Annotated in this window: 53 protein-coding genes (2 of these 53 cut by a window edge); 25 read left to right on the top strand and 28 right to left on the bottom strand. The window is 72.0% G+C overall.

What is annotated here, in order from left to right; all coding sequences use genetic code 11:
* The 5 genes from HHX40_RS24305 to HHX40_RS24325 all read left to right on the top strand — a co-directional run.
* Positions 1-935, top strand: partial view of a lectin gene (locus HHX40_RS24305; RefSeq protein WP_182882579.1) — the 3' portion only. It extends 175 nt beyond the left edge of the window; only the last 935 of its 1,110 coding nucleotides appear in the window; the start codon falls outside the window, past its left edge; the stop codon is at positions 933-935.
* A 202-nt stretch (positions 936-1,137) separates the two neighbouring features.
* Positions 1,138-2,535 carry a PHB depolymerase family esterase gene (locus HHX40_RS24310; protein ID WP_310738254.1) on the top strand — a complete coding sequence of 466 codons (1,398 nt, stop codon included), beginning with the start codon at positions 1,138-1,140 and terminating at the stop codon, positions 2,533-2,535.
* Between the two features lie 142 nt (positions 2,536-2,677).
* Positions 2,678-4,066, top strand: coding sequence for a PHB depolymerase family esterase (locus HHX40_RS24315; protein ID WP_182882456.1), 1,389 nt, complete (start codon positions 2,678-2,680; stop codon positions 4,064-4,066).
* A 263-nt stretch (positions 4,067-4,329) separates the two neighbouring features.
* On the top strand, positions 4,330-4,902 hold the full coding sequence (locus tag HHX40_RS24320) for a hypothetical protein (protein ID WP_182882457.1): 573 nt from the start codon (positions 4,330-4,332) through the stop codon (positions 4,900-4,902).
* 77 nt (positions 4,903-4,979) lie between these two features.
* Complete coding sequence (locus tag HHX40_RS24325) at positions 4,980-6,761, top strand: GAF domain-containing protein (RefSeq protein WP_182882458.1); 1,782 nt, start codon at positions 4,980-4,982, stop codon at positions 6,759-6,761.
* Positions 6,762-6,791: 30 nt separating this feature from the next.
* On the opposite strand, the gene HHX40_RS24330 is transcribed toward HHX40_RS24325, so the two are convergent.
* Entirely contained in the window at positions 6,792-7,430 is a 639-nt protein-coding gene (locus tag HHX40_RS24330) for a response regulator (protein WP_111701144.1), read from the bottom strand.
* Between the two features lie 325 nt (positions 7,431-7,755).
* Between HHX40_RS24330 and HHX40_RS24335 the strand changes: the two genes are divergently transcribed.
* Positions 7,756-8,244 carry an ATP-binding protein gene (locus HHX40_RS24335; RefSeq protein ID WP_220499502.1) on the top strand — a complete coding sequence of 163 codons (489 nt, stop codon included), beginning with the start codon at positions 7,756-7,758 and terminating at the stop codon, positions 8,242-8,244.
* On the opposite strand, the gene HHX40_RS24340 is transcribed toward HHX40_RS24335, so the two are convergent.
* Positions 8,196-9,173: an AraC family transcriptional regulator gene (locus HHX40_RS24340; RefSeq protein WP_182882459.1), complete on the bottom strand. Its 978-nt coding sequence runs from the start codon at positions 9,171-9,173 to the stop codon at positions 8,196-8,198. The genes HHX40_RS24335 and HHX40_RS24340 overlap by 49 nt on opposite strands.
* A 303-nt stretch (positions 9,174-9,476) precedes the next feature.
* Here HHX40_RS24340 and HHX40_RS24345 point away from each other — a divergent pair, with 303 nt between their 5' ends.
* Positions 9,477-9,902 carry an ATP-binding protein gene (locus HHX40_RS24345; RefSeq protein WP_220499503.1) on the top strand — a complete coding sequence of 142 codons (426 nt, stop codon included), beginning with the start codon at positions 9,477-9,479 and terminating at the stop codon, positions 9,900-9,902.
* Between the two features lie 19 nt (positions 9,903-9,921).
* On the opposite strand, the gene HHX40_RS24350 is transcribed toward HHX40_RS24345, so the two are convergent.
* From HHX40_RS24350 to HHX40_RS24365, 4 genes are all read right to left on the bottom strand, one after another.
* The gene (locus HHX40_RS24350) at positions 9,922-10,902 is read right to left on the bottom strand and encodes an AraC family transcriptional regulator (protein WP_182882460.1); all 981 of its coding nucleotides are present in this window, start codon (positions 10,900-10,902) and stop codon (positions 9,922-9,924) included.
* Between the two features lie 124 nt (positions 10,903-11,026).
* On the bottom strand, positions 11,027-12,004 hold the full coding sequence (locus tag HHX40_RS24355; RefSeq protein WP_182882461.1) for an AraC family transcriptional regulator: 978 nt from the start codon (positions 12,002-12,004) through the stop codon (positions 11,027-11,029).
* 150 nt (positions 12,005-12,154) lie between these two features.
* Positions 12,155-13,231: a LacI family DNA-binding transcriptional regulator gene (locus HHX40_RS24360; RefSeq protein WP_182873130.1), complete on the bottom strand. Its 1,077-nt coding sequence runs from the start codon at positions 13,229-13,231 to the stop codon at positions 12,155-12,157.
* Positions 13,215-15,668, bottom strand: a complete 2,454-nt coding sequence (locus HHX40_RS24365; RefSeq protein WP_182882462.1) for a glycoside hydrolase family 3 N-terminal domain-containing protein — start codon at positions 15,666-15,668, stop codon at positions 13,215-13,217. The genes HHX40_RS24360 and HHX40_RS24365 overlap by 17 nt, the downstream gene beginning before the upstream one ends.
* 395 nt (positions 15,669-16,063) lie before the next feature.
* Here HHX40_RS24365 and HHX40_RS24370 point away from each other — a divergent pair, with 395 nt between their 5' ends.
* Genes HHX40_RS24370 through HHX40_RS24380 form a run of 3 tightly spaced genes read left to right on the top strand, consistent with a single transcriptional unit; the run spans position 16,064 to position 19,208 of the window.
* Positions 16,064-17,380: an extracellular solute-binding protein gene (locus HHX40_RS24370; protein ID WP_220499504.1), complete on the top strand. Its 1,317-nt coding sequence runs from the start codon at positions 16,064-16,066 to the stop codon at positions 17,378-17,380.
* Positions 17,381-17,382: 2 nt separating this feature from the next.
* The gene (locus HHX40_RS24375) at positions 17,383-18,303 is read left to right on the top strand and encodes a carbohydrate ABC transporter permease (RefSeq protein ID WP_111701151.1); all 921 of its coding nucleotides are present in this window, start codon (positions 17,383-17,385) and stop codon (positions 18,301-18,303) included.
* A 2-nt stretch (positions 18,304-18,305) separates the two neighbouring features.
* On the top strand, positions 18,306-19,208 hold the full coding sequence (locus HHX40_RS24380; RefSeq protein ID WP_182873134.1) for a carbohydrate ABC transporter permease: 903 nt from the start codon (positions 18,306-18,308) through the stop codon (positions 19,206-19,208).
* Between the two features lie 12 nt (positions 19,209-19,220).
* Here the strand turns inward: HHX40_RS24380 and HHX40_RS37095 are convergent, their stop codons facing one another.
* Entirely contained in the window at positions 19,221-19,346 is a 126-nt protein-coding gene (locus tag HHX40_RS37095; protein WP_259403889.1) for a hypothetical protein, read from the bottom strand.
* A gap of 73 nt (positions 19,347-19,419) precedes the next feature.
* On the opposite strand from HHX40_RS37095, the gene HHX40_RS24385 reads away from it, so the two are divergent.
* The 4 genes from HHX40_RS24385 to HHX40_RS24400 all read left to right on the top strand — a co-directional run bounded on the left by HHX40_RS24385 (position 19,420) and on the right by HHX40_RS24400 (position 21,308).
* Positions 19,420-19,899 carry a hypothetical protein gene (locus HHX40_RS24385; protein WP_182882464.1) on the top strand — a complete coding sequence of 160 codons (480 nt, stop codon included), beginning with the start codon at positions 19,420-19,422 and terminating at the stop codon, positions 19,897-19,899.
* Complete coding sequence (locus tag HHX40_RS24390; protein WP_182882465.1) at positions 19,892-20,299, top strand: hypothetical protein; 408 nt, start codon at positions 19,892-19,894, stop codon at positions 20,297-20,299. The genes HHX40_RS24385 and HHX40_RS24390 overlap by 8 nt, the downstream gene beginning before the upstream one ends.
* 93 nt (positions 20,300-20,392) lie before the next feature.
* Positions 20,393-20,788, top strand: a complete 396-nt coding sequence (locus HHX40_RS24395) for a hypothetical protein (protein WP_182882466.1) — start codon at positions 20,393-20,395, stop codon at positions 20,786-20,788.
* 169 nt (positions 20,789-20,957) lie between these two features.
* Positions 20,958-21,308 (top strand): hypothetical protein, encoded by a 351-nt coding sequence (locus tag HHX40_RS24400; RefSeq protein WP_111697667.1) that lies wholly within the window; start codon positions 20,958-20,960, stop codon positions 21,306-21,308.
* Positions 21,309-21,347: 39 nt separating this feature from the next.
* On the opposite strand, the gene HHX40_RS24405 is transcribed toward HHX40_RS24400, so the two are convergent.
* On the bottom strand, positions 21,348-21,707 hold the full coding sequence (locus HHX40_RS24405; RefSeq protein ID WP_220499505.1) for an STAS domain-containing protein: 360 nt from the start codon (positions 21,705-21,707) through the stop codon (positions 21,348-21,350).
* A 7-nt stretch (positions 21,708-21,714) separates the two neighbouring features.
* Positions 21,715-23,112, bottom strand: coding sequence for a PP2C family protein-serine/threonine phosphatase (locus tag HHX40_RS24410; protein WP_182882467.1), 1,398 nt, complete (start codon positions 23,110-23,112; stop codon positions 21,715-21,717).
* Positions 23,113-23,271: 159 nt separating this feature from the next.
* Between HHX40_RS24410 and HHX40_RS24415 the strand changes: the two genes are divergently transcribed.
* Positions 23,272-27,465, top strand: coding sequence for a SpoIIE family protein phosphatase (locus HHX40_RS24415; RefSeq protein WP_310738255.1), 4,194 nt, complete (start codon positions 23,272-23,274; stop codon positions 27,463-27,465).
* Positions 27,462-27,764: an STAS domain-containing protein gene (locus HHX40_RS24420; RefSeq protein ID WP_182873140.1), complete on the top strand. Its 303-nt coding sequence runs from the start codon at positions 27,462-27,464 to the stop codon at positions 27,762-27,764. Before HHX40_RS24415 ends, HHX40_RS24420 begins: the two co-directional genes overlap by 4 nt.
* On the opposite strand, the gene HHX40_RS24425 is transcribed toward HHX40_RS24420, so the two are convergent.
* Both HHX40_RS24425 and HHX40_RS24430 read right to left on the bottom strand, forming a co-directional pair.
* Positions 27,761-28,759 (bottom strand): small ribosomal subunit Rsm22 family protein, encoded by a 999-nt coding sequence (locus HHX40_RS24425; protein WP_220499506.1) that lies wholly within the window; start codon positions 28,757-28,759, stop codon positions 27,761-27,763. The genes HHX40_RS24420 and HHX40_RS24425 overlap by 4 nt on opposite strands.
* Positions 28,760-28,805: 46 nt before the next feature.
* The gene (locus HHX40_RS24430; protein ID WP_310738256.1) at positions 28,806-31,088 is read right to left on the bottom strand and encodes a polysaccharide lyase 8 family protein; all 2,283 of its coding nucleotides are present in this window, start codon (positions 31,086-31,088) and stop codon (positions 28,806-28,808) included.
* 114 nt (positions 31,089-31,202) lie between these two features.
* Here HHX40_RS24430 and HHX40_RS24435 point away from each other — a divergent pair, with 114 nt between their 5' ends.
* A complete protein-coding gene (locus HHX40_RS24435) occupies positions 31,203-31,988 on the top strand; it encodes a hypothetical protein (protein ID WP_182882470.1) in 786 nt (261 codons plus the stop codon).
* Positions 31,989-32,004: 16 nt separating this feature from the next.
* On the opposite strand, the gene HHX40_RS24440 is transcribed toward HHX40_RS24435, so the two are convergent.
* The 9 genes from HHX40_RS24440 to HHX40_RS24480 form a co-directional block, all read right to left on the bottom strand.
* Positions 32,005-33,000: a glycosyltransferase family 2 protein gene (locus tag HHX40_RS24440; RefSeq protein ID WP_310738257.1), complete on the bottom strand. Its 996-nt coding sequence runs from the start codon at positions 32,998-33,000 to the stop codon at positions 32,005-32,007.
* Positions 32,997-34,262 carry a glycosyltransferase family 4 protein gene (locus tag HHX40_RS24445; protein WP_182882471.1) on the bottom strand — a complete coding sequence of 422 codons (1,266 nt, stop codon included), beginning with the start codon at positions 34,260-34,262 and terminating at the stop codon, positions 32,997-32,999. The genes HHX40_RS24440 and HHX40_RS24445 overlap by 4 nt, the downstream gene beginning before the upstream one ends.
* The gene (locus HHX40_RS24450) at positions 34,259-35,548 is read right to left on the bottom strand and encodes a lipopolysaccharide biosynthesis protein (RefSeq protein ID WP_182882472.1); all 1,290 of its coding nucleotides are present in this window, start codon (positions 35,546-35,548) and stop codon (positions 34,259-34,261) included. Before HHX40_RS24450 ends, HHX40_RS24445 begins: the two co-directional genes overlap by 4 nt.
* Complete coding sequence (locus tag HHX40_RS24455; protein ID WP_310738258.1) at positions 35,536-36,303, bottom strand: NTP transferase domain-containing protein; 768 nt, start codon at positions 36,301-36,303, stop codon at positions 35,536-35,538. The genes HHX40_RS24450 and HHX40_RS24455 overlap by 13 nt, the downstream gene beginning before the upstream one ends.
* Positions 36,293-36,961 (bottom strand): HAD family phosphatase, encoded by a 669-nt coding sequence (locus HHX40_RS24460; RefSeq protein WP_310738259.1) that lies wholly within the window; start codon positions 36,959-36,961, stop codon positions 36,293-36,295. Before HHX40_RS24460 ends, HHX40_RS24455 begins: the two co-directional genes overlap by 11 nt.
* The gene (locus tag HHX40_RS24465) at positions 36,958-38,202 is read right to left on the bottom strand and encodes a 2-phospho-L-lactate transferase CofD family protein (protein ID WP_182882473.1); all 1,245 of its coding nucleotides are present in this window, start codon (positions 38,200-38,202) and stop codon (positions 36,958-36,960) included. The genes HHX40_RS24460 and HHX40_RS24465 overlap by 4 nt, the downstream gene beginning before the upstream one ends.
* Entirely contained in the window at positions 38,199-39,029 is an 831-nt protein-coding gene (locus HHX40_RS24470; RefSeq protein ID WP_310738260.1) for a glycosyltransferase family 2 protein, read from the bottom strand. Before HHX40_RS24470 ends, HHX40_RS24465 begins: the two co-directional genes overlap by 4 nt.
* Before the next feature lie 66 nt (positions 39,030-39,095).
* Positions 39,096-39,806: a hypothetical protein gene (locus tag HHX40_RS24475; RefSeq protein WP_244301704.1), complete on the bottom strand. Its 711-nt coding sequence runs from the start codon at positions 39,804-39,806 to the stop codon at positions 39,096-39,098.
* Positions 39,807-40,908: 1,102 nt separating this feature from the next.
* On the bottom strand, positions 40,909-41,262 hold the full coding sequence (locus HHX40_RS24480; RefSeq protein ID WP_182882474.1) for a hypothetical protein: 354 nt from the start codon (positions 41,260-41,262) through the stop codon (positions 40,909-40,911).
* 547 nt (positions 41,263-41,809) lie between these two features.
* On the opposite strand from HHX40_RS24480, the gene HHX40_RS24485 reads away from it, so the two are divergent.
* Both HHX40_RS24485 and HHX40_RS24490 read left to right on the top strand, forming a co-directional pair.
* On the top strand, positions 41,810-42,190 hold the full coding sequence (locus HHX40_RS24485) for an STAS domain-containing protein (RefSeq protein WP_182882475.1): 381 nt from the start codon (positions 41,810-41,812) through the stop codon (positions 42,188-42,190).
* A gap of 164 nt (positions 42,191-42,354) precedes the next feature.
* On the top strand, positions 42,355-43,803 hold the full coding sequence (locus tag HHX40_RS24490; RefSeq protein ID WP_182882476.1) for an aminotransferase class I/II-fold pyridoxal phosphate-dependent enzyme: 1,449 nt from the start codon (positions 42,355-42,357) through the stop codon (positions 43,801-43,803).
* 15 nt (positions 43,804-43,818) lie between these two features.
* Here the strand turns inward: HHX40_RS24490 and HHX40_RS24495 are convergent, their stop codons facing one another.
* Entirely contained in the window at positions 43,819-45,000 is a 1,182-nt protein-coding gene (locus HHX40_RS24495; protein ID WP_182882477.1) for a carboxylate-amine ligase, read from the bottom strand.
* Positions 45,001-45,218: 218 nt separating this feature from the next.
* On the opposite strand from HHX40_RS24495, the gene HHX40_RS24500 reads away from it, so the two are divergent.
* Positions 45,219-45,593 (top strand): STAS domain-containing protein, encoded by a 375-nt coding sequence (locus HHX40_RS24500; protein ID WP_182882478.1) that lies wholly within the window; start codon positions 45,219-45,221, stop codon positions 45,591-45,593.
* 110 nt (positions 45,594-45,703) lie between these two features.
* Positions 45,704-46,147, top strand: coding sequence for an ATP-binding protein (locus HHX40_RS24505; RefSeq protein ID WP_182882479.1), 444 nt, complete (start codon positions 45,704-45,706; stop codon positions 46,145-46,147).
* Between the two features lie 722 nt (positions 46,148-46,869).
* Here HHX40_RS24505 and HHX40_RS24510 read toward each other — a convergent pair.
* On the bottom strand, positions 46,870-47,118 hold the full coding sequence (locus tag HHX40_RS24510) for a hypothetical protein (protein WP_182882480.1): 249 nt from the start codon (positions 47,116-47,118) through the stop codon (positions 46,870-46,872).
* Positions 47,119-47,165: 47 nt separating this feature from the next.
* On the bottom strand, positions 47,166-48,212 hold the full coding sequence (locus HHX40_RS24515; RefSeq protein ID WP_182882481.1) for an NAD-dependent epimerase/dehydratase family protein: 1,047 nt from the start codon (positions 48,210-48,212) through the stop codon (positions 47,166-47,168).
* Between the two features lie 219 nt (positions 48,213-48,431).
* Here HHX40_RS24515 and HHX40_RS24520 point away from each other — a divergent pair, with 219 nt between their 5' ends.
* The 3 genes from HHX40_RS24520 (at position 48,432) to HHX40_RS24530 (ending at position 51,022) form a co-directional block, all read left to right on the top strand.
* Positions 48,432-49,838, top strand: coding sequence for a methylation-associated defense system protein kinase MAD6 (locus tag HHX40_RS24520; RefSeq protein ID WP_182882482.1), 1,407 nt, complete (start codon positions 48,432-48,434; stop codon positions 49,836-49,838).
* 82 nt (positions 49,839-49,920) lie between these two features.
* Positions 49,921-50,328, top strand: coding sequence for a pyridoxamine 5'-phosphate oxidase family protein (locus HHX40_RS24525; protein WP_111697647.1), 408 nt, complete (start codon positions 49,921-49,923; stop codon positions 50,326-50,328).
* 61 nt (positions 50,329-50,389) lie between these two features.
* Positions 50,390-51,022, top strand: coding sequence for a uridine kinase (locus tag HHX40_RS24530; protein ID WP_182882483.1), 633 nt, complete (start codon positions 50,390-50,392; stop codon positions 51,020-51,022).
* A 49-nt stretch (positions 51,023-51,071) separates the two neighbouring features.
* Here the strand turns inward: HHX40_RS24530 and HHX40_RS24535 are convergent, their stop codons facing one another.
* The 5 genes from HHX40_RS24535 to HHX40_RS24555 all read right to left on the bottom strand — a co-directional run bounded on the left by HHX40_RS24535 (position 51,072) and on the right by HHX40_RS24555 (position 56,109).
* On the bottom strand, positions 51,072-51,929 hold the full coding sequence (locus HHX40_RS24535) for a hypothetical protein (protein ID WP_182882484.1): 858 nt from the start codon (positions 51,927-51,929) through the stop codon (positions 51,072-51,074).
* A gap of 235 nt (positions 51,930-52,164) precedes the next feature.
* Positions 52,165-52,473, bottom strand: coding sequence for a hypothetical protein (locus HHX40_RS24540; protein ID WP_111697644.1), 309 nt, complete (start codon positions 52,471-52,473; stop codon positions 52,165-52,167).
* Positions 52,474-52,776: 303 nt separating this feature from the next.
* Positions 52,777-54,192: a dihydrolipoyl dehydrogenase family protein gene (locus HHX40_RS24545; protein ID WP_182882485.1), complete on the bottom strand. Its 1,416-nt coding sequence runs from the start codon at positions 54,190-54,192 to the stop codon at positions 52,777-52,779.
* A 34-nt stretch (positions 54,193-54,226) separates the two neighbouring features.
* On the bottom strand, positions 54,227-54,916 hold the full coding sequence (locus HHX40_RS24550) for a response regulator (protein WP_182882486.1): 690 nt from the start codon (positions 54,914-54,916) through the stop codon (positions 54,227-54,229).
* Positions 54,913-56,109 (bottom strand): sensor histidine kinase, encoded by a 1,197-nt coding sequence (locus HHX40_RS24555; RefSeq protein WP_220499507.1) that lies wholly within the window; start codon positions 56,107-56,109, stop codon positions 54,913-54,915. Before HHX40_RS24555 ends, HHX40_RS24550 begins: the two co-directional genes overlap by 4 nt.
* A gap of 132 nt (positions 56,110-56,241) precedes the next feature.
* Between HHX40_RS24555 and HHX40_RS24560 the strand changes: the two genes are divergently transcribed.
* A protein-coding gene (locus tag HHX40_RS24560; protein WP_182882488.1) for an ABC transporter ATP-binding protein crosses the window boundary here: on the top strand, positions 56,242-56,717 show its 5' portion. The gene runs 454 nt beyond the window's last position; the window shows 476 of its 930 coding nt (coding positions 1-476); the start codon lies at positions 56,242-56,244; its stop codon lies beyond the right edge, outside the window.

Below are 56,717 nucleotides of genomic sequence, written 5' to 3' on the forward strand. Positions count from 1 at the left end.
GCTCGCAGTACAACGGGCCGGGCAACCTGGGCGACCACGACCACGAGGGCCACCCCGGGTGGCGGATCGACCAGATCGACGCCAACATCACCGGCTGGCTGCGCAGCTACACCCCCCGCACGGTGCTGCTGCACATCGGCACCAACGACGTGCTGCAGAACTACAACGTCTCCTCCGCCCCCCAGCGGCTGTCCACCCTGATCGACCACATCACCTCGGCCGCGCCCAACGCCGAGGTGTTCGTCGCCACGATCATCCCGCTGTCGAACTCCGGCCAGGAGTCGGCCGCCCGCACCTTCAACGCCGCCGTCCCCGGCATCGTGCAGTCGAAGGTCAACAGCGGCAAGCACGTCCACCTGGTCGACATGCACAGCAAGCTCACCACCGGCGACCTCATCGACGGCATCCACCCCACCGCGAACGGCTACGACAAGATGGCCGCCGCCTGGTACGCCGCCCTCCAGTCGGTCCCGGGCAGCCTCGGCCAGGGATCCAGCCCGAGCCCCAGCGTGACCCCCAGCGCCAGCCCGAGCACCAGCCCCAGTGCCGGTCCCAGTGCGATCAAGGGAGTCGCTTCGGGCAGGTGCGTGGACGTCCCCAACGCGTCGCAGACCAGCGGCACCCAGGTGCAGATCTGGGACTGCAACGGACAGTCCAACCAGAGCTGGACTCCCACCAGCTCCGGCGAACTGCGCGTGTACGGCAACAAGTGCCTCGACGTGGCCAACATGAGCACCGCCGACGGCGCCGCGGTGCAGATCTGGGACTGCAACGGACAGAACAACCAGAAGTGGCGCTTCAACAGTGACGGCAGCATCACCGCGGTCGGAGCCAACAAGTGCCTCGACGCACCCAACTACTCCACCGCCAACGGCGTGAAGCTCCAGATCTGGTCCTGCAACGGGCAGAGCAACCAGCGCTGGACCCGCGTCTGATCGAGGACCCCGCCGGGGCGGCCGGACCGGCCGCCCCGGCGTAGGCCCGCCCCTCAGCGGCCCCCGCAGGCGCCGCCCCGGCATGTCCCCAGCGGTCCCCCTCCACCCCAAGCGCCCTGATCACGAATAGCGCCCGGCCTCCGGCACCGCCGCCCGGACGCCGCGCCGACGGGTCACCACTTCGACAACGAAAGGACTTCGCGTGAAACGAAGGCTCAGATCCATACTGGCCGCCGCCTCGTTGCCCCTGGTACTCGTCGGCATGCTGCTGGCCGCCCACCCCGCCGCGGCCGCCACGCTGACCCGCATCACCGGGTTCGGCACCAACCCGACCAACCTCAACATGTACCTCTACGTCCCCGACCGGGTCGCCGCCCGCCCCGCCCTGCTCGTCCTGGTCCACTACTGCAGCGGCTCGGCCAGCGGCATCTTCAACGGCAACGGCCACGACTACGTCACCGCCGCCGACCGCTACGGCTACATCATCGTGGTCCCCGAAGCCACCCGCAGCGGATCCTGCTTCGACGTCTCCACCCCCGCCGCGCTGCGCCGCGACGGCGGCAGCGACTCGACCGGCATCATGGCCATGGTCAACTACACCCGCCAGCGCTACAACGTCGACCCCGGCCGCATCGTGGTCAGCGGCTTCTCCTCCGGCGCCATGATGACCAACGTCCTGGCCGCCGAATACCCCGACGTGTTCTCCGCCGCCTCCGCCTTCTCCGGCGTCCCGGCCGGCTGCTTCGCCACCAACGACGGCTCGCTCTGGAACGGCCAGTGCTCCGGCGGGCAGATCAGCAAGACCGCCCAGCAGTGGGGCGACCAGGCCCGCGCCATGTACCCCGGATACACCGGCCGCTACCCCCGCATGCAGCTGTGGCACGGCACCACCGACACCACCCTGCACTACAACAACTTCGGTGAAGAGATCAAGCAGTGGACCAACCTCAACGGGTTGAGCCAGACCCCGGCCTTCACCGACCACCCCCAGTCCTCCTGGACCCGCACCCGGTACGGCAACACCGGCACCCAGGCCACCGTCGAGGGCATCAGCATCTCCGGCGTCGGCCACCAGCTCCCCATGAGCGGCCAGCTCGCCTACGCCATCTCCTTCCTCGGCCTCGACGCGCCGAGCACCTCCCCGTCCGCGACACCGACTGTCACGCCGACGGTCACGCCGACGGTGACGCCGTCGACGACCCCGACCTCCGGCGGGGGCAGCGGGCCGATCAAGGGTGTGGCCTCCGGCCGCTGCGTGGACGTGACCGGCGCCAGCCAGACCGACGGCACCCAGGTGCAGCTGTGGGACTGCAACGGCCAGACCAACCAGACCTGGTCGTCCACCTCGGCCAGTGAGATCCGCGTCTACGGCAACAAGTGCCTCGACGCCGGCGGCACCGGCAACGGCGCCAAGATCCAGATCTACTCCTGCCACGGCGGCACCAACCAGAAGTGGCGCGTCAACTCCGACGGCAGCATCACCGGCGTCCAGTCCGGCCTGTGCATCGACGCCACCGGAGCCGCCACCGCCAACGGCACCAAACTCCAGCTCTACAGCTGCCACGGCGGCACCAACCAGAAGTGGACCTGGAGCAGATAGTCCCGGATGCGAAGGGATCCCCCCGGTGCGGCGTGCCCGCCGCGCCGGGGCCCTTCGGACGGCTCCCCCGAACGACCTCCTGAAGAACCCCTGAAAACTCCCGCAAGAACCCCCGAAAGAACCCCTCAGAAAGAGCAGAACGATGAGACGACATCTCAGGAAACTCGTCGGCACCGCCCTCGCCGCCGCGCTCACGGCGGTGGTCACGGCGCTGTCCATGCTCGTGGGACCGGTGCCGGGAGCGTCGGCGGCGACGCTGACAGAGGTGACGAACTTCGGCTCCAACCCCGGCAACATCCGGATGTTCCTGTACGTCCCCAACAACGTGGCGGCCAGGCCGGGGATCCTGGTGGCGATGCACGGCTGCAACGGCTGGGCGCAGGGCTTCTACCAGGGCACCGAGTTCGCCTCGCTCGCCGACAGGTACGGCTTCGTCGTCATCTATCCCCAGGCGAACAAGAGCGCCAACGGCATGTCGAACTGCTTCGATGTGTGGTCGAACGAGTCGCTGCGCCACGGCGGCGGCAGCGACCCGGGCTCGATCGTGTCGATGGTGAACTACGTCCAGCAGCGCTACAACGGCGACCCGGAGCGGGTGTTCGCCACCGGCTTCTCCTCGGGTGCGATGGAGACCAACAACCTGCTCGCCACCTACCCCGACGTGTTCAAGGCCGGCGCGCCGTTCTCGGGCGTCCCCTACGGCTGCCTCGGCCCGGCCGGGTGCGGCGACAAGACGCCGCAGCAGTGGGGTGACCTGGCCCGCAACGCCTACCCGGGCTACACCGGGCCCCGGCCGCGGGTGCAGGCGTGGCACGGCACCAACGACTCGGTGCTGAACTACAGCATGCTGCAGGAGGAGGTCGACCAGTGGACGAACGTGTGGGGCATCAGCCAGACGCCCGCCTCCACTGACACCCCGCAGTCCGGCTGGACCCGGCGGCGCTTCGGCTCGGGTCAGGTCGAGGCGTACACCATCTCCGGCGCCGGTCACGACCTGCCGCACCAGGGCATGGGGATCTACGCGATCCGGTTCTTCGGCCTCGACGCGCCGAGCACCTCCCCGTCCGCGACACCGACCGTCACCCCCTCCGTGACGCCGACGGTGACGCCGTCGGTGACGCCGTCGACGACCCCGACCTCTGGCGGGGGCAGCGGGCCGATCAAGGGTGTGGCCTCCGGCCGCTGCGTGGACGTGACCGGCGCCAGCCAGACCGACGGCACCCAGGTGCAGCTGTGGGACTGCAACGGCCAGACCAACCAGACCTGGTCGTCCACCTCGGCCAGTGAGATCCGCGTCTACGGCAACAAGTGCCTCGACGCCGGCGGCACCGGCAACGGCGCCAAGATCCAGATCTACTCCTGCCACGGCGGCACCAACCAGAAGTGGCGCGTCAACTCCGACGGCAGCATCACCGGCGTCCAGTCCGGCCTGTGCATCGACGCCGCCGGAGCCGCCACCGCCAACGGCACCAAACTCCAGCTCTACAGCTGCCACGGCGGCACCAACCAGAAGTGGACCTGGAGCAGATAACGAAGAACGCCCTCGTGCATGACGTCGGACCCCTTGGGTAGACGCACGTCGAGAGTGCGCTGCGGGGCCGCGCGGGACCGGGGTGGATTGGTCACCCCCCGATCCCGCGCGGCCCTGCGCATGTTCCGGGAGGGCCGAAGGTCCCGCGACCACGGGACTTCGGAGTGACCGGAGGGTGCCGTACGGCTCTGCGCCGCCGATGCGGTGATGCGGTGTTCTTGGAACGTAAAGAACACGACCACCGCAGTCGAAAGGGGCCGGTCATGGCCATCACCGAAGCGCGGCACCAGAAGGCCCCCCTCCTTCCCGCCGCTCCCCCCGCTCCCCAGACGACCGGCACGACGACCGGCACTGACCCGGCCAGGTACGTCTGGGCCGCCGCCCGCGTCGCCGTCGGCTGGGTGTTCCTGTGGGCCTTCCTCGACAAGCTGTTCGGCTGGGGCTTCGCCACCCCCGCCGCCAAGGCGTGGATCAACGGCGGCAGCCCGACCACCGGCTTCCTGAAGGGCACCGCCGACAGGACCTTCGGCGGCCTGTTCGGCGCCCTCGCCGGCCAGGCCTGGGTCGACTGGCTGTTCATGACCGGCCTCGCCGGCATCGGCGCCGCCCTCGTCCTCGGCGTGGGCATGCGCCTCGCCGCCACCACCGGCGGGCTCCTCCTGCTGATGATGTGGGCCGCCGAACTCCCGCTGACCACCAACCCCTTCATGGACGAGCACATCGTCTACGCGATCGTCCTCGCGGGCCTGGCGCTGACCCGGGCCGGCGAGACGTTCGGCCTCGGCGGACGGTGGGCCGCCACCCCGCTCGTGCGCCGCTTCCCGATCCTCAGGTGAGACTCTCCGGCTCCGGTGCCCACTCCCCGCCCCCTGGGAGTGGGCATCGGCATGTCCGCGATGCGAGACTGCCCCCTATGACCGACCACGAGCTGTCCCGGTCGCTGATTCCGAGCATGCGACTGGACGACCTGCTGGCCGAGTTGCAGTCACGCCTCGAAGCGGTGCTGGCCACCCGCGACCGCGTCCACGCGCTGCTGGAGGCGGTGGTCTCGATCGGCAGCGACCTCGACCTGGAGATCGTGCTGCGCCGCATCGTGGCCACCGCCGCCACTCTGGTGGACGCCACCTACGGCGCGATGGGCGTGATCGGCGAGGACAACACCCTGGTGCAGTTCGTCCCCGTCGGGCTGAGCGAGAAGGAGATCGCCCGGATCGAGCACTGGCCGCACGGTCTCGGCCTGCTCGGCCTGTTGATCAAGCAACCGCGGACGCTGCGCCTGGCCGACATCTCCCAGCACCCCGAGTCGTACGGCTTCCCACCCGGCCATCCGCCGATGGGCGGCTTCCTCGGGGTGCCGATCCGCGTCCGCGACGAGGTGTTCGGCAACCTCTATCTGACCGAGAAGCGCGGCGGCGGGCAGTTCGACGAGGACGACGAGGCGATCGTGGTCGCCCTGGCCACCGCCGCCGGAGTGGCCATCGAGAACGCCCGCCTGTACGAGGAGAGCCGCCGCCGGGAGACCTGGCTGCAGGCGTCCGCCGAGATCACCACCCGTCTGCTCTCCGGCGCCGAGCCGCAGGAGGTGCTCACCCTCATCGCGCACCGGGCCCACCAGATGAGCGCCGCCGACGGCGTCGCGATCCTGCTGCCCCGCGCCGGCAGCGACTCCCTGCACCTGGCCCTGGAGCGCACCGGTTCCGCGGACCCGGCCGACCCCGACGGCGATCCCCGCGACCCCGCCGACGCGAAGGAGCGGGGAGACCAGGCCGGCCCGGCCGGCTCCGCGTACGACGGGCGGGTGCCGATCACCGGCTCGCTGGCCGGGCGGGCCTTCCTCAGCGGCGAGCCGCTGATGCTCGACGACGACGGCGCGGACGAGGAGACGCTCGCCTGGGAGATCGACGCTCCCGTGGGGCCGGTGGCGGCGGTGCCGCTCGGCGCGCCCGGCGCGGTCCGCGGCGTGCTCGCCCTGGTGAAGCGCGCCGGGCGGATGCCCTTCAGCCGGTCGGAGCTGCGCATGCTGCACGCCTTCGCCGGGCAGGCGGCCGTCGCGCTGGAGCTCGCCGACACCCGCAGGGACGCCGAGCGGCTCGGCCTGCTGGAAGATCGCGACCGCATCGCCAAGGACCTGCACGACGTGGTCATCCAGCGGCTGTTCGCCGTCGCGATGACGCTGATGAGCACGGTGCGGCTGGTCGAACGCCCCGAGGCCTCCTCCCGCCTCCAGACCGCGATCGACGAACTGGACACCACCATCCGGCAGATCCGCTCGACCATCTTCGCCCTGCAGACACCGCGCGAGGACAGCTCTCCCAGCCTGCGGGCCCAGGTCGTCGACCTGGTCGAGAGCGCCCGGGGGCACCTGGGCTTCATGCCGGGCCTGAGCCTGGAGGGCCATCTCGACAGCCGGGTGCCTGCCCAGGCGGCCGAACACCTGCTCGCCGTACTGCGCGAGGCCCTGTCGAACATCGTCCGCCACGCCAGGGCCTCGCGTGCCGACGTCACCCTCGACGCCACCGGCGAGCGGCTGACGCTCGTGGTGGAGGACAACGGCGTCGGCGTCTCCGCCGAGGGCCGCCGCAGCGGCCTGCGCAACCTCGCCGACCGCGCCGAACGGCTCGGCGGGTCCTTCGCCCTCACCGCGCCGCCCGGCGGCGGCACCCGCCTGGAATGGACCATTCCCCTGAGCGGATGACCGGCGCCGGGCGGCGGTGGCCGAGCCGATCTAGTCGTGTTCGGCCTTGAGGCGGGCGGCCAGGGCGGCGGCCTGGGTGCGGCGCTGCATGTCGAGCTTGCCGAGCAGGTTCGACACGTAGTTCTTGACCGTCTTCTCGGCCAGGAACATCCGCTCGCCGATCTGCCGGTTGGTCAGGCCCTCGCCGATCAGTTCCAGGATCTGGCGCTCCTGGTCCGACAGGGCGGCCAGCGGGTCCTTCCTGGTGGCCTGGTCACGCAGCCGGTGCAGCATCGCGGCCGTGGTCTGCGGGTCGAGCAGCGACTGCCCGGCGGCCACCGTCCGCACCGCGCCGACCAGGTCGGAGCCGTGGATCTGCTTGAGCACGTAACCGGCAGCGCCGGCCATCACCGCGTTGAACAGCGCCTCGTCGTCGGCGAAGGAGGTCAGCATCAGGCAGGCCAGGCCGGGCACCTTCGAGCGCACCTCCCGGCAGACGTCCACGCCGTTGCCATCAGGCAGGCGCACGTCCAGCACCGCGACGTCGGGCCGCAGGGCCGGAATGCGGGCCACGGCCGACTCCGCCGTCCCCGCCTCGCCGATGACCTCGATGTCGTCCTCGGCCTCCAGAAGCGCCGCCACGCCGCGCCGTACCACCTCGTGGTCGTCCACCAGGAACACGCGAATCATGACTCATACGCTAAGCCCTCAGAGCCCGATCGGCCGAGCACGGGCCCGGCCGGTGAGGCGAGAAGCGGCGGTTCGTCCTGGGGATACCACGCCTCGTCTTCGGGATAGCCCGCTCCGCCCGACACACATAACGTTCAGACATGGCCGCTTCCACCAGCCGGATGACCGCCCGTCAGGGGCGTCCCGGCGGGGCGGCCGCGGAGGTGGGCGAGGGGAAACTTCCCCGCGCACCCCGACCGACCAGTGACGACGCACAGAACCTCCGGCCGCGGGTCCGCTCCGTGAAGAGTCCCGCCGGCCGCCGGCCGAGGAGCACGACGACACGATGAACGCACAGCTCATGAACCGTGCCTACGCCGCCGGGGCCGCAGCGCCCACGGCTGTGTACACCTGTCCGGTGCCCCACATGCCGCAGGCGGTCGCCGCCGTACGGCACCGCGCGCACGGCCTGCTCAGAGCATGGGGACTGCCGGAGAACACCGTGGACGAGGCCCTGCTCGTGGTCTCCGAGCTGGTCACGAACGCCGTGCTCCACGCTCTTCCCCCGGCCGAGTTGCGGCTCCTCCTGCTGGAGGACGTCGTACGGATCGAGGTCGCGGACTCGGGGACGGCACCCGCGCGGTCCGGCGGCACGCCCGCGGGCGGACACGGCGGCGTCGTCATCGAAGCGCTCGCGGTCGGGTACGGCGCCGACGTCCGGCCGAAGTCCGTCACCCACTGGGTGGAGCTGCGGGCACGGCCCTCGGTGCGGCTCACGAGCCGGCTTCAGTGCTGCAGGGTCTCGGAGGGCGACTCCCCGAACCGCTGCCGGTAGACCGACGAGAACCGGCCGAGATGGGCGAACCCCCAGCGATACGCGACATCGGTGACCGTGGCCGTGTACGGGTTGCGGGCCGCCAGCTCGGCGTGTACCCGATCGAGGCGGACCTCCCGCAGGAAACTCGTCGGCGTCTTCTCCAGATGACGCCGGAACCCCTCCTGCAGCGCCCGCGCGCTCACCCCCACGGCCTCGGCGATGTCCTCCACCGTGAGCGCCTCGGCCGCGTGCTCCTCGATCAGGCTCACGGCCCGCTTCACGGTCGGCGGCGCGACCCTGCGATGCCCACCGCGTAACTCGTCGATGTAGTTGCTCGGCTGCGCCATCAGAAGCTGCGTCATCAACAGCCCTTCCAGCTGCCTGACGACGAGCGGCTGCTCCAGCATGCCACCGCCGGCCTCGGCCTCGTCGCGGAGGAACTCGACCACCGACCGCCAGGAACGGACGGGGGGCCGCGTCAGGTCCATGCCGAGAGAGAAGGTGAGCGGCGCCTCTGGTCGCCGCCCCAGCAGCCGGCCGAGGTGGGTCTCGATCGCCGGACGGCCGAACCTGACGATCAACTGCGAGCCCTCGGCCCACAGTATGGACGTGGGCTCCCTGATCGCCTCCACGGCGGCGACGCGGGGGGAGCATTCGACCAGCTCCCGGCCCTGGGACACCTCCAGGTGGCCGGTGAGCGGGATTGCGACGAAGAGCTGCGTGTCCAGCAGTTCGGGGGTGACCAGCACCTCCGTCCCATAACTGAAGCTGAGGAGGCCGACGCTCTCCAGCCGGAACCCTTTCAGCCAGGCGTCGACGTGGGCACCGGTGTTCATGATGCGCACCTGGTGCCCGCTGAGCACCTCCGTGAACTTGGCCTGGGCCTCCTCCACGTCATGTGTGCGCAGCCGTGGATACGCGGTGAGCGCCGGCGGCTGATCGGGCATGTCCCCCTCCCGTCGGCGGTCACGCGATCAGGGCGAGGCGCGTCCTCTGCGTGGACACCCATCCAGCCTACGTTCCCGCTGGTAGAAGGCACAATTGCGCAAGATCGGCCTTGGGGCGGCTTGGTGGAGGACAGGGGGTTCGTAATGTGGACGTCATGCCTCGTCTTTGGGATAGCACACGTTGACCCGCCCACATAACGTGGGGATATGGACGCTCTTACCAGCTGGACGCCTCATCGGAAGGGGTCACGGCAGGGCTCTCCGAACGGGTCCAGCCCACTGGTGATCAGGGAGCACGAGACGATGAACGTACAGGTTATGGACCGTGCCGACGTCGCCGGGGCCGCAGCGGCCACGGCTGTCTACACATATCCGGTGTCCCACTCCTTCCAGGTGGTCGGTGTGGTGCGCCGCCGGGCCCGCGACGTGCTGGCGGAGTGGGGCCTGCCCGAGGCCATTGGGGACGAGGCCGTACTCGTGATCTCGGAGCTGGTCACGAACGCGGTGCTGCACGCCCTGCCACCGGCCGAGCTGCGGCTCTTCCTGCACGGAGGCGTCGTACGCGTCGAGGTCGGCGACTCGGGAGCGGCTCCCGTGTGGCCGGGCAGCGCGCCCGCTTCGGACGAGCGCGGACGCGGCACCGACGTCGTCGAGGCGCTGGCGCTCCGTCACGGCGCCGACGTCGGGCCTGACTCCGCCACCTACTGGGCGGAACTGCCCGCCTGCTGATCCGATGGGGGCGGCAGGGTCAGCGCCGGAGGGTCTCGGAGGGGGACTCTCCGAACCGCTGCCGGTAGGCCAGCGAGAACCGGCCGAGATGGGCGAACCCCCAGCGATACGCGACATCGGTGACGGTCGCGGTGACCGGATCGGTGACCGCCAGCTCGGCCCGCGCGCGGTCGAGGCGCACCTCCCGCAGGTAACCCATCGGCGTCTTCTCCAGGTGACGCCGGAACCCCTCCTGCAACGCCCGCGCGCTCACCCCCACGGCCTCGGCGATGTCCTCCACGGTGAGCGGCTCGGCCGCGTGCTCCTCGATCAGCCGTACGGCCCGCTTCACGGTGGGCGGCGCGACCCTCCGATGCCCGTTGCGCAACTCGTCGATGTAGTTGCTCGGCTGGGCCATCAGAAGCTGCGTCATCAGCAGCCCCTCCAGCTGCCTGGCGACGAGCGGCTGCTCCAGCATTCCGCCACCGGTCTCGGCCTCTCTGCGGAGGAGCTCGACCACGGACCGCCAGGAACGGGCTGGGGCCCGCGTCAGGTCCATCCCCAGGGAGAAGGTGAGCGGACGGTCCGGCCGCCGCCCGATCAGCCTGCCGAGCTGGTCTTCGAGCGCCCTGCGGTCGAACCGGGTGAACAGCCCGCAGTGGCCGGCCGACCATCGCACGGACATGGGCCGGGTGAGCGACAGCACGCAGGCGAGCCCTGGCGTCGACACGATCCGTTCGGACCCGTGGGACATCGCGGCGGTGCCGATGAGCGGCACCTCGACGAGGAGATGAGTGTCGACCATCTGGGGGGTGATCAACACCTCCGTGCCGTAGTGGAGGCAGTACAGACCGACCTCGCCGAACTCGATCCCGGTCATGCAGGCGTCGATGTGAGCGCCGGACTCCACGGGACGCACCGCGTAGCGGCCGAGGGCCTCCCCGACTCTGGCCTCGGCCTCGTCGACGTCCCGGGTGCACACCCGTTGATGCGCCGCGAACGGTAGCGGCCGATCGGACATCTCCGCCTCCCCCAGCGGTCACGCGAACCGGAACGCGCGGACGTGGCGCGTCCCCCCGGACGGTCCGTCCCAGCCTACGTTCGCCCTGGTCAGGTCGTGTACCCCCGGCCCCGCCCGGGCCGGGTCAGCGCCGGAGGGTCTCGGAGGGCGACTCCCCGAACCGCTGCCGGTAAACCGACGAGAACCGGCCGAGATGGGCGAACCCCCACCGGTACGCGACGTCGGTGACGGTCACGGTGACCCGATCGGTGACCGTGAGCTCGGCCCGCACCCGGTCGAGGCGCACCTCACGCAGGTAACCCATCGGCGTCTTGTCCAGATGGCGCCGGAACCCCTCCTGCAACGCCCGCGCGCTCACCCCCACGGCCTCGGCGATGTCCTCCACCGTGAGCGGTTCGCCCGCGTGCTCCTCGATCAGGCTCACGGCCCGCTTCACGGTCGGCGGCGCGACCCTCCGCTGCCCACCGCACAAGACGTCGCTGTAGTTGCTCGGCTGGGCCATCAGAAGCTGCGTCATCAGCAGCCCCTCGAACTGCCTGACGACGAGCGGCTGCTCCAGCATGGCGCCACCGGTTTCGGCCTCGTCGCGGAGGAGCTCGGCCACCGACCACCAGGAACGGGCCGGGGGCAGCGTCAGGTCCATGCCCGAAGCGAACGTGAGCGGCCGATCCGGCCGCCGCCCGATCAGCCTGCCGAGGTGAGCTTCGAGCGCCGGCCGGTCGAAGTGCACGATGCACTGCGTGTTCCCGGCCCCCCACCGCATGGACCTGGGGTGAGCCGACAGCACGGCGGCGAGCTCGGGCGTGGATCGGATCGTCTCCCGGCCGTGGCACACCTCGGCCGTTCCGGCACACGGGATCTCGACGAAGAGGGAGTCGTCCGCGACGGGCGGCGTGATCAAGACCTCCGCTCCATAGCCGAGGACGTACAACCCGAAATCGCCGAACTGGACTCCTTGCAACCGGACGTCGAGCCGGGCGCCGGCCCTCATGGGTCGCAGCTCGTGCGCGCCGACGACCTCCCCGATCCGCACCCGGGCCTCGTCGGCGTCGTGCGTGTGCAGCCGCCAGTGCGCGGCGAGCGGCATCCGCTGATCGGACATGTCCGCCTCCCCCCAGCGGTCACGTGGCCCGAGGGGCGACCCAATCCCCCCGGGTGGGCCTTCTGTCTCAGCCTACGTTCGTCCTGGTGAGGCGCGTACGATCCGTCCCGGAGCGCCTGCCGTACCCCCGGCGCCCCGCGGCCGTCCGGTTCAGCCGCGGGCGGCCGCGTCCACCCGGGTGGCCGCCGAAGCATCCGTCGTGGGGTCCCCGGTCGTGACGGGGGCGGTCGAGCCGCGCACCACCAGTTCGGTGGCGAGCTCGACGTGGTGCGACTCGATCCGCTCCCCCGCCGCCAGGCGGAGCGCCGTACGCACCGCGACGGCGCCCATCTCCCGAAGCGGCTGGCGTACGGTCGTGAGGGGCGGCGAGGCCATCCGGGCGATCTGGGTGTCGTCGAACCCCACGATGCTGAGGTCTTCCGGCACCCGCAGCCCGCGCGCCCTGGCGGCCTCCAGCACCCCGAGCGCGATCTCGTCGCACCCGGCGAAGATCGCCGTGGGTGGTTCGGGGAGATCGAACAGCGCCGCGCCGCCCTCGACCCCGTCCTGGTAGTGGAAGTGCGCCGTCCGCACGTACCCGGGAGGTACGGGGACGCCCGCCGCCTCCATCGCGGCCCGGTAGCCGTGCAGCCTGGCCTGGGTGCAGGCCGCGGTGGCCGGGCCGCCGAGGTGGGCGACGCGCCGGTGGCCCAGCCCGAGCAGGTGCTGGGTGGCGGCCAGGCCACCGGCGAAGTTCGTGGAGCCGACGCTGGTCACCCGGGTCCTCGGGAGGTTCAGCGGATCGATCACCACGAGGGGCAGCCGCGCCCGGGACAGGGCGCCGAGCTGCCCCCCGGTCAGCTCACCGGTGACGGCGACCAGCGCCCGCCGCCCGGCCGCGACCAGCCCCCGCGCCCACCCCCCGGTGCGGTCGGCGGAGCGCCGGATGCTCACCACGATCGACGCGTCGAGCTCGGCCCCGGCCTCCACCGCCCCCTGGACGATCTCGGTCGAGTACGGGTTGAGGTCGTCGTCGAACTCCACCTCGACCGTGTCGGACGCGGCCGGCTCGCCCCGGCGCTGCGGCGGCGCGACGTAGTCGTGCTGCGCGAGCAGCGACAGCACCAGGGCACGCGTCGCCGGGGCGACGTCGCTGCGGCCGTTCAGCACCTTCGACACGGTCGCGACCGACACACCCGCCGAGGCCGCGACCGTCGCCAGCGTGGCCCGTCTACGACCGGCCGCCATCTGATCCTCCCTGTCGCGTGGCGCCGGACCCCGGCGCCGGGCTCACTTCCACGGGGGTGACCAACCGGCGGTCACTGCCGACGTGGCGGAGCGGGCCGGTCAGCCGTACGCGGCCCCGGCAGGGCAGGTCCGACGCCGACGTGCCGACGAGGACGTCGACGTCCCCGGGCTCGACCACCCGCCGCAGGTCGCGTCCGGTGAAGGCGGTCCGGTCGGTGTGGACGGTGAAGGTCGCCCGCGCGCTCTCGCCCGGCTCCAGCCGGACCCTGGCGAACCCGGTGAGCTGCCGCACCGGACGGGTGACCTGGGCGAGCACGTCGTGCAGGTAGAGCTGGACGACCTCCTCGCCCGCCCGCGGGCCGGTGTTGCGCACGCGCACCGACACGGTGAACTCGCCGTCCGTGGGCACCTCGGTCTCGCTGATCTCCAGGTCGCCGATCTCGAAGGTGGTGTAGGAGGCGCCGTAGCCGAACGGGAAGAGGGGGCTCGGGTCGAGGTTGCTGATGCCGTGGTCTTCGGCGCCGAGCGGCGGCTGGAGGTAGGTGCCGGGCTGGCCTCCGTGGCTGCGGGGGATCTGCACCGGCAGCTTCCCGCAGGGCTGCACCCGTCCGGACAGGACGCCCGCGACCGCCGCCCCGCCCTCCTGCCCGGGCATGAACGCCTGGACGAGCGCGGCGGCCTTGTCGCGCACGTCCCCCAGCGCGTACGGCCGGCCCGAGACGACCACCACGACGACCGGCGTGCCGGTGGCGGCGAGTTCGATCAGCAGGTCCTCCTGCACGCCGGGCAGCCGCAGGTCGTCGGCGTCGCAGCCCTCGCCCGAGGTCCCCTGCCCGAACAGCCCGGCGAGGTCGCCGACGACGGCCACGCACAGGTCGGACTCGCGGGCCGCCCGCAGCGCGTCCGCGAAGCCGGAGCGGTCCGCGTCCCGCCAGTCGCAGCCCCGCTCGTGGACGATCTCGGCGTCCGGCAGCTCGGCCCGCAGCGCGTCGAGCAGGCCGCGCGCCTCGATGCCGAGCCCGAGCCCGGGGTAGCGGGGCAGCACGTGGTTCGGGAAGGAGTAGCAACCCATGAACGTGCGCGGGTCGTCGGCGCAGGGGCCGACCACCGCCACCCGCCTCAGCTCGGGGCGGCCCTCGCCGAGCAGCGGCAGCGCCTCGCCCGCGTCGAGCAGGACGACGGACCGCTCGGCCAGCTCCCTGGCCAGCTCCCGGTTGTGCGCCGAGTCCAGGTCCACCGACTCCGCCCCGGCCACCGACTGCTCCGGCGTCCAGTCGGGGTCGAGCAGGCCGAGCTCGATCTTCTGGGTGAGCAGCCGGCGCGCGGCCCGGTCGATGAGGGCCTCGGGCAGTTCGCCCCGTCGCACCCGGTCGGCCAGGTGCTGGCCGAAACCGAGCGTGTCGGGCAGCTCGACGTCGATCCCGGCGGTCAGCGCCTGCACGCCGGCGTCCTCCGCGTCCGCCGCGACCTGGTGCATCGTGGCCAGGAACGCGACCGACCAGTAGTCGGAGACGACGGTCCCGGTGAACCCCCACTCCTCGCGCAGCACCTCGGTCAGCAGCCACGGGTCGGCGACGGAGGGAACGCCGTCCAGGTCGCAGTAGGAGTTCATGACCGAGCGCGCGCCGCCCTCCGCGATCGCGGTCTCGAACGTCGGCAGGATCATGTCCATCAGCTCGCGCCGGCCCATCGGCACCGGGCCGTGGTTGCGGGCCGCCCGGGACGCGGAGTATCCGGCGAAGTGCTTGAGTGTGGCGATGACCCCCGCCTTCTCCAGGCCGCGCACGTACGCCGAGCCGAGCATCGCGACGAGGTACGGGTCCTCGCCCAGGGTCTCCTCGACCCGGCCCCAGCGGTAGTCGCGCACCACGTCGAGCACGGGCGAAAGGCCCTGGTGGACGCCCACGGCGCGCATGTCCCGCCCGATGGCCGCGGCCATCCGCTCCACCAGGCCGGGGTCGAAGGTCGCGCCCCAGGCGATGGCCGTCGGGTAGACCGTCGCGCCGTAGGTGGTGAAACCGGTCAGGCACTCCTCGTGCACCAGCGCCGGAATGCCCAGCCGGGAGTGCTTCACCACCTCGTGCTGCAGCCGCACCACCTCCGCGGCCCCCTCCGCCGCGCTCACCGGGGTGCTGCCGAACACCCGGGTCAGATGCCCGAGGCCGTGGCGCACCGACTCCTCGAACGGCACCGTCCCCGCGGCGGCGAACACGTCCTGCATGGGCGCCACGTTGTGCGTGCCGGTGTCGTCCTGTGACTCGGCGATCTGCTCGTCCTGCATGTCGTTGCCGATCCACCGGCTGCCGAGCTGGCCGATCTTCTCCTCCAGAGTCATCTCCTCGAGGAGGGCCTCCACCCGGTCGGCCACGGGAAGCGCGGGGTCCTGCCACGGCCGGAGGATCCGGTCCGTCGCGGGGGTCCGATCGAGCGCCGTCATCTGCTCTCCTCAAGAAAGAGTTTCGAAACATTTCGAGGTCTGGCGGCGGATTCGCCTGAAACACAGATGTTTCACGAGATCACCAGCTAGACGCCCATGCGAAAGTACTCTACACACGGCTAACCCGGCTGTGCCGAGCGTGTGAGAGGAGCCTTGACACGCTGGTACCGCCTATCTAAATTGGCGTGCCACGCGGCTTGTGTCGAAATGTTTCGACGGGCTGACTTCAAGGAGGAGTGGGGCGGAGGCGCCCACGGTGCTGATCACGGTGTTGATCCAGTTCGCCGGCCACCGCATCCGATGTTCGGCGAGCCGCGCTCAGCCTCGGCATGCGACGTACGGAGAACAGCGTGGAGTCCAGGTCTACATCTCGCCGTGCCTTCCTTTCCCTCTCGATGGGCCTTCCCCTGGGCGCCGCGCTGGCGGCCTGCGGCACGTCCGGCCCGGCCCCGAGCGGCGGTGCCGCGAGCGGCGCCGCCGCGGGCGGAAACGGGGGCGGGGCCAAGGCCAGCTACTGGTTCCTCTCGGGCCCGCCCGGTGAGGCGCCCCGGACCGCGGCCGTGAAGCGGTTCAACCAGGCCAACCCCAACGGTCAGATCGATTTCAACGTCATCCAGAACGACGCGTACAAGACGAAGATCAAGACCGCGATCGGCGCGGGCCAGGCGCCCACCATCATCTGGGGCTGGGGCGGCGGCGGTCTGCGCAGCTACGTGCAGGCCGGCCAGGTCGAGGACCTCACCCCGTGGTTCGAGCAGAACGCCGCAGTGAAGGACCGGCTGTTCCCCGGCGCCTTCGGCGCCGCGACGATCGACGGCAAGATCTACGCGATGCCGTGCGAGACGGTGCAGCCGATCGTCCTGTTCTACAACAAGAAGGTCTTCGAGAAGGTCGGGGTGCAGCCGCCGCAGTCGTACGGCGACATCCTGGACCTGGTGAAGAAGTTCAACGCCCAGGGCATCGCGCCGTTCTCGCTGGGCGGCCAGTCCCGCTGGACGAACATGATGTGGCTGGAGTTCCTCTTCGACCGCACCGGCGGCTCCGAGGTGTTCCAGGCCGTCTTCGACGGCGAGAAGGACGCCTGGAACAACCCCGCGTCCATCGAGGCCCTGACCAAGATGCAGGAGCTCATCAAGGCCAACGGGTTCATCAAGGGCTTCTCCTCGATCACCGCCGACTCCAACGCCGACCAGGCGCTGCTCTACACCGGCAAGGCCGCGATGATGCTGCACGGCAGCTGGTCGTACGGCATCCAGCAGGCGCAGGGCGGCGACTTCGTCCCCAGCGGCGGCCTCGGCTTCATGAACTTCCCGCCGATCGACGGCGGCAAGGGCGACCCGAGCGACACCGTCGGCAACCCCGGCCAGTACCTGTCGATCTCCTCCAAGGCGACGCCCGAGCAGAAGGAGATCGCGAAGAAGTTCTTCGCCTCCGGAGTCCTCGACGAAGCCGAGCAGAAGGAATGGGTCGGCACCGGCGGCGTGCCGATCGTCAACGGCTCCGACAAGCTGTTCACCGGTTCCAAGGACGCGGAGTTCCTGAACTTCATCTACGGCGTCGCGAGCAAGGCCAAGGTGTTCGCCCAGTCCTGGGACCAGGCGCTCAGCCCGACCGCGGCCGAGGTGCTGCTGGACAACATCGCCAAGCTGTTCCAGCTGTCGATCTCTCCGCAGCAGTTCGCGACGAACATGAACGCGGTCATCGGCAAGTGACGATGTCCGCGACTACCACCGGACGGACGTCGTCCGCCGTCGCGCCCAAGGCGCGCGGCGGCGGCGTCCTGCCGTGGCTGGCACTTCCGGCCCTGCTGGCCTTCGTGGCCTTCGCGGTGATTCCGCTGATCGGGGTGCTGCTGCTCAGCTTCACGTCCTGGGACACGCTCGGCACGATCCAGCTGACCGGGCTGGAGAGCTGGCAGTCCGTGCTCTCCGACCCCGGCCTGCCGCACGCGCTGTGGGTGACGTTCCTGATCACGGCGCTCTCCTGGGCGGTCCAGACCCCGGCCAGCATCCTGATCGGGGTGTTCCTCGCGGGACACCAGCGCTACCGCGAGCTGCTCGCGGTGCTGTACTTCATCCCGCTGCTGCTCAGCTCGGCGGCCATCGCGATCACCTACAAGGCGCTGCTCGACCCCAACTTCGGGCTCGGCGCGGGGCTGCACATCGACCTGCTCACCCAGGACTGGCTCGGCGAGCCCGGCCTCGCCCTCGGCGTCGTGATCTTCGTGGTGTCGTGGCAGTTCATCCCGTTCCACTCGCTGCTCTACCAGGGCGGCGTACGGCAGATCCCGCGCTCGCTGTACGAGGCCGCGGAGCTGGACGGCGCGGGACGGGTCCGCATGTTCTTCAACATCACCCTGCCGCAGCTCAAGTACACGATCATCACGTCCTCCACGTTGATGATCGTCGGCTCGCTGACCTTCTTCGACCTGATCTTCGTGCTGACCGAGGGCGGTCCCTCCGACGCGACCCGCGCGCTCGCCCTGGACATGTACAAGCGCGGCTTCCAGGCCAACCTCATGGGAGCGGCCTGCGTGATCGGCGTCATCCTCGTTCTCGTCGGCCTCGCCCTGGCGCTGCTGCTGCGCCGGCTCGGCGGCCGCGACCCCAACGCCAGCCAGCTCGAAGGGGCCTGACCGTGACCGCGACCCACACGCCGGCGGCGGCGAAGCGCCCCACCGCGGCCCACTCGCGCGGACGCCGCCCCGCAACGCCCAGCCAGCGCCCCAACTGGCTGGGCGGGCTCATCGGCTGGCTGTGGCTGGCCGTGGTGATCATCCCGATCTACTGGATCGTGATCACCAGTTTCAAGACGCAGAGCAACTACTACGTGACCAACCCGCTGCTGCCGCCCTCCGATCCGACGCTGGACAACTACCGGCTCGTCATCGAGATGGACTTCCCGCTGTACTTCCTGAACAGCCTCCTCGTCGCCGTCGGCACGGTGATCCCGTCGGTCCTGTTCTCGTTCATGGCGGCGTACGCGATCGTCCGGAGCGGCACCGCCAGCCGGTTCCTCCGCGGGGTGAACTCGCTCTTCCTGATGGGCCTGGCCATCCCGCTGCAGGCGACCGTCATCCCGATCTACCTATTGATCATCAAGCTGAGCCTCTACGACTCGCTGACCGCGCTGGTCCTGCCGTCGATCGCCTTCGCGATCCCGCTGTCGGTGCTGGTGCTCTCCAACTTCATCCGGGACGTGCCCAAGGAGCTCTTCGAGTCGATGCGGATGGACGGCGCGACCGAGTGGATGACACTGTGGCGCCTGGCCTTCCCGCTGACCCGGCCGGCCGTGGTGACGGTCTCGATCTACAACGCGCTGAACGTCTGGAACGGGTTCCTGCTGCCGCTGATCCTCACCCAGAGCCCCGACAAGCGCACCCTGCCGCTGGGACTGGCGGCGTTCCAGGGCGGGCCGTACGGCGTGAACGTGCCCGCCGTGCTCGCCTCCGTGGTGCTGACCATCGTGCCGATCCTGGTCCTCTACACCGTCGGGCGCCGTCAGCTGCTCAGCGGCCTGACCGCCGGTTTCGGCAAGTAGGCCCCGGGGCCCTCAGTCTCCGCCGTACAGACGGCCCAGGTGGACGAGTTCCACGTCGGGCCGTCTGCCGGCGAGGCGCACCAGCTCCGCCGAGAACCCGGACCGGGCGAACAGGATGAGCCTCGGAGGTCCTGCCAAGGGGCGGCAATCATCGGGCCCGGGTTCGGCGGGAGCCGGGAGGGAGACCGGGCCGCGGGGTAGAGGCATATCGATGCCGATCACTCCCACCTCCGACAGCCTTCACGCGTCCTCGCGCCGTGCCGTAGTACGGCCCGCCGCGGCGGCGGCGTCGATCGCGCTCGCGCCGGCCCTGATGACGGCCCTGATGTTCGCCCTGGTGGCGCTCCTGGTGGCGGACGCGGGTGCGGCCGGCGCCTCCGCCCGGTCCCGCCCGCCCACCGGTCACCTCGCGGGGACCGGTGACGGCAACGGAAACGACTCGGCCGTACGTGTGGGCAACGGCTCGGGCAACCGGAACATGGTGACGATCGGCAGCAGCCGCATCAGCGGCGTCCTGTACCTGTTCTCCGCGGGGATCGGCGGCGTGAGCACCGTGCAGGGCGGCCTGTGCCGGCCCCACGGCCGCCACTGCGTGCTGACGCAGAAGGTGCGCGCGTCCGCCTCCGTGTCGCCGGACGCCGCGCGTGCCGGTCGTCACGATCGTTCCCGGCAGGGTGAACGCCGTGCGTGACCGGCCGGCCGTGCGGGTTCTCGTCCCCCTGACCATGGCGATCACGACGGTTCTGGCGATCACGACGGCCTGGTCCGTCGCGCCGCCCGCCGCGGACGCGGCGGCGTTCCCTGCCGACGGCGGCGACCGCAACGGCAACCGCGCCCTGATCCGGGTGGGCAACGGCATCGACAACACCAGCCACTTGGTGGTGGGCAGCGCGAAGAACAGCGGCATCCAGCAGCAGACGATCAGCGTCGGCGGCGTCTCCAACTCCCAGAGCACGGCCTGCCGGCGATGGTTCCGCCGCTGTGAGGCGGCCCAGAGAATATGGGCGTCGAACCAGCAGGATTCCGGGGACATTTCTCCCAGGAGGCGGCATAACGCCAAAAGGACCGCCATGCGGTCGATGCGGCGGTAATCATTTCCCGGCGGCGGTGACGCGCGCGGCCCCACGGGGTAGATGCCCGGTGTATTCCACCCGGATGCGGACACCGAGAGGGCGTAGAAGACAATGGCTCGTCACACGGCGCGAAACGCGCTCATCGGCCCGGCGGCACGCCTGCTGGCGCTGGGCGCGCTGGCGGTCGCGACCGCGGGCGTCGCGCTCTCGCCGGGCAGCGCCGCCGCGGCGCCGGGCCGGGGCTGGGGCGGCGGCGGGGGTGACGCCAACGCCTCGCGCACGCGCTGGGTGGTCAACAACGGCCTGAACAACCGCGCCTACCTGGTGGCCGGCAGCCAGCGGAACGCCTTCGGCGTCCAGCAGGTCGTCGCGGGCGTGGACGCGTCGGTCAACACACAGGCCGCCAACTGCCGGCGCCGACCCGGCTGCGGCATCCCGCAGCGCATCCACGGCAGCAACACGAGTTTCCCCACCACCCGGGGAAACGTGAATGTGGGAGGGCACTGAGCGGGCCTTGCCCGCCTCGGTTTCCGGCCCGTTCCCGCCGTGAATATCAGCCGCCTGTTCGCGGTGGGCAAGAATATGACAAGAGGCGCGCCGGGAAATCCGCCGGACCACCGCCGAGAATACGCTGTGCGCGACCCGGATCGGGATGGCGTGTACAGGACGGTGGCGAATGGCTCTTTCATACCGCGGAGCGCGCGGCGGGCGCCGGCGCGTCCCGCTCCTCGCGGGGCTGCTCTCCGGTGCGGCCATCACGCAGGCCCTCCTCGCCGTCCCCGCGGCGGCGGCCGGCCGGGCCGCGGAGGACCCTCCGGGAGGACGAGGCCCGTCCTCGATCGGGAACGGCACCCGCGACCGGAACGTCGTGTTCCTGGACAGCCCCTCCCACCTTCGTGGTCACCAGCACACCAGAGCCAGCACCGCTGGTGGCGCGAGCAACGTGGAGGACGGCTTCTGCCGCCGGGTCGCGAACTGCTCCATCAGGCAGAGCCTCACGGTCGTCATCGGCGCCGACGCCTCCTGAACGCGGGCCTCCGATCACACCGCGGTGGTCACCGCCACGTCACGTCGTCGACTCCCGCCGGTCCTTCACGGCGCGTACGGCCTCCTCCGGGGAGTCGTAGAACGCGAGCAGCTGGTCCAGGCCCATGATGTGGAAGACCCGGGCGATGTCCTGCTCCAGGCCCGCCAGGAGCAGGGCGCCACCGGCGTCGTGCGCGCGCTGGTGGGCGGCCACCAGCGTGGCGATGCCCGTCGAGTCGCAGAAGGTCAGGCTGGACAGGTCGATGACCAGGTCGGCGCCGGGGCCGAAGGTCACCTCCTCCAGGGCCGCGCGCAGCCGGGGAGTGGTGTGGTGGTCCAGGTCGCCGGCCACGACCAGCACGCGTGGTTCCGCGCTGCCCGGTTGAAGGGTGACGGTCAAGCCGTGATCATGCTGCACCTTGGCTCCCGGAGAACGATGATCGGGTGGCGGGCGGGACGGACAGGGCGAGGACCGCGGCGTCGTCGGACACTCCCTCGCCCAGGTCGGTGATCAGGTCGTGCACCGTGTCAAGCAGTGCGTCGGCGCTCGTCGGCCCGGCCGCGGCGAGGTAGGCGGTCAGGCCGTCCTCGTCGAGCATAGAGCCGGTCTCGGTGCGGGCCTCGGTAAGGCCGTCGGTGTAGAGGAGCAACGCGTCCCCGGCGTTCAGACGCGCGCTGACCTGGGCGAAGTGCGGGTTGCGCAGGATGCCGATCAGTTGCCCGCCGGCCGGGTGAATGGGTTCGACCACCCCGTCGGCCCGCACCGCGAGCGCCGGGGGATGGCCCCCGGTGGCGAGCGTGACGCCGAACCCGTCGCCGTCGGGTTGCAGGACCCCGAAGACCGCGGTGCAGTACGGCGCCGGCATGTCGCCGCCCGCGTGCTCCTGCTGCAGCACCGCGTCGAGATTGGCCAGCACGGCGTGCGGATCGGCGTCGTACACCGCCGCGGCGCGCAGGGTGTAGCGGACCAGTGAGGTGAGGGAGGCCGCGCCGGCGCCCTTGCCGCAGACGTCGCCGAGGAAGAACCCCCACCGGTCTCCGTCGAGGGGGAACAGGTCGTAGAAGTCGCCGCCGACCTCGTCGGCGGACACGGGGTGGTAGGCGGCGGCCGCGCGCAGGCCCGGCACCCGGGGCAGCGCGGGCGGCAGCAGGGTCCGCTGCAAGGTGCGGGCCAGCCGTTCCGCGCCCGCGCGGAGCTGCCGTTCGATCTCCACCGTGCGCTGCGTGACCAGCCGCACCTGAAGCTCGTCCATCACGAGGCCGGCCAGGTCCCGCAGGCAGGCGAGCTCCTCCTCGCCGGCCTCGCGCGGACGGGTGTCCATGACGTTGACGCTGCCCAGCGGCTCACCTTCGGGCGTCACGATCGGCGCCGCCGCGTGGAACCTGATCCCCGGCTCGCCGCGCACCGCCGGATCGCCGGCGGCCCCCGGGTGCAGCCGGGCGTCGGAGACGGCGTGCGGGCCGTCGTGCCGTACGGCCGCGGCGCACAGCGACTCCACGACCGGGGACTCCACGACCGGGGACCCCACGATCGGGGACCGGAAGATCGCGGGGCGCGCGGGCGGGCCGTGCGCGGCGATCACCCGGACGCGGTCGTCCCCGACGATCGTCACCGTGGCGAAGGGCGCGTGGAAGATCCTCGCGGCCAGGGCGGCCACCCGGTCGAACGCGCCGCCTGACGCGGTCTCCAGGGCCGCGTAGCGGCGCACGGCCTCCTGCCGGCGCGCCTCCTCGTCGGAGTCCGCCGCCGTGGGCCTGCCGGGCGCTTCCTCGACCGTGCTGACCTCGGGCTCCTTCCTTGCCACCGGGGCGCGTACTTAGGGGGCCCGCGTCACCCGTGAAACGTTTGCCCTATCCTACGGAACCATTGAACTGTTCCTTCCCTGACCTGCCGGACTCGCCCGACAGGGCGGCACGACACCCGGGCCGGCCCGCGGCGGCCCGGCCGTCGAGGGAGAAGACGCGTGGGCGACGAGCAAGCGACGGAACCGATGTCCGCCGAGGACGGTCAGCCAGTGGAGCTCCTGTTCCCCGGCGGCAGCGAGATGGCGCGGCGGATGCGCGCCTATCCGTGGTCCGGGACATCCATGGGAGACCCGGACACCTGGCCGGCGAGCCTCCGCACCGCCTGCCGGATCTGCCTCACCTCTCGTTTTCCCATGATCGTGTGGTGGGGCGAGGAGCTGCGGTTCCTCTACAACGACGCCTACCTGCCGCTGCTCGGGTCCAAGCATCCCGCCCTGGCCAAGCCGGGCGACGAGGTCTGGACGGAGATCTGGCACACGATCGGCCCGATGCTGCGCTCGGTGATGAGCTCCGGCGAGGCGACCTGGTCGGAGGACCTGCTGCTGCCGATGAACCGGCACGGCTACTGGGAGGAGACGTACTGGACGTACTCCTACAGCCCGCTGCACGACGACGACGGCGTCGTGCGGGGCGTCTTCACCGCGGTCAGCGACACCACGGAGCGGTTCATCGGGGAGCGGCGCCTGGCGGTGCTGCAGGACCTCGGGGCCCAGGCCGGGCAGGCCCGCAGCGTCGCCGAGGCGTGCCGGCTCGTCGCCGAGGCGCTGGAGCGGTCGGGCGCCGACGTGCCCTTCTCGGCGATCTACCTGCGCCGCCCCGGCACGGACGACCTGACGCCGACCGCGACGAGCCCGCGCGACGCGAGCGTCTCCCCGCTCCCCGGCGGCCCCGGCGACTGGCCGGTCGACCAGGTGCTGCGCACCGGGGAGCCCGTCGTGGTGACCGACGTGACGGAGCGGTTCGGGGCGTTGCCCTCGGGCGGCTGGCAGACCCCTCCCACGCAGGCCGTGGTGCTGCCGCTGGCCGGTGAGACCGGCGGCGGGACGGTCGGGGTGATGGTGCTCGCCGCCGGCGCGGGCCGGGCCCTCGACGAGGCGTACGAGTCGTTCCTCGGCCTGGTGGCGCGGCAGACCGCCGCCCTCGTCAACGCGGCCGTGGCCTACCAGCTCCAGCAGCGCCGCGCCGAGGAGCTGGCCGAGCTCGACCGGGCCAAGACGGCGTTCTTCTCCAACATCAGCCACGAGTTCCGCACCCCGCTGACCCTGATCATGGGACCGGTGGAGGAGCTGCGCACCGCGCTGGCCGGGGACGGCGCGCGGGTGGGCGAGGACCGGCTGCGCGCGGAGCTCGACGTCGTCCACCGCAACGGCCTGCGGCTGGGCAAGCTCGTCAACACCCTGCTGGACTTCTCCCGCATCGAGGCCGGCCGCATGCGGGCCCGCTACGAACCGGTGGACCTCGCCGCCGTCACCACCGACCTCGCCGGGGTCTTCCGCTCGGCCGTCGAGAAGGCCGGGCTCGCCTTCGAGGTGGACTGTCCTCCCCTGGACGAACCGGTGTACGTCGACCGGGGCATGTGGGAGAAGGTCGTGCTCAACCTGCTGAGCAACGCCCTGAAGTTCACCTTCGACGGCTCCGTCCGGGTCACGCTGCGCGCGGAGGACGGCCACGCGGTGGTCACCGTCGCCGACACCGGCATCGGGATCTCCCGGCACGAGCTGCCCCGGCTGTTCGAGCGCTTCCACCGGGTCGACAGCGCGCGGTCGCGCTCGAACGAGGGCAGCGGCATCGGGCTGGCGCTGGTCAAGGAGCTGGTGGGCCTCCACGGCGGCACGATCACCGCCGAGAGCGCGGAGGGCTCGGGCACCGCGTTCACCATCCGCCTGCCCTTCGGCTCGGCGCATCTGCCCTCCGACGGCCTGGTCCCGGTGCGGCCCACGGACACTGAGCTGACGACCACCGCCGCTCCGTACGTGGAGGAGGCCCTGCGCTGGCTCCCCGAGGGGCCGGAGTCGCGGGAGGACGAGGCCGAGACCTCCGCGGCCGCTTCGCCGTCCGCGGACGGGCCGCGGCCACGGATCCTGGTCGCCGACGACAACGCCGACATGCGGGACTATCTGCGGCGCCTGCTACGGCCCGCGTACGAGGTCGACGTCGTCACCGACGGCCAGGCCGCGCTGGAGGCCGTCCGCGCCGACGCTCCCGACCTCGTCGTCAGCGACGTGATGATGCCCCGCCTGGACGGCCTGCGGCTGGTGGCGGCGCTGCGGGCCGACCCCCGCACCGCCGCGGTCCCGGTCCTGCTGCTGTCGGCCCGCGCGGGACAGGAGGCCGGCATCGAGGGGCTGGACGCGGGCGCGGACGACTACCTCGTCAAGCCGTTCTCCGCCGACGAACTGCTGGCCCGGGTGCGGGCCACCGTGGATCGGGCGCGACTGCGCGCCCACCACCTCCGGTGGCACGCCGCCATGATCGAGTCGTTGCAGGAGGCGTTCTTCGTCGCCGACGAGAACGGCGCCGTCATCGAGGTCAACTCGGCGTTCGCCGACATCGTCGGGTACGGCCCCGAGGGGCTCCCCTATCTCCCGCGTCATCCCTGGCTGCCGGCCGAGGCCGACGACCCGGTGACGTACCGGAGGCTCGCGGAGGCGTACGAACGGGTGACGAGCCACGGCAGCGGAGGCTGCGTGGTGCCGCTCCGCCACAGCGACGGGCACCAGATCTGGGTGGCGGCCACCTTCGTCGCCGTCGCGGACCCCGGCACCGGTGAGCGCCGGCTTGTCGGCACCCTGCGCGACGTCACCGCCGAGCACTATCTCGTCCAGCGGGAGACGGCCCTCGCCGCGCTCAGCGTGCGCGTCTCCGAGGCGGGCAGCGTGTCCGACGCGCTGACGGGGGCGCTGGAGGAGCTGCGCGAGGTCTGGCGGGCCCGGGACGTGACGGCCGCCCTGTGGCACGGCGAGGCGGAGCCCGCGCTGTTCCGCGCCTGCCTCGCGACCGAGACCGAGATCGGGACCGGGACCGGCTGGCTCGACCTGCCCGCGGAGTTGCGGGACAGGCTCGCCGAGCTGCGCGACTACCCGCCCCTGCGCCCGGTCGCGAGCGAGGCGGACGGCGCGGGCATCAGCCTGGAGCATCCGGCGGGCATCCTCACCCTGTGGATCGATCTCGGCCAGAACCGGCCCTTCACGGCCGAGGACCAGACGCTGCTCGCGCTGCTGACCGGTCATCTGGGCCAGGGCCTGCACCGGGTGCACCAGCTCGACCAGCAGCGTGAGGCCGCGGTCGCCCTGCAGCGGGCCATCCTCGGCCCCTCCCACCTGCCCGCCGGCTTCGCCGTACGGTACGAGCCGGCCACCCGTCCGCTGGAGGTGGGCGGCGACTGGTACGACATCGTGCCGCTGCCGGACGAGCGCATCGGCATCGTGGTGGGCGACTGCGTGGGGCGCGGCCTGGAGGCCGCGGCCGTCATGGGTCAGCTGCGCAGCGCCTGCCGGGCCCTGCTGCTGCAGGAGGCGGGGCCGGCGCAGGTGCTGACCGCCCTCGACAAGTTCGCCGCCCTGGTGCCCGGCGCCCGGTGCACGACCGTCTTCTGCGGCGTCCTCGAAACAACGACCGGCCGTCTCGTCTACTCCAGCGCCGGGCACCTGCCGGGCATCCTGGCCCATCCCGACGGCGGGACCGAACTGCTGGAGGGCGGGCGCTCCACACCGCTCGCGGTGCGGCCCGGCCATCCCCGGCCCGAGGACGTCCGCACGATGCCGGCGCGGTCGACGCTGCTGCTCTACACCGACGGCCTCGTCGAGCGCCGCCGCAGCCCGCTGACCAGGGGCATCGACCAGGCGAGCGCCGCCGTGCAGGACGGCCGCTCGGCCCCCATCGAGGACCTCGCGACGCAGGTCATGCGCCGGATGGCGCCGGACACCGGTTACAGCGACGACGTCGCGCTGTTGCTGTACCGCCAGCCCGCGCCGTTCGAGGTGGCCTTCCCCGCCGAGTCGAGCCAGCTCGCCCCGGTCCGTACGGCCCTGCGCAACTGGCTGAACCGGTGCGAGCTGAATCCCACGATGATCCAGAACATCCTGGTCGCGGCGGGCGAGGCCTGCGCGAACGCGATCGAGCACGGCCACCGTGACGCCCCCGGGCGCACCGTGCGGCTGCGGGCGGTCGCCACCGCGGGCGATCTCTACCTGACCGTGGCCGACAGCGGCAACTGGAAACCCCCCAGACCGGAGGCCAACACACACCGCGGCCGCGGAGTCGCCCTGATGCGCGCCCTGATGCAGCGCGTCACCATCCGTCCCGGTGCCGCCGGCACCACCGTCGACATGCACACGAGGATCCCCCGATGACGACTCCCCTGACCATGGCTCCGTCCCGCCGCCCCGACGGCACCCCGGTCCTCACCGTCAGCGGCGAGATCGACATGAGCAACGCGGCCGAGCTCGACGCCGCGCTGTCCGGTGCCTCCGTCGACGGCCACGCCCTGCTGGTCGACCTCAGCGAGGTCGAGTACCTCGACAGCGCCGGGCTGACCGTGCTGTTCGCGCACGCCCCGCGCATCGAGCTCGTCGCCAACGACCTGCTCGCCCCGGTGCTCACCATCTCCGGCCTCGTGCAGGTCACCACCGTGCACGGAATGGAGTCCTAGACGGCGGGCGGGGGCCAGGCGTCGCCCCAGACGACGTCGCGCGCCTCGCGGTAGACCTCGCCCTGCCGCTTCGAGACGGGGTGGTCGGCGAGACCGTCACCGGTCGTGCACAGGCGCAGCGTCACCAGCCCCTTGCGCTTCAGCGGGTGGCGTACGACGCGGCTCTCGGCGCGCGGCCACGGCCGGGCCGACGCCGCGACATAGGAGAACTTCTCGTCCTCGAAGCTCAGCGTGCCGTCCTTGACCCGGCGGTGCAGGGCGCTGCGGTTGAGGCGGACCGCGAAATGGCACCAGTCCTGGCCCTCCCGGATCGGGCACTCGCCGTCGTGCGGGCAGGGCGCGACGATGTGCAGGCCCGCCCCGGCCAGCAGCCGCCGGGCCGCGGCGATCCCGGCGTACCCGGCGGGCGTGCCGGGCTCGATGATCATCAGCATGCCCCCGTGCCGCGCCGACTCCAGCGCCAGGGACCGCACCACGTCGTCCCGGACCGCGGGCGACAACTCCCCGAGCACGTACGACATGGTGACCAGGTCGGCCGCGGGCGCGGCCGTCCCCCGGTCGAGCACCGTCTGCCGCCAGCGGGCCTCCCGTACAGCCGCCGCGGGAGAGCGGGCGGCCAGCCGCCGGCCGAAGGCGATGGCGGAGGCGGACTGTTCGAGCACGGTGACGTCCGTCAGCCCGGGCCAGACCGCGTTCGCGGCCCACACCGCGCTGCCCGTCCCGCCCCCCACGTCGGCGTGCGTCCGCGGCGCGAAGCCGGGCGCGAGCATGGCGACCTGGCGCAGCGCCGCGGCCACCGCGCTGTAGGTCGCCGGCATGCGGTAGCCGGCGTACGCGGCGACGGCGGCCTCGGAGCCCAGCGCGGGGACGCTCCGGTCGAAACCCTCCCGGTACTGCCGGATGAGCGCCGATACGTTTCGCGTCAGTTCGGGCACGGGAAAGCGGCCGAGCGACTCTTCCAGCGCGTCGTCGAGGGCATCGGGAAGGGCGGACACGCCGTTCATGATGCCCCGCCCCCGCTCACGCTGTCGAAACGACGCCTCACGCGAGCCGTACGGTGACCGTGTGGGAGGCGCCGGCCCGATCCGCCAGCCGGCCGAAGACGAGCGTGAGCCGGGCCCCCGTCCGGGCGCTGTCCAGGAGCGGATGCGGGTCCACGACCCCGGCCACCGGGTGGTCCCACGTCACCGTCAGCCCGTCGAGCTCACGCGGTGTATCGGCCCGGGGATCGGCCACCGTCACCGTCGCCGTGCCGTCGCCCAGGTCCCGCACGAGGACCGCGCACGGATCGGAGGCGGCCAGGCCGCCCGCCCGTCCCCCGGCCCAGAAGGCGACCGCGGTGATCCCGAGTGACGGCACCGCGATCCCCTGCTGCGCGGAGGTGTTGGCGAGCACGCGGGCCCAGCCGGGGTCGGCGGCACGGGCCCGCGTCGCGGCCGGGCCCGCCCCCGGCATGAGGTGGTAGACGTAGCCGGCCGCATCAGGGTCCACGCCGTGGTCCAGCCAGATCGTGGCGTACGACCGGCTGACCCCACCCGCCGTACGGGTTTCGCGCAGCGTCCGCAGAGGCTGCCCGGGGGGCAGGACATAGCCGCCGTGGCCGTCCAGATGCGCCCACCCCGCCACGGCGTCCACGGTGAGGGCGGCGCCGGTCCTGCGGTTGTCCACAACGGTCTCGACCGGCACGCCGTCCCGGCCCGTGATCCCGGCGCCGAGGCAGACGACCGTGTCGTCGAGGAAGAACCACGACTTGAAGGCCTCAAGGGTGCTTTTCAGGCCGTACAGGTGCTGGCCCACGGCCGCGTACGCGCCGTCGGTGACGCCGCCCACCCATTCGGCCGGCGGGCGGGTGTCGCCCCACGCGCCGCCCGCACCGTCGGGCAGGCTCAGCGTGGAGACGGTGGTGCCCGGCAGCCGGTACGGATCAACGGTGGGCCAGAAGGAGTCGGAGTACTGGTCGCCGTGCTCCCGGCCCCACCAGTAGAGCATTCCGGCGCCCGTGTGCCAGCCGCGCGGGTTCTCCCCGTTGCCGTGCTCGTAGTGGGCCACCCGTGAGGAGGCCATGCTGAGCGCCGCGCACCAGCCGGGCCGGCGGTGTACGGCGCGGGCGCTCACGGGGAACAGGCGGTGCCCGGGGGGCTCGGGTGCCGCCGGTGTCGTCTCGTCGCGCAGCACGGCCGCGAGCCGCGCGTGGAACGCCGGATCGCCTCCCTCGGCGGCCCGGAGCATGGGCTTCGCGGTGTCGCGCGCCGCCCAGCCCTTGACCATGCCCCGCCAGCGGGCCCGGTCGGCGGCCGGGGCCGTCTCCGCCAGCAGCAGGATCGCGGCGGCGATCTCCCTGCCGCGCGCGTGGTCGCCGTACGGCCGTCTGGCGACGCCGCGTCCCCGTACGAGGTCCATGAACGCGCCGTCGTGGACGAACGGCGCGAACGACCTGTCGACCGCGTCGAGGACGTTGCGGAAGGCCGGGTCGGCGATCTCCCACGGCGTGCCGCGCAGCACCGCGGACAGCGTCGCGAGGCCGGTCAGCGCCACCACGCCATACCCTCCCTGGTAGGGGACCGAGCCGTGCTGGATGAACGAGCCGTCGCGGTAGAACCCGTCGCCCTCGGTGACGTACCGGAAGACCGGCGAGAGCGCGGAGACGGCGAGCGCGGCCCGGCCGGGGTCCGCTCCGGCGATCGCCCGCAGCAGCGTGACCGTGCACAGGTCCACCCGGTTGGCCCCGGTGCTGTTGCCCGCGTAGTCGTCGAGGCGGCCCGGGGGAACGAAGTTGTCCACAGCCTCACACAGCGCACCGGTCTGACCGCCCGTCAGGTGTGGATTGGCCAGCAAAGCCGCGTCGAGGAGTGCCCTCGGCGCTCCGATCTGCCAGTCCCACCAGTTGCCGGTCTGGCCGACGTCCGCGGCGTACACGTGGCGCACGTAGTGCTCGATCCCGGTGGCCACGGCCGAGCCGAGGCCCGGCTCGGCCGTCAGCCCGGTGCCCGGCAGCGCGTACGCGCGGGCCATGGCACGCAGCCGCGCCGGGGTGGCGCCGAGGGACGGGAAGGGCAGGTCCGGCCAGAGCGACCGGCCGGTGGGGGTCATGGCGTCGCGGTGCAGGCGGGCCTCCGCACCCAGCCGCGCCAGCCGGCCCCGGTACGGCTCCCGCGCCGGATCGAACAGGCCCGCGCCCAGCGTGACCTCCCGCCAGCGGCGGCCCAGCATGGCCAGATCCTCGACACCGGCCTCGGTGCCGGGTCCGGTCTGGGGGTCACAGGCCGTCAGGAGGACGGCGAGGCCGCTGAACTGGAGAAATAATCGCCGGGAAGGTCCCTTCACGCGTAGATTATCCGCGCGATCCGCCGCTTTCATCGATCTTCGGCAGACATCTATGGGAGCGCTCCCAAATGACGTACCTTTCTTCTGCCTTGTCACCGGGAAAGGGAGCGTGTTGTGAGACGAGTGTTATCCGCGGCCGGTCTGGCCCTGCTGCTGCCGCTGACGGCGACCTCGGTCGCCTCCGCCTCAGGAGGTCACGGCGGGCACGGGCCGGGGACCTGCGCGAAGAAGGCCGCGCTGTTCTGCGAGGACTTCCAGTCCCTGCCCGTCGGCGGCGCGGCCAGCCTCAAGTGGGGCGTCGACACCAAGCACGGCACGCTCACCGTCGAACCCGCGGGGGGCGGCCAGAAGGTGCTGCACGTCCACACCGAGGGCAACGGCCGGGCCTTCCTGAAGGTGGACGACTTCGCCCCGCCCGGCAACGGCTTCTACGGCCGCGTCCGGCTGCGCGTGAAGGCGTTCCCCACCGCGCCCGACTGGGCGCACTACACGCTCGTCGAGGCCACCGGCGCGGGCCCGGAGATCGTCCGGCCGCTCGGCGGGCAGTACGTTCCCACGCTGGGCAAGGACCTGTGGGGCGTCGGCGCGGACGGCGGCCCCACCGGCGACTGGACCAACTGGCGCGAGTCAGCGCCCTCCCGGGCCGGCGTCTGGCAGTGCGTCGAGTGGCGGATGGACCCCGCCGACAACCGGATCTCGGTGTGGTTCGACGGCGTCCCCCAGCCCGATCTGACCGTCTCCACCCGCGCCCACGGCGGCAACGACACCGACTTCGTCTTCCCCAGGTTCGACACGGTGAAGCTCGGCTGGCAGCTCTACCAGCCGAACCCCGCTCCCTCGGCGTACGACCTCTGGATGGACGACATCACGCTGAGCACCGGCCGCGTCGGCTGCGCCTGATCCCGGACGACTGACCTCACGCCGCCTCGGTCCGGCTCCCGCACAGCAGGCGCAGGGAGCCGGCCGCCAGGCCGGTGACCAGCACGACGTGTACGGCGAGGTGGACGGCCATGAAGTAGGCCGTGAACGCCACCCCGCGCTGCCGGCGTACGAACCCGACCAGCACCGGATCGGCGACCGCGAACCCGGCGACGAACGCCGCGGGCAGCGCGGACGCGAGGGGGTGGAACAGCCCGAACGGCACGCTCAGCAGCACCAGCGCGAGGCACGCCAGGGCGAGCGCGCAGGAGAGGATGCCGACCGGGCTGTTGGCGTGCTCGGGCTTGGCCGCGCCGCGCCGGGCGGTGGCCAGGGCGAGCGGGATCAACGGCAGGGCCCGCCGCCACTGCTCGGTGAGGATCGGCAGCAGGCGGCTGCCGTCGTCGTGGCGGCCCACGACCGTGTCGGTCAGCACGATGCGGCTGCGCACGGCGAGCCTGCTGCTGTACTCGACGTCCTCGCAGTCGCGCAGCCGCTCGTCGAACCGGCCGGCGGCGAGCAGCACGTCGCGGCGGATCGCGGCGAGGGCGAAGACGACGCTGTTGACCTCTCCGAGGTGACGGCGCCGCCAGTGGACCGCGTGCAGGATGCGGTACCACTCGACCGGGCCGTCGTCGATCAGCGGCTCGACGTCGTAGACGCCGTGCACGCAGCCGACCTCCGGGTCGCGCTCCAGGATCTCCATCGCGCCTGCCACGGCGTCGGGCCGCAGCGCCACGTCGGCGTCGAGGAAGAAGATCACCTCGCCGGTGGTGGCGTCGATCCCGGCGTTGCGGGCGGCCGAGACACCTCGGTTCTCCGGCAGGCGCACGACCCGGCAGCCCAGCTCCTCGGCGATCGCCGCCGAACCGTCGGTGGAGGCGTCGTCCACCACGACGACCTCGCCGGGCCGCCGCGTCTGCGCGAGCACCGACTCCAGGCACAGCCGCAGGGTCTTGGCGGCGTTGTAGCAGGGCACCACCAGGGAGATCACCGGCTGCCCGCCTTTCCCGCGGATGCGGCGTACACGGCCAGCGTCTCGTGGGCGGCGCGGCGCCAGCTCAGCGTCTCGCGCACCAGCCGCTCCCCCCGCTCGGCGAGCGCCCGGCGCAGGTCCGGGTCGTTCATGACCTCGGCGACCCCCTCGGCGATGTCACCCGGCTCGTCCGCCCGTACGAACCGCACGGCGGGCTCGGCGGGGTCGCCGAGGAAGATCCGGGAGAAGCCGTCGCCCAGGATCACCGGGCGGGCCAGCGCCATCGCCTCGGTCGCCACCAGCCCGAACGGCTCGAACAGCGAGGGGAAGACGCAGGCGTCGGCCATCGCGTAGTGCTCCAGCAGGGCCTGGCCGTCCACGAAGCCGCCCGAGGTCAGCACCCGGTCGCCGAGCCCCGACCCGGCGGCGATGCGCCGCACGCCGTCCTCGTCGCCCTCGCCCACGATCACCAGGCGGAGGCCGGGCACGGCCGCGGCGATCGCGGGCATCGCCTCCAGCAGTTCGTAGACGCCCTTCTGCCGTTCGATCCGGCCGACGAACAGCAGCACCGGGTCTTCCGCGCCGATGCCGAGCCGGGCGCGCAGGTCGGCCGCCCCCAGCCGCAGCTTCTCCCGGTCGAAGCCGGGGTCGGCGACCACCCGTTCGTACGTGCCGCCCAGCCGGACGACGTCGATCGGCGTCCGGTCCCACCCCGCCGCGAGCAGTTGCTCACGCACCTCGGGGGTGGCCACCACGACCCGGCGGGAGATCCGCGCCAGCCACCGCTCCAGCGCGGCGAACAGGCCGAGCGGGTCGGTGATGCTGCGCTGGCGCGCCACGCCGTACTCGGTCGTGTGGACGTGGAAGACCACCGGGAGCCGCAGCACGTAGTGGCTCAGCAGGCCGCACAGGAAGTTCGTCGAGTCGTGGACGGCGACGACGTCCGGCCGCCGGGCGGGAGGCAGCCGCCGCAGCAGCAGGAAGTAACGCCAGTTGCTCACCACGACGGTCAGCGCGAGCAGGAGGAACTCCGCGCCGCGCGTGCGGTTGAGCCGCCGCCCGCGGGCGACCGCGCCGAGCACCCACCCGAGCACGCGCCCGCGCGGCCGGTACGCCGTGACGCCGCCGGCCCGGTCCCACACCGGCAGCCCGCCGTCGTTCAGGGTGAGGACGGCGAGGTCGTGGCCGCTCGACAGGTGCGGCGCGATCATCTCGGCGTACCGGCCGAGCCCCGCCGTGATGTTGGGCGGAAACTGGTTGATGACGAAGGCGATCCTCATCGCCGTGCCTCCCGTACGCCGGTCACGGCCGCGGGAGGGCCGCCGGGCCGGTACAACCGGGCGCAGGCGGCCACCACGACGGCCACGAGGATGAGATTGGTCAGGGCGAAGGCGACCAGCCCGCCGGTCAGTCCCTGCCAGGCGATGAGCGCCGCCTGGCCGCCGAGCGCGAGCGGCGTGCCGGCCAGCAGGCAGCCGATGAGCACCCGGGCCCCCCGCACCCCGTCCATCGTCAGGGCGACCTGGTAGAGGTTGAAGACCGTGTGCGCGCCGATCCCCAGCGCCGACAGGGCCATCAGCCCGAGCGAGTACGGATACTCCCCGCCCATCAGCAGGAAGAAGACCGTGCTCGCGGCGAACGAGAACACGGCGGTCGCGCCGAAGACGGCCGGGCCGAGCCGGGCGATGCGCCGCATCACCGCGGGCTTGTCCAGGGTCGCCAGCGTGGGCAGCAGCACCAGGCCGACGCCGTCGGTGAACACCACGCCCAGCAGCCGCTTGGGGAAGCCGTTGTAGACGGAGTAGACGCCGACGTCGGCCGGGGGCGCCCAATGATTCAGGAAGATCACGTCGACCCCGAACGCCACGGCGGTGAGCGCGCCGATGGCGGTGACGTACGCGCCGTGCCGGTACGTCGAGCGGGCCAGCGCCCGCGACCAGAGCCTCGGCCTGACCTCGAACCCGGCGAAGGAGAGCGCGGCGAACACGAGGTTCGTGCCGATCAGCGCGATGAGGTACGGCTCCGCGTCGCGCACGTCGAGGGCGAGCAGGCAGAACGCGGCGGTGCCCAGATAGGCGACCGCGACGGCGAGCTTGAGCCACGCGACGAGGCGGAACCGCTTCAGCCCCCGCAGGAAGCTCTCGGTGAGCTGGTTGAGCGTCATCGACAACGCCAGCGCGAGCGCGAAGGCCAGCGTGCGGACGTCCACGCCGAGCGCGGCGGTCAGCGGCCCGGCGGCCAGCAGCCCGGCGGCGAACACCGCCGCGCCCAGCACGAGCGTCGACAGCAGCGCCGTGGTCACCAGGGCCGGCCGCGCGCCGGGCTCGGCCCGCGGCAGCTCCTGGAACATGACGAGGTTGAGGCTCATCAGCATGCCGACCGTGACGATCAGTGCGATCGACAGGACGACGGTGAAGTGGCCGAACGCCGCGGCTCCGGCGCCCCGGGCGATGACGAGCGTGGTCGCGGCGGCCGTGCCGCTGGCGACGGTGCTGACCAGCGTGGGCCCGGCCGCCCAGCGGTGGGCGGCCAGCAGCGCGGCCGCCCGCTCCGTCAGCGCGCCCACCGCAGGTACGCCCTCCGGGCGAACTCGAGGTCGTCGGCCGTGTTGACGCCGCGCGCCTCGCCGGGATCGGCGACCGGCACCACGGTCAGCGGCCAGCCCCGCTCGCGCGACAGGTGCGGCAGGAACGGCAGGAAGTTGACCTCTCCGGTGCGCGCCCCCACCGCCGCCCCCACCGCCGCCTCTGCCAGGTAGCGCGTCCACTCCTCGTGCAGCCCGGCGACGTCGAGGCAGAAGACGCCCACGTCGCCGAGCCCGCCGGGGCGGCACTCGTCGCCCTCCCTGGTCTGCCGCACCCGCGTCAGCACGCCCCGGTCGTCCAGTTCGTACTCCACGTACGGGTCCGGCATCGGCACGAGCGGCAGCGTGAGGCCCTTCTCGTGGGTCTCGGCCACCTCGCGGACGGTCGACGGCGACAGGTTGGCCTGGTCGCCCCAGACCACCAGGATCACGTCGTGGCCGCTCCAGTGCGGGGCCGCGCCGAAGATCGCCCCGCCCATGCCGGTGGGCGACTTCTGCACGCTCACCGAGACCGATCCCGCCGCGATCTCCGCCGCCGCGAGCGCGCGGAACGGCCCCTCCCCCTCAGGCGACATCACGACGTGGACGTGCTCCACGTGCGGCCGGAGCCGCTGGTGGAGCACGTGCCACACGGTGACGCCGTCGGCGACCTCCACCATGATCTTCGGGATGCCGAGCCCCAGGCGGGTACCCCGCCCGGCGGCCGGGATCACCGCGCAGATCCGCTCAGCCCGCACCGCTCACCTCCACGTCCTTGTCCAGCAGGGTGGCGATCTCCTCCAGGTCGCGGGCCGCGACCGCCCCCGGGGCCGGCTCAGCGACGTGCGCGTGGATGGTCGCCAGGCCCGCGCCGACCGCCGACGCGACGCCGTGCGCGGAGTCCTCCAGCACCACCACCGCGCCGGGGTCGAGACCCCAGTGCTCGCAGGCGTACGCGTAGCAGGCCGGGTCGGGCTTGCTCACCGGGAGGTCGTCGCCGGTGAGCACGTCGATGAAGTACGCGTCGAGGGACCGCTCCGCGAGCGTCCGCTCGACCGAGGCGCGGCTCCCGCCGGTGACCAGGTACGCCGACCGGCCGGCGGTGGTCAGGCGGGCGAGCAGCCGCCGCGCGCCGGGGAACACGGCCACCGTTCCAAGGTTCTCGCGGTACAGCCGCTGCTTGAGCCGGGCCAGCCGGGCCGCCTCCTCGGTGTCGCCCAGCAGGCGCACCGCCACCTCACGGGTGCTCGCGCCGGTGTGGTCCGCGTACCGGAAGGAGGCGAGCAGGCCGGGCGCGACCTCGGCGATGGCCTGCCGGAAGGCCGCCTCGTGGGCCGGGCAGGAGTCGACGAGGGTGCCGTCGAGATCGAAGAGCCAGACGCGGCGGGCACAGGCGTCCGCCAGGAGATCGGTCACCGGGCCCCCGCCAGCGCCGCCTCGTGCCTGATGGCGAGCAGCGCCTCGGCCGTACGCCTCCCGTGATGCGCGCCGGGGTGACCCGGGTCCTCCAGGTCGGCGGTGAGCCAGCGGGCCCCCGCCCACTCGCCCCGCCCGAGCACCCCGTGCGGCACCGTCGGAACGCCCGGCGTGGCTTCGGCTCCCGCGTCCGCGTCCGGCCCCTGATGGCTGAGGACGTGGGTCACCAGGCGCCGCCGGTTGCCGGGGTCGCCGAGGTAGGCCAGCGTGCGGTCCACGAGGTCCGGCGCGCTCAGCCCCCGGCTGTCGTGGTCGTCGCGGGTGTTCACGACGAAGACCTTCGCCGCCGCCCGGCTCCGCGCCACGGCGTCCGCCACGCCCGGCGTGAGATAACTGGGCAGCAGCGAGGAGTGCGGCGTTCCCGGGCCGTAGACGATGAGGTCGGCGTTCCTGATCGCCTCCAGCGCCTGCGGGTTCGGCGTGACCTCGGCGCGGTCCTCGAGCAGGTCATCCCTCGCCCACTCGGGGGGCGACGCCTCCAGTTCGGCCCGCCGCCGCCCGCCGACCGGTTCACGCAGCAGGAACAGATCGGTGATCGTCGCCTGCGGCCGCCGCTGGTCCCGCGGCGCGACGATGTCGGCCTCGTCGGCCAGCAGCGTGCCGTCCCGCCTCAGCGCGACGAGGAACGCGTTCTCCCCGTTGGTCACGTTGAGCAGCCGTACGGGCGAGCCGAACGCCCGGGCGCAGGCGTCGACAGCAGCGTTGAAGTCCCGGCCGAGCCGCAGGTACGCCCCGGCGAACACGAGGTTGCCGAGCGCGCAGTCGGCGAGGTCGAACCCCTGGGGAGCGGCGGCGAGCCGCCGGGCGAAGGCGCGCAGGTGCGCCGCGACGAGCGCGGACGCCTCCTCAGGCAGCGCGGCGAACCGGCCGCGCCGCGCGGCGACGGCCTCGATGACCTCGGTCAGCCCGGCGGGCGTGGTCCCGGCCGGCAGGCGGTGTTCGAGCACCGTCGCCAGCGCGGCCTGCGCCGGGTCGGCGGGATCGAGGTGGAGCAGCAGGTTCTTGCGGAAGTCCGACGGCCCGAGCATCCCGGGCAGGTAGCGCCGCAGCGCGCCGGTGGAATGGCCGTTGTCGTAACCGTTCACCACCAGCGACAGATCGACCCCGGGAGTGACCAGCATGCCCCTCGCGATGCTGGCCGCTCCGCGGCCGCCGTTGAACATGGTGACCGCGACGTTCATCGGGCCTCCTCGGCGACCGGCGCGGGCGCGACGGCGCCGGGGGTGGGAGGCCGCAGGACCCCCCGGCGCAGCAGCCAGTGACGGAAACCGAGATAGACGACGAACAGGGCGCGGTCGCGCGCACCGCGCCAGAACCGCCAGCCGCGCCGGCCCCCGCCGCGCTCGCGGTGCTCGATGGGCACCTCCACCCACTCGTGGCCGATCTCGGCGACCCGGGCGGTGATCTCGGTCGAGCAGTTCATGCCGCCCGACTCCAGGGGCAGGGCCCGGAACAGCGGGCCGTACACCACCTTGAAGATCGAGTTGAAGTCGCGGTAGCGGGTGCCGTGCAACAGGTTGCTGACCGCGCCGCTGGCCGCCGACCCCCAGCGGTACGCCGCGCCGTCGGCCTTCCTGATCCGGGCGCCGGAGAACGCCATGGCCTCCCCGGCCCGGATCCGCGGGATGACCCGATCGAGGTTGGCGATCGGGAACTGGCCGTCGGAGTCGAGCAGCACGACCCAGTCGAGCCGGGTGTGGGCGATGGCGGTGGCGATGGCCGCGCCCGCGCCCTGGTTGCGGTGATGCGTGACGACGACGAGCCGCGGGCACCGGGCCCGCAGACCGGCGAGGATCTCACCGGTCGCGTCACCGCTGCCGTCGTCGCAGACGACGATCTCCCAGTCGCCGACGGCCGGGTTGTTCTCCAGATACTCCTGCCACTCGCTGACCGTCGCCGCGATGGTCTCCGCCTCGTTGTACGCGGGCGCGGCTACGGAGATGTCGACAGCACTGTCCATCCGGCCGTCCAGGGAGCCGCCCGGGGAACCGTCCTCGGGACGCGTCACGGGATGCGTGTACGGCAAAGTCACCTCCTCGGGAGGTATCGGGTTGCGGGGAAACGAGGGAGAGGATCAGCGGTCGTCCGCGCCGAGCAGACGGCCGATCCAGCGGTCCAGGGGAAGCAGATTGATCCCGACGATGATCGGGACGTGCACGAGGGCGAACACGATCGTCGCGCCGAACGAGATCGGCCCCCCGGTGAACAGGTTGATGTGCGGCGCGTCGATGGTCTCGGGGATCTCGACGGGGTTGGCGACGAACCACATGATGTCGAGGAAGCCGGAGAAGACGATGAGGACACCGGTCGCCATGATCTTCAGACAGCGGCCCGGCGTCCCCCCGCCGATCCGATACGCGGCGGCGACCGTGAGCACGATGCCCGGATAGAGCAGCAGATAGAGATGCGTGTAGAAGCTGTCGCCCTGGGCCCGCGCGCCGTCGCCGTAGTAGAACCAGCTGATCCTCGGGATCAGGTAGCCCGTGAAGAGAACGAACGGGACGTAGAGCAGCCAGTTCAGCCGGGGCGACACCCAGGGGAAGACCGCGATCGCCACGCACAGGCAGGCGAACGCGAGGAGCTTGGCCACCATCTGCCAGGGCGACTGGATCTCCCTCGTGTGCGGCGTGGCCAGCCACACGAAACCGGTGCCGGCGGCGCCGACGACCAGGGCCATCCACCACACGTGGGGCGCCCACGGGCGGGAACCGGCACGGACGACGTCCGCCGGAAAATTTCCGTCGAGACGGGGCCGGGACGGAGGACTTTCGCCGAATGCCGTCATGAGGACGCGGCACCTTCCTTCCAACGTGCCACTGGGGCAGGCGTGCCGTATGGGCGCTGCGAAGAATGCAGCCGCGAGCGCGGGAGCGCTCCCACGCATTATGTCATTCCCATCCGGAAATTCGTCCTCAATAGTGAGTATTGGGCGACAGAGCCGGATATTTTCGGGCGTCTTCCCAGGTCAGACGGGGTCAGTACGACGAAGTCATACTCGCGAGTAGTTGAATGTTGCGCCACCGTTCGCCATTCCCTCGCGTTACGGACATTGTCAACCGTGTTTGCGGACGCATGTCAATTTTGGACCGGTCCTTATCCCGAGGAGCGGCCGTCCACCCGGACGCAATGCCGCGGCGCGGACTTACGGCACCGCGCCCTGACGGCACCGCGCACTGCCCCCGGCGCCGTCCTCAACCCGGGCGCCCCCGGTCGACCCTTCGGGCAACCGGCCAATGTCTTCGCCACGCGCGCGGTCAACTCAGAAGAGCGGCACCCCGGCCGGGCCGCACCCCGACGATCGTCACGTACCACTCGCCGGCGCTCACACGAGATTTCCTCGCGCTCAAGAGACAGCACTTTCCGGCCGTTTCACTGACAGCCGCGCTCGCGAACACACGCTGATGGGGGTCAAGACAGCGAAGTCCTGCAGATGGCCCGCAGCGCATCCCGCAAAAAACGCCAGGCAAGCGGGCATGACCCGGTCCGGCCTCCTGGACATCGTGGAGGCACACAAGTGTCAACTGATCGCCAGAATCTGGATGAAAGAGCCTGGCAGGAATATGTCGCCGAATGGGAGCTATTGCTATGCCGTTCAGGACATGAGCCCGCACTTCAATCAGTTGCTGTCGGCGCAGGACGAGAGGGGGGTTCTGCTGGCAAACGGGCACTCGGGTCGCCGGCGGGGCGGACTCGTCGTCAGCGACCGCCTGGGTAGGCGACCCGGATCACTGCTCTTCGAGCCCTGACGGTTCTCGCTCATCACCGTTCGCGGGGCTCGTCGCCACACGAACCGCCTTGTCGACGAGCCCGCGTGCCGGCGTTCAAGAGGGACGCGGGGGCCGAGCGACCAAGGGGGCACGCCTGAGCGCCTGTTCACCGGGCGCGGGTCAGTGGTTGACGGGGATTCGGGGAGCCTGGGGGTCGGCGTTGGCCCTCCGATGGCGTGGCGCGTCCCCGCCGCCTCGGCCGTCCTGCTCACGCGCCTCCTGCTCACGTCCCGCCTGCTCACGTCCCGGCTGCTCGGGCGCCGCCTGGCGCGACGGCCGGCCCTCGGCCTTCATGATCTCCTCTTCGAGGTCGCCGGGCGTGGGCGCCTCCAGCAGACGGGCCACGATCCGCGTCGCCGCCCGGGGGACGGCCCAGAAGCTGCCGGTGCGCTCGCCGTACCAGACCATCCATCCGGGCGTCTTCGCCGCCAGGGCCCGCGCCGCGCTCCTGCCCGCGGTGCTCTCGCTCGTCATACCGATCCTCCCGCTCGCCGTGTCTCCGGGGAGCGCCCCTCTACCCAGTTACGGGCGGGCCAAGCACGGCCATGTGAGCACGGCCTGTGAGACGTGGCGCCGGGAGCCCGGCTCCCGACGGCCGGTAATGCCCACGCCAAGAGCACGCCCAGAAAGTAATACTGGTTAAGGGGGATATTAGGGATAGCCCGCTTATCTGGCTAGCTGGTATGTTTGAATGACTCAAGTCCCCGGTAGAGCGGGCGGCGGCGAGGCATCGGCCCGCCGACCCCAAGCTGTGCCGCGCCACTGGCTCGGACGACCGGCTCACGTCCCGGAAACCCTTACGGAACAGGGGTTTTGCATGATCCCCGTAGCGCGGGAGACCCCCCGGAGCAACCAGGATAAGTCCCCTGTTCTTTACTTATCTGCCCCTATATGGCACACAACTGGGGTTGCCGGACGGACTCCCATGCCATCGACTGCCGGACATTACTGGGACCTGACACTCCTCCGGGTAGCGTCGTTCAAGACAGTACGCCCGAAAAATATGGATGAAGGCGCGTATATGACAACGCAGCAGCTTGAGATCAGTGTGAGCGATCACCAGCCGGCCGTCGTGGTCGTGCTGCGGGGTGAACTCGACATCGCCACCGGAGACAGCCTCCGGAACGCGATCAGGAAGCTCGTCCACCAGGGTCGCGCGAAGATCGTGGTGGACGCGTCGAACCTGCGGTTCTGCGACTCCTGCGGCCTGGAAGCGCTGCTGGACGCCCGGGACGACATCGAGAAGGCCGCCGGTTGCCTGCGGCTCACCGGAGTTCACGGCATCTTGAAAATCGTCCTTGAGGCGACCAGGCTGCGCGGCACGTTCTCGATCGACGGCACGCCCATCGAGGCCGTCGCCGCCATGGTGGTGACGGACTCGCACGACGTGTCCATGGTCTGATAACCGGAGTCTGACCTCTGATCATCCGGCCCCCGCCCTCACGCCGAGGGCGGGGGCTCTCGTACAGAACCCCTCCTGCCGCAGCGCGCCGGCGGTCGTTTGCACCGGTCGGGCCGGGGTACGCGCGGACGAGGGAAAGACCGGACCGTTCAGGGGGAGGCACCATGGATCAGTCCCGTGTGCCCGTGCTGGAGGCGTTGGCCGCCTACCGGAAGCGAGGAGACCTGAGCTTCACTCCTCCGGGCCACAAGCAGGGCCGGGGAGTGGATCCGCGGGTCCTGGAGATCATGGGTGTCGACGTCTTCCGCGACGACGTGATGGTCATGAACGGTCTGGACGACCGGCTGCAGACCAACGGGGTGCTCGAAGAGGCCCAGCAACTCATGGCGGAGGCGGTCAACGCCGAGCAGGCGTTCTTCTCCACCTGCGGAAGCTCCCTGTCGATCAAGAGCGCCATGCTCTCCGTGGCCGGTCCGGGTGAGCGCCTGCTGGTCGCGCGCAACGCCCACAAGTCGGTCATCTCGGCGCTGATCCTGAGCGGCGTCGAACCGGTGTGGGTCCACGGAGACTGGGACGGCGACCTCCACATGTCGTATCCGCCCACTCCCCAGGCGGTGGAGGAGGCGTTCCGGGCCGCCCCCGACGCCAAGGGCGTGCTCGTCGCCAGCCCGGTCGACTACGGCACGTGCGCCGACCTGGCCGGCATCAACGAGGTGTGCCGCAGGTACGATCGCACGTTCATCGTGGACGAGGCCTGGGGCGCCCACCTGCCGTTCCACGACGACCTGCCCGAGTGGGGGATGAACATCGGGGCGGACCTGTGCGTGACGAGCGTCCACAAGATGGGCAACGGGCTGGAGCAGAGCTCGGTGTTCCACCTGCAGGGCAACCGCGTGGACCCGGCCGTCCTCAAGGCCCGCGAGGACCTGCTCGGCACGACCAGCCCCTCCACCCTGATCTACGCCGCGCTCGACGGCTGGCGCCGGCAGATGGTGGAAAACGGCAAGAACCTGCTCGACCACACGCTGGAGCTCGCGGCGTCGGTCCGCGCCGAGATCGGCAAGATGCACGGGCTCTGGGTACTGGACAAGGAGAACACCGGCGCGTTCGACCTCGACCCGCTGAAGCTCGTGATCGACGTGTCGGGCCTCGGCGTCGACGGCTACCACGCCTCTGACTGGCTGCGCGAGCACTGCCACGTCAACATGTCGCTGAGCGACCACCGCAGGGTGAGTGCCGAGATCACCGTCGCCGACGGCGAGGAGACGGCCGGCGTGCTGCTCGACGCGCTGCGCGCCCTGTCGTCGGCCCGTGACCTGCCGCCCGCCGCCAGGATCGACGTGCCCGAGCCGGGTGAGCTGGAACTTGAGGTCGCCATGCTGCCCAGGGACGCGTTCTTCGGGCGGGTCGAGATCGTGCCCACCGGCCAGGCGGTGGGGCGGATCGCGGCCGAACTGGTCACGCCGTACCCGCCGGGCGCGCCCGCCCTGTGCCCCGGCGAGATCATCACCGAGCCGGTGCTGAGCTACCTGACCACCGGGCTCGACGGCGGCATGGACATCCCGGACGCGAGCGACCCCACGCTGAAGACGCTCCGGGTGGTGGCGGAGTGACGACCTCGACGGGAGCTAGACCCAGCGGGAGCTGACGGTCTCCGCCAGGAGCATCTCGGCGACCTCGCGCGGACGGCCGCCGCGGGCGTAGGCGGCCCGCTGCCGCGCGGCGCCCGAGCCGTACCGCCGCATGTGGTCGAGCTGGAGGGTCAGCGCGGCCCAGTCGCCGTTCTCCTCCAGCATCGGCCGCACGTGCTCCAGCATGCGGTCGACCAGGTGCCAGCCGGGCACGCGGGCGCCGGCGAGCAGGTCGTACGCCTCGCCCTCCACTCCGTCGTGCGCCGCGCGCCAGTAGGCCGCGCGCAGAAGCGTGTCCTCCACCTCGGGGGCGGGCACGCCGGCCCGTACGTCCCGGAGCGCGGTGGCGGCCAGGCCCCGCACGAGCCCGGCCAGCATCGCGGTCTCGGCGGCGGTCGGGCACACGTCCGCCGCACGGATCTCCAGCGTCGGCACGTGGTCGGAGAGGCGGGCCAGCCAGTAGATCATCCCCCGGTCGAGGATCGTGCCGCCGGTCAGCATCCCGGCGACGAGGTTCTCGTAGTGCCGGCGCGAGCGGAAGTACGGCGGCGGCTCCGCGCTCGGCCACCGGCCCATGACCATCGCCCGCCAGCTCGCGTGGCCGGTGTCCCTGCCGTCCGCGATCGGCGAGTTGGCCGTAAGGGCCTGCAGGACGGGGAGCCAGGGCCGCAGGTGGTTGCTGACCCGCAGCGCCTCCTCGCGGTCCCCGAGTCCGACGTGGACGTGGCAGCCGCAGACGCCCTGCCCGTCCATCACGGCCCCGAACTCGCGGAGCATCGCGTGGTAGCGGGGGCACGACGAGAGGGGCGGCACCCCGAGGTTGCCGTCCAGGGCCGTGCCGCACGCGGCCAGCCCGAGGCCCGCGTCCGCGGCGGCGCGGGCGGCGGCCCGGCGCGACTCCACCAGGTCACCGTGCAGCGCACGCAGATCGGTGTGCACGGCGCTGTTGCTCTCCAGTTGGAACCGCGTCAGTTCGAACACCAGCCGGTCCGCCGCCGGCCCGGCCAGCCGTGCGTACACGTCCTCGGCCGCCGGGACGACCCGACCGGTGCCGGGGTCCAGAAGAAGGAACTCCTCCTCGACGCCGAGCGTGAGCGCCGCCGGGTCCACGGGTGCCCGGGTGACGAGGGAAGAGCCGTGGACGGTGTCGAACCGGCCCTCCCTTGTCACGTCTGGCATCGGTGGTCTTTCTCGGAGGAGGGTCCAGTGAATCAGTCCCCCATTCCCCCGGACGATGCCGCGAAAAACCACAAATGGCATTTCTTGACACGGGTCCGTACGGCCCTGCCCGGGCGTGCCGCCCCACTAGACTGACCGCCTGACCGGGGCCTGCCCGGCCGTGCCCGTGTCCGTTCAATGTCCGTGTCCGATCGCCCGTGTCCCGCCGAGGTGTGCCAGTGACCGCCGCCGTCGTAGTGACCCCCGTGCCCGCGCACGTCCCCGACCACGTCCTGGTCATGGCACTTGACGGCGCGCTGGACTACACCAACGCCGACCGGCTGCGTGAGGAGCTCACGACGGCCGTCGGCGAGGGCCACCGCGAGTTGCTGCTCGACCTGAGCGCGCTGAACTTCTGCGACTCCACCGGGATCCGGATCCTGCTGTCCGTACGCAAGCTGCTGCAGGAGCGGGACGGCGGGGTGACCCTGGCGGGGATGAACCCCCGGCTGGCGCGGATATTCCGGACCACCGGGCTCATCCACGCGTTCACCGTCGAGCCGGACCTCACGGAGGCCGTCGGCGCGCTGAACGCCCGGCCGGGGCCCGAGTAGGGCAGGTAGGGGCATCGGAAGGGTCACAAGAAGGTAGCCTCGGTGACGCCGAGGTGAGATGAACGGCAGAACCCGGTGAGGGCGTGGCAGGGCGGCGGCGAGGAGGACAGGTGGTGGACCACCACCGGCAGTGGCCGATAACGGAGGACCTCGCGACGTTACGTGACGACATCCAGCGGTTCGCCCTTGCGGCGGGACTCACCGGCGCCCGGCTGGACGATCTCGTCATCGCCGCCAACGAGGCCGCGATCAACGTGCTCGAACACGGCGGCGGAGTGGGCACGCTGGTGATGTCCTCCGACGGCGCCGTGCTCGCCGTCGAGGTGGCCGACGAGCTGGGCACGCTGCGCCCCGGCGCCGTGCCCGGACAGCGGCCCTCCGGCCGGAGCGTCCGGGGCTTCGGCCTCTGGCTCATGGGCGAGTTGTGCGACTCGGTGACGATCGAGCAGGTGCCCGGCCGGTCGACGATCCGGCTGTCCATGCACCTCGACACCGGCGGCCCGGCCGCCGGAGCGGGCGCCGCTCCCGTACGAGGGAGCATCCACCCGATCTGAACCGGCGGCCGGGCCTTCGGCCGGTCCCGCGTTGACCCTGGTTATCCTCTCGATCCCGTAAATCGGGCCGACACGACGGACCGAGCGCCATAACCTGGGTCCCGCCACCACCTCCTCCAGGGCTGCCGCACGGCTACCTGAGAAACGTCCATGACGCGGCGGCAACCGCGATCAGGACGCAGAGGCGAATGGTCCGGGGCGTGCTGTCGACGACGTCCCGGACCGCTCTGGCCACCTCGCCAACCCACGAGCCGATCTCCGGGTCGTGGAACCGGACTTCCTGACGGCGTTCCCCGCTTCCGCGGGGTCTGATGGCACTCATCGGGGCACCCTCCCCCATATGCGCTGTCCGGGCGGCGATTCCCCGGACCTTTCCCAGATGGTCACAGGTGACCCAGCGTGCACGCAACGCACACGGAGGGCATTCGGGGTTCCATGCGGAGAGTGACGATCGTGTCACAACTTGCGAGGTATTTTCGCCCTGATACGTCCCGGAAAGCGTGCTTCGCTGTCTGATTTGTCCGCGGCCCTTTCCGGAAATTTGGACCAGCTCGCGACACGCCGTCATTTGTCTCCGAGGGCGGCGGCCGGCGGGCGTATCCGGGACAGCACGCAGCGACCGCGGAGGCTCCTCGGAGAGCACAAGAAGGCTTCCACAGACGATGTTACCGAACGTGACGGAGTGGTCACGCACACCCGGGCGCGCGGCGGGCCGCCATCGGTCAGCCGCCGAGGTCGCGGACGACGTTCTCCAGGCACCGGGTCAGCGTCTCGACCCGCTCCTCGGTGACGGGCTGGTCACCGGTGGCCTCGGGCAGGTCCGCGCGCCTCGTGATCACCAGGGCCCGGTGCCGCTCGTCGATCTGGTCGAGCGGCAGCACCAGGCACTCGCCCCGGACGAAGACCAGCGCGACGTCCGGGTCGGCCGACTCCAGCAGCCGTCGTACGCAGTCGGGGTCGAGCAGCGCCATCGCGACTCCTCCCGTGCCGGGATCGGCAGAACGGGTTCAGGGCGGGTTCAGGGCCGGATGCCCACACCCGTCGTCACTTCCTTGATCCGTTCCCGGCCCGAGTCCGGGGCGAGCGGCGGGGTGCCCATGCCCGCCCCGCGCCGCATGCCCTCCAGTACGGCGCGCAGGGCGTCCACCGCGGTGTGGCGGGGCTGCCAGCCCAGCTCCTCACGGGCCCGGGTGATGTCCATGATCGGGATCTGCAGGGCCATCTCCACCAGGCCCGGCGAGGCCGGGATCAGCCGCAGGTGCCAGCCCGCCGCGACCGCCGTACGCACCAGCGTGGCCGGGACCGGCACCCGCCGGGCGCCGAGGAGGTCCGCGAGCACGGCGGGGTCGACGACCGGGTCGGCGGCGAGGTTGAACGCGCCCCGCACGTCGCGGGTGAGCGCCAGGCGGAACGCCTCGCCGGCGTCCAGCGAGTGCAGCGCCTGGAACCGCAGGCGGGGCATGTCCGGCACGAACGGGATCGTCCCCGGCCGCACCAGCCGCTGCGGCAGGAACGGACCGGCGAACAGCCGCCGCTGCTCGGTCGCGGCCTCCTCCTTGAAGATGAAGCCGGGGCGCATCCGCACGACCCGGATGTCCGGGTGGTCGCGCTCGAAGACGTCGAGCACCCGCTCGACGTACGCCTTCTCCCGGGCGTAGGCGGCGTTCGGCCAGCCGTGGGTCGGCCAGGACTCGTCGACGGGCGGGTCCTTCGGCCCCGGCGAGTACGCCCCCACGGACGACGAGTGGACGAGGACCGACACCCCGGCCCGGGCGGCCGCGGCGAAGACGCGCATGCTGCCGATCACATTGGCGTTCCAGGTGGTGACGGGATCGTGGGTGGGCTGGAACAGCCAGGCGAGGTGCACCACGGCGTCGGCCCCGGTCATGATCGGGCCGAGGTCGTCCCGGAAGACGTCGGCCGTCCGCCACTCGGTCTTCGCCGGGCACCAGTCCGGCATCCGCCGGGCCACTCCGACGATCGAGGTCACGCTCGGCTCGGACTCCAGGGCGGTGAGCACGCTGGTCCCGACGTTTCCGCTCGCGCCAACCACGACAACTCGCATGAAGCTCTCCGTTTCCTGACACCCTTCGCGACAAACCGCCACAAAGGTCGCGATAGCCCCATCCCCGGCGGAGGCGTGATCATGCACCAGGGCGAGCGAGAGGATGCGGGAGCTCCAGATTTCCCCTGGGACAATGCGGGGGAATCAGTGGTGGCGCGGGAATACCGCTACCTAGGAGGATTAAGTTCTCATAGTGGTCAGAGAGGCGGAACAGCAGAGATGGCTCAGATCGTCGGTGGCGGACGCCCCGTCAATGACGCCGAGCGACGGGTCATCGCCCACCTGCGGGACAACGCGCCTGACGACTGGCTGCTGCTGCACAACATCGAGGTGCCGCGCGGCGCCGACCTGTTCGAGGTGGACGTGGTCGTGCTGACCGGCCACTCGCTCGTCGTGATCGACGTGAAGGGCGCCCGGGGCCGGTTCGAGGTGTCGGGCAACCGGTGGTTCCCCCAGCACCGCGAGGCGTTCGGCTCGCCGGTGGCCAAGCTGCGCGGCACCGCGCGGGCGCTGAAGGGCCTGCTGATCGACGAGCACCGCGAACTCGAACGGCTGTACGTCGACAACGTCGTGGTGCTGACCGCCCCGGGAGCCGTCCTCGTCGATCCCAGCGGGCGCGACGCCCGGCACGTCACGACGATCGCCGGGCTCGTCCCCATGCTCAGCGACGTGTCCCGGGTCAGGCACGGGTGCAGCCGGGACGCCACGCCGTACCGGACCGCGATCATCGAGGCGCTGAACGGGACCGTGCGCCGGCCCACCGCCCCGCCGCGGTTCGGCAACTGGGAGGTGGAGGAACAACTCGGCGGCGACAGCCGCGTCACCGAGTATCGCGCCGTCAACGCCACCGCGCCGACCAGCGGGACCGTGCTGCTGCGCGTCTACCGCGCCGACCCGATGGCCGAGCAGCAGCGGCGGGTCGCCGAACAGCGCCGCATCGCCAACGCCTACCAGGCGCTCGCCAAGATCCCGCCGCATCCCTGTGTCGTACGCTCGCGGGACTTCTTCGCCATCGACGACGAAAGCCGGTTCGTGCTCGTGCTCGACGACGTCCACGGGCAGGCCCTGCACCTGCATCTGACCGGGCGCGGGCTGGACATCGGCGCCAAGCTCGCCGTGCTGGAGGACATGCTGGACGGCCTCGCCCACGTCCACGCCAACAAGGTCATCCACCGGGCGCTCACCCCCGCCTGCGTGCTCGTGGCGGACGACGGCAACGCCATGCTGACCGGCTTCGACTACGCCAAGCCCGGCCCGCGCAAGCACACCGTCGCCAACGAGCTCCCCAACATCCTCGACGTCCACTACGTCGCCCCCGAGTGCCGGGCACGGCCCGACCGGATGACCCCCGCCTCGGACGTCTACTCGGCCGGGGTCATCGCCTTCCAGCTGCTGACGGGCGAACTCCCCATGCCCGGCATGGACGCCGAGCCGGCCGCCGCGGGGGTCGCCCCGGAGGTCATGGACCTCGTACGGCGGATGCGCGACCTCACCCCCGCCAAGCGTCCGGACGCGGTCACGGCCCTCGCCGAACTGCGTGACGCCCGGGAGGCCCAGCCCCGGCGACGAGTGCCGCTCGGCGGCAGGATCCGCGACGCCCTCCGCCGCCTCCATCCCCGGGGGTGACCGCGGCGGGAGGCCGATCGACGGCGATGACGGGACCTTCGTCCCTAACCCGCCGGCGGGCCGATCACGCAGGCTTGCAGACATGAAGCTCGACTCGGCCGGCCTTGAGATTCTCCCGGGAGGGGAATGTCTGAACCTGCTGGCCTCCACCCCCATCGGCAGGATCGTCTTCACCGACCGGGCCCTCCCCGCCGTCCAGCCGGTCAACTTCTGCCTGCTCGACGGGAACATCGTCATCCGCACCGCCGCGGGTTCCAAGCTCGCCGCGGCGGCGCGGAACGCCGTCGTCGCCTTCGAGGCCGACGAGTTCGACGCGACGTTCCGTACGGGCTGGTCGGTGACCGCGGTGGGGCACGCCCGCGCGGTGTCGGAACCCGAGGAGATCGACCGCCTGTCGGCGCTGCCGCTGTCGCCCTGGGTGCCCGGGACCCGCGACCACTTCATCGTGATGGCCCCCGAGCAGATCTCCGGCCGCAGGCTCAACCGCTGAGCGCCGCACCGCGCAGGACGCCGGTGTCCGCGGGCCGCCGGGGGTGGCGGATGATGGACGGGTGCTCGCCCGTCCCGTGTCCCCGTCCCTGCTCGTGGAGGAACTGGCCGATGTGATCGCCGCCCGGCCGCGCGACGCGTGGGTGCGCGTCGCGGTGGACGGCGCTCCCGCCGCCGGGCCGGGACCGCTGGCCGACGCCCTGGCCGGCCCGCTGCGCCTGCGCGGCAGGGAGGTCCTGCGGGCGCCCGCGTCGGGCTTCCTGCGCCCCGCGTCGCTGCGGCTGGAGTTCGGCCGGACCGACCCCGACGTGTTCCACGACGAGTGGCTGGACGCGGCCGGCCTCGTCCGCGAGGTGCTGGGGCCGCTGGAGCCGGGCGGTGACGGGCGGGTGCTGCCCTCGCTGTGGGACAGCGTGCGGGACCGGGCGACCCGGGCCGGCTACGTCACGCTGCCGCCGGGCGGGGTGGCTCTGGTGGACGGCGCGCTGCTGCTCGGCCGCGGCCTGCCGTTCGACCTGACGATCCACCTGTCCCTGTCGCCGGCCGCGCTGGCGCGCCGCACGCCGCCCGAGGAGCACTGGACGCTGCCCGCCTACGAACGGTACGAACGCGAGACGGGCCCGGCGCGGGCCGCCGACGTGGTCGTCCGCGTCGAGGACCCGCGCCGGCCCGCCGTGGTCACCCGGCCGGGCTGAACCGGAGGCCGCGACCGGGTGAGGTCTTGCTGAGATGGACGCCTGCCTCTTACAACAGGCCGCCCAGGCTCAGCAGGGGAAGTCCCACCTGCAGCCCCGCGTCCACGGCGAGCCCGAGCCGCAGGAGCGGGTCGTCCTCGTAGGTGCAGGTGGTGCAGCACGTCACGCAAGGTGTGCTGGTGCAGGTGCACGGTCGGCCGGGCGCCGGGCCGGACCGCGTCACGGGCGGCGGGTCGGTCGGCTTCGCGGGCGGCGGGCAGGGCACCTTCACGGGCGGCGTGACCGGCGGCTTCGCGGACGGCGGGCTGGACACCTTCACCGGCGGCGTGACCGGCGGTGTGACCGGTGGCTTCGCGGACGGCGTGACCGGCGGCTTCGCCGGCGGGCTGGGGGTCTGCGAGACGTGGGGAACGTGTACGACGTTCTGCACCGGAGGCACGACGATCTCCGGGACGTCGGGCGCCGGAAGCCGCTCCGGCGTCGTGAAGATCGGCACGTCCTCGCCCTCCGGCAGGTTCTGCACGGGCGGCATGGCCCACCCGGGGCCGTTGCCGATCCCCGGACCGCCGGGGCCCTGGTTGCCGGACGGCATTCCCGGAGCCTGCGGCCCCGTCGTGCTGGGCGGGACGGCCGCCGAGGGACGGTTCGGCCGCGGACGCTGAGGCTGGGGCTCCCGCTGGTGGGGACGCTGCCGCTCCGGCTGCCGCTGCTTGTGCGGACGCTTGCCGTGCCGGGGGTGGCGGGCGGCCGGGTGGACGCTGACGGCGGGTCGCCGCACCGTGATCGGCACTCCGTCTCCCGGTACGGCCTGCGCCGGTGCGGCGACGACCGCGCCGAGGGCCACGAACCCTCCGGTGACGACGGCGCCCACTCTGACCGCCACTCGCATGCCCATGCAGTTCTTCAACTCTTTTTCCTCGCAGTAGCGATGTCCGAGCCATTTCCTGGCTGGTCAGGTGACACCGGCGCGATCTGGTCAACCGCCCGCACTTACCGCTTGTCCCGATACGCGGAGCTCGAATGCCGACGTGGCCGGCCGGACTTCCGGCGGCCGATACCGGGACCGGCGCCGCGACGGGCCATCCGCGCAATCACCGATCCCGGTCTCCCATTCAGCCGATTCGCACTCGGCTGATTCGCACTCAGCCGATGCGGATGCCCAGGTCGACGAGGAGCGCCACGTCGAGAAGGTGCCTCCTCCAGAGGATCGGCGGGCAGGCGACGCAGGTCGGCGTACAGGTCGGGTCCGGGCTCGGCTCCTCCAGGGTCGTCACCTTCGGCGTCGGCGTCGCGGTCGGCGGGCAGTCGGTGATCGTGACCGTGATCGTGGTACACGTCGGCTGGGCCTGCGGAGCGGCCACCGCGGCCATCGCCGGCGCGGCCACGACCACACCTCCGGCCAGCACCGCGCCGGCCATCAGCCCTTTGACGAGATTCGTGCGCTTACGCATTTCCGTACCTTTCAAACAGCGATGCTCGAGAAATCGAGATTGCAGCTCGGCGAGGACGTTCCTCCCCGGTGTCACCGTGGGAACATCCTGCCAGCCGGTAAATCTCCCCGGTTCTGCCGACACAAACGACCGCCCCCATGTTTTCCCAGGTGTTTGCCGCTCTCAGAATGAGGGAGTCCGAATTATTCATCGCTGTCGCATCGAGCCGCTTATTCGATATCCCGACATAGAACCCAAATCCAATCACCGCCGGGATGAAATGAAAAAGGCCGGGGACACGCCCCGGCCCTCACACCGCCTGTCTCACAGTCCGTACTCCTCCAGCAGGCGCAGCCACACCTCGCTCACGGTGGGGTAGGAGGGCACGGCGTGCCACAGGTCGTCCAGGGTGACCCCGGCAGCGACCGCGACCGTCGCGGCGTGCAGCAGCTCGGCCGCGCCGGGAGCCACGAAGGTCACGCCGAGCAGCACGCGGCGGCTCTCGTCGACCACCGCCTTGGCCCTGCCCCCGTAACCGTCGCCGAGCAGGTAGCCCCCGGCCACCTGGCCCATCTCGTACTCGACGGCACGTACGTCGAAGCCCTCGGCACGGGCCTGCGCCTCGGTGCGGCCCACCGCGCACACCTGGGGATCGGTGAAGATCACCTGGGGGGCGCCGAGCCCGTCCGCGCGGTCGCGCATCGACGGCCGGTCGTCCGCCTCGCCCCGGGCCCGGGCGACGATCACGTCCGACGCGATCCGCGCCTGGTACTTGCCCATGTGCGTGAGCGGCGCCAGGCCGTTGACGTCCCCCACGGCGTAGAGCCAGCCGTCGGCCACACCGGTGGCCCGCATGCTGTCGTCCACGCCCACCGGACGCGACTCCGGCAGGCCCACCGACGCCAGGCCGAGATCGCCGATGGCGGGGCGGCGTCCGGTGGCGACCAGGATCTCGTCGGCCGTGATCGTGTCTCCGCCCGTCAGCCGAACCGTCACCGCCCCGCCCGGCTCCGGCCGCTCGACCTTCTCGGCGCTCTCACGCAGGCGGACGTCGACCCCCTGCTCGGTCAGCGACCGCGCCACCGCCTCCCCGGCGAAGGGCTCCACCCGGTCGAGCAGCCCGCCGCCCCGGACCAGCATGGTCACCTCCCGTGACCCGAGCCCGCGCATGGCCTGCGCCATCTCGCACGCGACCACTCCGCCGCCGATCACCACGAGCCGGTCCGGTACGGCGCGCGCGGCGGTCGCCTCGCGGTTCGTCCACGGCTGTGCGGCGGCCAGTCCGGCGATCGGGGGGATGACCGGGACGCTGCCGGTCGCCAGCACGACGGCGTGGTTCGCGGTGAGCGTGCGCGTGCCGCCGTCGGCCGTCGCGACCTCCACGCTCCGGGCGCCGGTGAGCCGCCCGGCCCCGCGTACGAGCGTCACCTTCGCGGAGTCGAGCCACCTGGCCTGCCCGGAGTCGTCATAGTTCGAGACCACGGTGTCACGGTGGGCCAGCACGGCACCGGCGTCGATCGGGCCGTCGAGCCGCAGCCCCTGGACCCGGCTCACCTCGCCCGCGAGGTCGACCGGCCGCAGCAGCGCCTTGCTCGGCATGCAGGCCCAGTAGGAACACTCCCCACCGGCCAGTTCACGTTCGACGATGACGGTGCTCAGCCCGGCCGCCGCGACCCGCCCGGCGACGACCTCCCCCGCGGGTCCCGCACCCACCACGATCACATCGAAGACTTCCGGCATGGTCACCCTTCCTCTCGTACCGGAGTCCACCCTGTCACGGGCGCCGGAGGGCCGCGGAGACGAGTCCGCCCTCGTAGGCCGCTATGACGAGCTGGGCCCGGTCCCGCGCGCCGAGCTTGGCGATCAGGTGGCCGATGTGGGTCTTCACCGTGGCCGTGCTCACGTGCAGCGCGGCGGCGATCTCCTGGTTGGACAGGCCGCGCGCGACGAGGGTGAGCACCTCGCGCTCCCGCCCGGTGAGGCCGTCCAGCGACACGGACCACCGCGGGCCGGACGGGGCGGCCGGTGTGGTCCGGGCGAACTCGGCGATCAGCCGCCGGGTGACGCTCGGCGCCAGCAGTCCCTCCCCCGCCGCGATGACGCGGATCGCCGCGAGCAGGTCGGCGGGCGGGGTGTTCTTCAGCAGGAAGCCGCCGGCCCCCGCGCGCAGCCCCGCGTAGACGTACTCGTCCAGGTCGAACGTGGTGAGGATCAGGACCTTCACCGTGGAGGACTCGGCGCAGATCCGCCGGGTCGCCTCGATGCCGTCCAGGCCGGGCATGCGCACGTCCATCAGGACGACGTCGGGACGCTCCCGCCGGGCCAGTTCGACGGCCTCCGTCCCGGTTCCGGCCTCGCCGACCGCGACCAGCCCGGGCGTGCTGTCGACCAGCAGGCGCAGGCTGCCGCGCAGCAGGTCCTGGTCGTCGGCGAGCAGCACGCGGATCGGCTCGGGTGCGGTCACAGGTCCTCCACCTCGGCGGCAGGGTCTCCGGCGGGCTCCGCCGCGGACGGAGCGGGCAGGCGGGCGGACACCCGGAAGCCGCCCTCCGGGCGTGGCCCGGCCGTGAACTCGCCGCCGAACAGCAGGGCGCGCTCCCGCATGCCGATCAGCCCGTGCCCGGGCGGTCCCGGGGGCAGCGTACGGCGGCCCGGGCCGTCGTCGGTCACCTCGACCCGCACCTCGGCCGCGTCCCGCTCGACGAGGACCCGGCACCGGGCGGGGGCCGCGTGCCGCACGACGTTGGTGAGGGCCTCCTGCGCGATCCGGTGGACGGCGAGTTCCAGCGTCTCCGGCAGGGCGCCCGCCACGCGCACGTCCAGGTCGACCTCCACGCCCGCGGCGGCCGCCCGCTCCGCCAGTTCCGGCAGCGCCGCGAGACCGGGAACCGGGGACCGGCCGGGGAAGTCCTCCCGCAACACGCCGAGCGCCTGCCGCATCTCCGCGAGGGCACGCCTGCTGGTGTCCTCGATGACCCGCAGCGCCTCCCTCGCCTCCTCCGGATGCCGGTCGGCCACGTGCGCCGCCACCCCGGCCTTCACCCCGATGAGGCTCAGCGTGTGGGAGACCACGTCGTGCAGTTCGCGGGCGATGCGCAGCCGTTCCTCGGCGACCGCGCGCTCGGCCGCCCGCTCGGCCCCCAGTTCGGCGCCGCGCGCGGCGTACGCCCGCCGTTCCCGCACCGCCCTGCCGATCGTCCAGGCGCCGCCCAGCGCGAGCACGCCGAGCACCAGGCTGGTCACGACCCGTCTGGACGCCGGGTCCGCCGACACGCCGCCGACCGCGGTGAACAGCAGCGCCCCCAGGCTCAGCGCACCGATCGCCGTCGTCGGCTCCCACCTGCGCCGCGGCGTCGTCAGCGCGACCGGATAGAGCGCGTACGCCGCGGCGGCCAGCGGCTCGCGGACGACGCCGAGCGCCATCGCGGCCACGGACGCGGCGAGCACGACGCCGAAGACCGGCAGCGGCCACCGCCGTCTGACCGCGACCGGCAGCGTCATCGCCACGATCAGGGCGTGCGTGGTCCACGCGGCCGGGACGCCCGCCTGGAGGGACAGCGCGAACGCGTATCCCAGGCCGGCCAGGGTGTCCAGCGCGACCAGCTCACCACGGCGCAGCGGCCGGGGAAACAACGGCCGCACGTCCGGATCGTCCACCCGCCCACGGTAGACCGCGCGGAGCCCCGGCCGCCTCCCGCCGGGGTCGGTCATCCCGTGGTCGGAGAAACGGCGAGAAGATCGCCCCCGGGCCCGACGCCGACAGGGGCCGCCGCGCGGGAGCGTCGAGGCATGATCGAAGTCAGAGAACTGACCAAACGGTTCGGCCGCACGGTCGCCGTGGACGGGCTGACGTTCCACGTGAAACCAGGCCGGGTCACCGGGTTCCTGGGGCCGAACGGCGCCGGCAAGTCGACGACCATGCGGGTGATCCTCGGCCTCGACCACCCGGCGGGCGGTGAGGCGCTTGTCGGGGGCCGCCTCTACTCCCGCATCCGCCACCCCATGCGGGAGGTGGGCGCGCTCCTGGACGCCGGGGCGGTCCAGGGGGGTCGCACACCGCTCGGCCACCTGGGCTGGATCGCCCGCAGCAACCGCCTCGGCCGGGATCGGGTCGTCTCCGTGATCGAGCAGGTGGGCCTCGCGGGGGTGGCGCGCAAGCGGATCGCCGGGTTCTCCCTCGGCATGCGGCAGCGCCTCGGCATCGCCGCCGCGCTGCTCGGCGATCCCGGCGTGCTGCTGTTCGACGAACCGGTCAACGGCCTCGA

This window comes from Microbispora sp. H10949, from assembly GCF_014161435.1.
Lineage (GTDB): Bacteria > Actinomycetota > Actinomycetes > Streptosporangiales > Streptosporangiaceae > Microbispora > Microbispora triticiradicis.

What these genes read in the sequence shown, in the direction of transcription:
- HHX40_RS24395 (WP_182882466.1), top strand. Translation starts at nt 20,393, where the DNA reads ATGGCTCGTCACACGGCGCGAAACGCGCTCATCGGCCCGGCGGCACGC.
- HHX40_RS24360 (WP_182873130.1), bottom strand. Translation starts at nt 13,231, where the DNA reads ATGGCGGCCGGTCGTAGACGGGCCACGCTGGCGACGGTCGCGGCCTCG.
- HHX40_RS24330 (WP_111701144.1), bottom strand. Translation starts at nt 7,430, where the DNA reads ATGATTCGCGTGTTCCTGGTGGACGACCACGAGGTGGTACGGCGCGGC.
- HHX40_RS24400 (WP_111697667.1), top strand. Translation starts at nt 20,958, where the DNA reads ATGGCTCTTTCATACCGCGGAGCGCGCGGCGGGCGCCGGCGCGTCCCG.
- HHX40_RS24465 (WP_182882473.1), bottom strand. Translation starts at nt 38,202, where the DNA reads ATGAACGTCGCGGTCACCATGTTCAACGGCGGCCGCGGAGCGGCCAGC.
- HHX40_RS24375 (WP_111701151.1), top strand. Translation starts at nt 17,383, where the DNA reads ATGTCCGCGACTACCACCGGACGGACGTCGTCCGCCGTCGCGCCCAAG.
- HHX40_RS24495 (WP_182882477.1), bottom strand. Translation starts at nt 45,000, where the DNA reads ATGCCAGACGTGACAAGGGAGGGCCGGTTCGACACCGTCCACGGCTCT.
- HHX40_RS24515 (WP_182882481.1), bottom strand. Translation starts at nt 48,212, where the DNA reads ATGCGAGTTGTCGTGGTTGGCGCGAGCGGAAACGTCGGGACCAGCGTG.
- HHX40_RS24545 (WP_182882485.1), bottom strand. Translation starts at nt 54,192, where the DNA reads ATGCCGGAAGTCTTCGATGTGATCGTGGTGGGTGCGGGACCCGCGGGG.
- HHX40_RS24525 (WP_111697647.1), top strand. Translation starts at nt 49,921, where the DNA reads ATGAAGCTCGACTCGGCCGGCCTTGAGATTCTCCCGGGAGGGGAATGT.
- HHX40_RS24315 (WP_182882456.1), top strand. Translation starts at nt 2,678, where the DNA reads ATGAGACGACATCTCAGGAAACTCGTCGGCACCGCCCTCGCCGCCGCG.
- HHX40_RS24420 (WP_182873140.1), top strand. Translation starts at nt 27,462, where the DNA reads ATGACGACTCCCCTGACCATGGCTCCGTCCCGCCGCCCCGACGGCACC.
- HHX40_RS24480 (WP_182882474.1), bottom strand. Translation starts at nt 41,262, where the DNA reads ATGACGAGCGAGAGCACCGCGGGCAGGAGCGCGGCGCGGGCCCTGGCG.
- HHX40_RS24335 (WP_220499502.1), top strand. Translation starts at nt 7,756, where the DNA reads ATGAACGCACAGCTCATGAACCGTGCCTACGCCGCCGGGGCCGCAGCG.
- HHX40_RS24445 (WP_182882471.1), bottom strand. Translation starts at nt 34,262, where the DNA reads ATGAGGATCGCCTTCGTCATCAACCAGTTTCCGCCCAACATCACGGCG.
- HHX40_RS24355 (WP_182882461.1), bottom strand. Translation starts at nt 12,004, where the DNA reads ATGTCCGATCAGCGGATGCCGCTCGCCGCGCACTGGCGGCTGCACACG.
- HHX40_RS24385 (WP_182882464.1), top strand. Translation starts at nt 19,420, where the DNA reads ATGCCGATCACTCCCACCTCCGACAGCCTTCACGCGTCCTCGCGCCGT.
- HHX40_RS24490 (WP_182882476.1), top strand. Translation starts at nt 42,355, where the DNA reads ATGGATCAGTCCCGTGTGCCCGTGCTGGAGGCGTTGGCCGCCTACCGG.
- HHX40_RS24510 (WP_182882480.1), bottom strand. Translation starts at nt 47,118, where the DNA reads ATGGCGCTGCTCGACCCCGACTGCGTACGACGGCTGCTGGAGTCGGCC.
- HHX40_RS24325 (WP_182882458.1), top strand. Translation starts at nt 4,980, where the DNA reads ATGACCGACCACGAGCTGTCCCGGTCGCTGATTCCGAGCATGCGACTG.
- HHX40_RS24365 (WP_182882462.1), bottom strand. Translation starts at nt 15,668, where the DNA reads ATGACGGCGCTCGATCGGACCCCCGCGACGGACCGGATCCTCCGGCCG.
- HHX40_RS24520 (WP_182882482.1), top strand. Translation starts at nt 48,432, where the DNA reads ATGGCTCAGATCGTCGGTGGCGGACGCCCCGTCAATGACGCCGAGCGA.
- HHX40_RS24345 (WP_220499503.1), top strand. Translation starts at nt 9,477, where the DNA reads ATGAACGTACAGGTTATGGACCGTGCCGACGTCGCCGGGGCCGCAGCG.
- HHX40_RS24340 (WP_182882459.1), bottom strand. Translation starts at nt 9,173, where the DNA reads ATGCCCGATCAGCCGCCGGCGCTCACCGCGTATCCACGGCTGCGCACA.
- HHX40_RS24370 (WP_220499504.1), top strand. Translation starts at nt 16,064, where the DNA reads ATGGGCCTTCCCCTGGGCGCCGCGCTGGCGGCCTGCGGCACGTCCGGC.
- HHX40_RS24475 (WP_244301704.1), bottom strand. Translation starts at nt 39,806, where the DNA reads ATGACGGCATTCGGCGAAAGTCCTCCGTCCCGGCCCCGTCTCGACGGA.
- HHX40_RS24320 (WP_182882457.1), top strand. Translation starts at nt 4,330, where the DNA reads ATGGCCATCACCGAAGCGCGGCACCAGAAGGCCCCCCTCCTTCCCGCC.
- HHX40_RS24485 (WP_182882475.1), top strand. Translation starts at nt 41,810, where the DNA reads ATGACAACGCAGCAGCTTGAGATCAGTGTGAGCGATCACCAGCCGGCC.
- HHX40_RS24350 (WP_182882460.1), bottom strand. Translation starts at nt 10,902, where the DNA reads ATGTCCGATCGGCCGCTACCGTTCGCGGCGCATCAACGGGTGTGCACC.
- HHX40_RS24540 (WP_111697644.1), bottom strand. Translation starts at nt 52,473, where the DNA reads ATGCGTAAGCGCACGAATCTCGTCAAAGGGCTGATGGCCGGCGCGGTG.